The 57,671-nt window shown below is 71.0% G+C and carries 49 protein-coding genes, 5 tRNA genes and 1 other RNA gene (2 of these 55 running past the window's edge); 38 read left to right on the top strand and 17 right to left on the bottom strand.

Annotated features, from left to right (window positions below):
* Both FFG40_RS14790 and FFG40_RS14785 read left to right on the top strand, forming a co-directional pair.
* Window positions 1-1,218: the 3' portion of an FAD-dependent oxidoreductase gene (locus FFG40_RS14790; RefSeq protein ID WP_071247400.1), read on the top strand. 156 nt of this gene lie to the left of the window's left edge; 1,218 of the gene's 1,374 nt are visible here — the last part of the coding sequence; the start codon falls outside the window, past its left edge; its stop codon occupies window positions 1,216-1,218.
* A gap of 5 nt (window positions 1,219-1,223) precedes the next feature.
* On the top strand, window positions 1,224-2,399 hold the full coding sequence (locus FFG40_RS14785; RefSeq protein WP_138803858.1) for a heparan-alpha-glucosaminide N-acetyltransferase domain-containing protein: 1,176 nt from the start codon (window positions 1,224-1,226) through the stop codon (window positions 2,397-2,399).
* Between the two features lie 36 nt (window positions 2,400-2,435).
* Here FFG40_RS14785 and cls read toward each other — a convergent pair whose 3' ends face one another.
* On the bottom strand, window positions 2,436-3,896 hold the full coding sequence (cls, locus tag FFG40_RS14780; RefSeq protein WP_138803857.1) for a cardiolipin synthase: 1,461 nt from the start codon (window positions 3,894-3,896) through the stop codon (window positions 2,436-2,438).
* A 33-nt stretch (window positions 3,897-3,929) separates the two neighbouring features.
* The gene (locus tag FFG40_RS14775; protein ID WP_017888627.1) at window positions 3,930-4,418 is read right to left on the bottom strand and encodes a YajQ family cyclic di-GMP-binding protein; all 489 of its coding nucleotides are present in this window, start codon (window positions 4,416-4,418) and stop codon (window positions 3,930-3,932) included.
* A 137-nt stretch (window positions 4,419-4,555) separates the two neighbouring features.
* Between FFG40_RS14775 and FFG40_RS14770 the strand changes: the two genes are divergently transcribed.
* The 5 genes from FFG40_RS14770 to FFG40_RS14750 all read left to right on the top strand — a co-directional run bounded on the left by FFG40_RS14770 (window position 4,556) and on the right by FFG40_RS14750 (window position 7,139).
* Window positions 4,556-4,640 (top strand) — tRNA-Tyr (locus tag FFG40_RS14770).
* 58 nt (window positions 4,641-4,698) lie between these two features.
* A complete protein-coding gene (locus tag FFG40_RS14765) occupies window positions 4,699-5,529 on the top strand; it encodes an inositol monophosphatase family protein (RefSeq protein ID WP_138803856.1) in 831 nt (276 codons plus the stop codon).
* A gap of 148 nt (window positions 5,530-5,677) precedes the next feature.
* The gene (locus FFG40_RS14760; protein ID WP_138803855.1) at window positions 5,678-6,868 is read left to right on the top strand and encodes a M23 family metallopeptidase; all 1,191 of its coding nucleotides are present in this window, start codon (window positions 5,678-5,680) and stop codon (window positions 6,866-6,868) included.
* A gap of 93 nt (window positions 6,869-6,961) precedes the next feature.
* Window positions 6,962-7,033: transfer RNA gene (locus tag FFG40_RS14755), tRNA-Thr, on the top strand.
* Window positions 7,034-7,065: 32 nt separating this feature from the next.
* Window positions 7,066-7,139, top strand: a tRNA-Met gene (locus FFG40_RS14750).
* A gap of 94 nt (window positions 7,140-7,233) precedes the next feature.
* On the opposite strand, the gene FFG40_RS14745 is transcribed toward FFG40_RS14750, so the two are convergent.
* Together FFG40_RS14745 and FFG40_RS14740 are read right to left on the bottom strand one after the other, a co-directional pair.
* Window positions 7,234-9,129, bottom strand: a complete 1,896-nt coding sequence (locus FFG40_RS14745) for an ABC transporter ATP-binding protein (protein WP_138803854.1) — start codon at window positions 9,127-9,129, stop codon at window positions 7,234-7,236.
* Window positions 9,130-9,241: 112 nt separating this feature from the next.
* The gene (locus FFG40_RS14740) at window positions 9,242-9,640 is read right to left on the bottom strand and encodes a hypothetical protein (RefSeq protein WP_071406316.1); all 399 of its coding nucleotides are present in this window, start codon (window positions 9,638-9,640) and stop codon (window positions 9,242-9,244) included.
* A 131-nt stretch (window positions 9,641-9,771) separates the two neighbouring features.
* On the opposite strand from FFG40_RS14740, the gene FFG40_RS14735 reads away from it, so the two are divergent.
* Genes FFG40_RS14735 through FFG40_RS14725 form a run of 3 tightly spaced genes read left to right on the top strand, consistent with a single transcriptional unit; the run spans window position 9,772 to window position 11,674 of the window.
* Complete coding sequence (locus FFG40_RS14735) at window positions 9,772-10,221, top strand: MaoC family dehydratase N-terminal domain-containing protein (RefSeq protein ID WP_138803853.1); 450 nt, start codon at window positions 9,772-9,774, stop codon at window positions 10,219-10,221.
* Complete coding sequence (locus FFG40_RS14730; protein WP_138803852.1) at window positions 10,218-10,643, top strand: MaoC/PaaZ C-terminal domain-containing protein; 426 nt, start codon at window positions 10,218-10,220, stop codon at window positions 10,641-10,643. Before FFG40_RS14735 ends, FFG40_RS14730 begins: the two co-directional genes overlap by 4 nt.
* A gap of 2 nt (window positions 10,644-10,645) precedes the next feature.
* Window positions 10,646-11,674: a UDP-N-acetylmuramate dehydrogenase gene (locus FFG40_RS14725; RefSeq protein WP_138803851.1), complete on the top strand. Its 1,029-nt coding sequence runs from the start codon at window positions 10,646-10,648 to the stop codon at window positions 11,672-11,674.
* A gap of 100 nt (window positions 11,675-11,774) precedes the next feature.
* On the opposite strand, the gene FFG40_RS14720 is transcribed toward FFG40_RS14725, so the two are convergent.
* The gene (locus FFG40_RS14720; protein WP_138804032.1) at window positions 11,775-13,001 is read right to left on the bottom strand and encodes a pyridoxal phosphate-dependent aminotransferase; all 1,227 of its coding nucleotides are present in this window, start codon (window positions 12,999-13,001) and stop codon (window positions 11,775-11,777) included.
* Window positions 13,002-13,153: 152 nt separating this feature from the next.
* Here FFG40_RS14720 and FFG40_RS14715 point away from each other — a divergent pair.
* From FFG40_RS14715 to FFG40_RS14690, 6 genes are all read left to right on the top strand, one after another.
* Window positions 13,154-13,226 (top strand) — tRNA-Trp (locus tag FFG40_RS14715).
* Window positions 13,227-13,261: 35 nt separating this feature from the next.
* Complete coding sequence (gene secE / locus FFG40_RS14710) at window positions 13,262-13,525, top strand: preprotein translocase subunit SecE (protein WP_371830607.1); 264 nt, start codon at window positions 13,262-13,264, stop codon at window positions 13,523-13,525.
* Between the two features lie 135 nt (window positions 13,526-13,660).
* Complete coding sequence (nusG, locus tag FFG40_RS14705) at window positions 13,661-14,710, top strand: transcription termination/antitermination protein NusG (protein WP_071406319.1); 1,050 nt, start codon at window positions 13,661-13,663, stop codon at window positions 14,708-14,710.
* 158 nt (window positions 14,711-14,868) lie between these two features.
* Complete coding sequence (rplK, locus tag FFG40_RS14700; RefSeq protein WP_017888638.1) at window positions 14,869-15,300, top strand: 50S ribosomal protein L11; 432 nt, start codon at window positions 14,869-14,871, stop codon at window positions 15,298-15,300.
* 90 nt (window positions 15,301-15,390) lie between these two features.
* Window positions 15,391-16,080 carry a 50S ribosomal protein L1 gene (gene rplA, locus FFG40_RS14695; protein WP_017888639.1) on the top strand — a complete coding sequence of 230 codons (690 nt, stop codon included), beginning with the start codon at window positions 15,391-15,393 and terminating at the stop codon, window positions 16,078-16,080.
* Window positions 16,081-16,181: 101 nt separating this feature from the next.
* Window positions 16,182-16,790: a Pr6Pr family membrane protein gene (locus FFG40_RS14690; protein WP_138803850.1), complete on the top strand. Its 609-nt coding sequence runs from the start codon at window positions 16,182-16,184 to the stop codon at window positions 16,788-16,790.
* A 6-nt stretch (window positions 16,791-16,796) separates the two neighbouring features.
* On the opposite strand, the gene FFG40_RS14685 is transcribed toward FFG40_RS14690, so the two are convergent.
* The gene (locus FFG40_RS14685; protein WP_138803849.1) at window positions 16,797-17,540 is read right to left on the bottom strand and encodes a YqaJ viral recombinase family protein; all 744 of its coding nucleotides are present in this window, start codon (window positions 17,538-17,540) and stop codon (window positions 16,797-16,799) included.
* Between the two features lie 67 nt (window positions 17,541-17,607).
* Window positions 17,608-18,819 (bottom strand): ROK family transcriptional regulator, encoded by a 1,212-nt coding sequence (locus FFG40_RS14680; protein WP_027466368.1) that lies wholly within the window; start codon window positions 18,817-18,819, stop codon window positions 17,608-17,610.
* A gap of 144 nt (window positions 18,820-18,963) precedes the next feature.
* Between FFG40_RS14680 and FFG40_RS14675 the strand changes: the two genes are divergently transcribed.
* From FFG40_RS14675 to FFG40_RS14650, 6 genes are all read left to right on the top strand, one after another.
* Window positions 18,964-19,710, top strand: a complete 747-nt coding sequence (locus FFG40_RS14675) for a sugar phosphate isomerase/epimerase (RefSeq protein ID WP_138803848.1) — start codon at window positions 18,964-18,966, stop codon at window positions 19,708-19,710.
* Complete coding sequence (locus tag FFG40_RS14670) at window positions 19,707-20,858, top strand: Gfo/Idh/MocA family protein (protein ID WP_138803847.1); 1,152 nt, start codon at window positions 19,707-19,709, stop codon at window positions 20,856-20,858. The genes FFG40_RS14675 and FFG40_RS14670 overlap by 4 nt, the downstream gene beginning before the upstream one ends.
* A 114-nt stretch (window positions 20,859-20,972) precedes the next feature.
* Entirely contained in the window at window positions 20,973-22,274 is a 1,302-nt protein-coding gene (locus FFG40_RS14665; RefSeq protein WP_138803846.1) for a sugar ABC transporter substrate-binding protein, read from the top strand.
* 180 nt (window positions 22,275-22,454) lie between these two features.
* A complete protein-coding gene (locus FFG40_RS14660; RefSeq protein ID WP_138803845.1) occupies window positions 22,455-23,450 on the top strand; it encodes a carbohydrate ABC transporter permease in 996 nt (331 codons plus the stop codon).
* A complete protein-coding gene (locus tag FFG40_RS14655) occupies window positions 23,443-24,282 on the top strand; it encodes a carbohydrate ABC transporter permease (protein ID WP_027466373.1) in 840 nt (279 codons plus the stop codon). The genes FFG40_RS14660 and FFG40_RS14655 overlap by 8 nt, the downstream gene beginning before the upstream one ends.
* A gap of 139 nt (window positions 24,283-24,421) precedes the next feature.
* Complete coding sequence (locus FFG40_RS14650) at window positions 24,422-25,369, top strand: biopolymer transporter Tol (protein ID WP_138803844.1); 948 nt, start codon at window positions 24,422-24,424, stop codon at window positions 25,367-25,369.
* Window positions 25,370-25,505: 136 nt separating this feature from the next.
* Here the strand turns inward: FFG40_RS14650 and FFG40_RS14645 are convergent, their stop codons facing one another.
* The 5 genes from FFG40_RS14645 to FFG40_RS14625 form a co-directional block, all read right to left on the bottom strand.
* Window positions 25,506-26,183: an ABC transporter ATP-binding protein gene (locus FFG40_RS14645; RefSeq protein ID WP_138804031.1), complete on the bottom strand. Its 678-nt coding sequence runs from the start codon at window positions 26,181-26,183 to the stop codon at window positions 25,506-25,508.
* Between the two features lie 101 nt (window positions 26,184-26,284).
* Window positions 26,285-27,832, bottom strand: coding sequence for an ABC transporter permease (locus FFG40_RS14640; protein WP_138803843.1), 1,548 nt, complete (start codon window positions 27,830-27,832; stop codon window positions 26,285-26,287).
* A gap of 129 nt (window positions 27,833-27,961) precedes the next feature.
* Entirely contained in the window at window positions 27,962-28,672 is a 711-nt protein-coding gene (locus FFG40_RS14635) for a glycosyltransferase family 2 protein (protein ID WP_138803842.1), read from the bottom strand.
* Complete coding sequence (locus tag FFG40_RS14630) at window positions 28,669-30,024, bottom strand: bifunctional PIG-L family deacetylase/class I SAM-dependent methyltransferase (protein ID WP_260678886.1); 1,356 nt, start codon at window positions 30,022-30,024, stop codon at window positions 28,669-28,671. Before FFG40_RS14630 ends, FFG40_RS14635 begins: the two co-directional genes overlap by 4 nt.
* Window positions 30,021-31,055, bottom strand: coding sequence for an acyl-CoA dehydrogenase family protein (locus FFG40_RS14625; RefSeq protein ID WP_138803840.1), 1,035 nt, complete (start codon window positions 31,053-31,055; stop codon window positions 30,021-30,023). The genes FFG40_RS14630 and FFG40_RS14625 overlap by 4 nt, the downstream gene beginning before the upstream one ends.
* 103 nt (window positions 31,056-31,158) lie before the next feature.
* Between FFG40_RS14625 and FFG40_RS14620 the strand changes: the two genes are divergently transcribed.
* From FFG40_RS14620 to FFG40_RS14600, 5 genes are all read left to right on the top strand, one after another.
* Window positions 31,159-31,899, top strand: coding sequence for a response regulator transcription factor (locus FFG40_RS14620; RefSeq protein WP_138803839.1), 741 nt, complete (start codon window positions 31,159-31,161; stop codon window positions 31,897-31,899).
* Window positions 31,896-33,410, top strand: coding sequence for a cell wall metabolism sensor histidine kinase WalK (locus FFG40_RS14615; RefSeq protein WP_185974200.1), 1,515 nt, complete (start codon window positions 31,896-31,898; stop codon window positions 33,408-33,410). Before FFG40_RS14620 ends, FFG40_RS14615 begins: the two co-directional genes overlap by 4 nt.
* Before the next feature lie 280 nt (window positions 33,411-33,690).
* Window positions 33,691-34,206 carry a 50S ribosomal protein L10 gene (rplJ, locus tag FFG40_RS14610; RefSeq protein WP_017888663.1) on the top strand — a complete coding sequence of 172 codons (516 nt, stop codon included), beginning with the start codon at window positions 33,691-33,693 and terminating at the stop codon, window positions 34,204-34,206.
* Between the two features lie 51 nt (window positions 34,207-34,257).
* Window positions 34,258-34,641 (top strand): 50S ribosomal protein L7/L12, encoded by a 384-nt coding sequence (gene rplL / locus FFG40_RS14605; RefSeq protein ID WP_027466380.1) that lies wholly within the window; start codon window positions 34,258-34,260, stop codon window positions 34,639-34,641.
* A 285-nt stretch (window positions 34,642-34,926) separates the two neighbouring features.
* Window positions 34,927-35,844 (top strand): hypothetical protein, encoded by a 918-nt coding sequence (locus FFG40_RS14600; protein WP_138803838.1) that lies wholly within the window; start codon window positions 34,927-34,929, stop codon window positions 35,842-35,844.
* 154 nt (window positions 35,845-35,998) lie between these two features.
* On the opposite strand, the gene FFG40_RS14595 is transcribed toward FFG40_RS14600, so the two are convergent.
* Window positions 35,999-37,423 carry an amino acid permease gene (locus FFG40_RS14595; RefSeq protein WP_138803837.1) on the bottom strand — a complete coding sequence of 475 codons (1,425 nt, stop codon included), beginning with the start codon at window positions 37,421-37,423 and terminating at the stop codon, window positions 35,999-36,001.
* Window positions 37,424-37,549: 126 nt separating this feature from the next.
* Between FFG40_RS14595 and FFG40_RS14590 the strand changes: the two genes are divergently transcribed.
* From FFG40_RS14590 to FFG40_RS14570, 5 genes are all read left to right on the top strand, one after another.
* The gene (locus FFG40_RS14590; RefSeq protein WP_138804029.1) at window positions 37,550-39,424 is read left to right on the top strand and encodes an ABC transporter ATP-binding protein; all 1,875 of its coding nucleotides are present in this window, start codon (window positions 37,550-37,552) and stop codon (window positions 39,422-39,424) included.
* A gap of 167 nt (window positions 39,425-39,591) precedes the next feature.
* The gene (locus FFG40_RS14585) at window positions 39,592-40,956 is read left to right on the top strand and encodes a cystathionine beta-synthase (RefSeq protein WP_027466384.1); all 1,365 of its coding nucleotides are present in this window, start codon (window positions 39,592-39,594) and stop codon (window positions 40,954-40,956) included.
* 13 nt (window positions 40,957-40,969) lie between these two features.
* Complete coding sequence (locus FFG40_RS14580; protein WP_138803836.1) at window positions 40,970-42,115, top strand: cystathionine gamma-synthase; 1,146 nt, start codon at window positions 40,970-40,972, stop codon at window positions 42,113-42,115.
* A 63-nt stretch (window positions 42,116-42,178) separates the two neighbouring features.
* Window positions 42,179-43,621 (top strand): MFS transporter, encoded by a 1,443-nt coding sequence (locus FFG40_RS14575; RefSeq protein WP_138803835.1) that lies wholly within the window; start codon window positions 42,179-42,181, stop codon window positions 43,619-43,621.
* 30 nt (window positions 43,622-43,651) lie between these two features.
* Window positions 43,652-44,224: a substrate-binding domain-containing protein gene (locus tag FFG40_RS14570; protein WP_138803834.1), complete on the top strand. Its 573-nt coding sequence runs from the start codon at window positions 43,652-43,654 to the stop codon at window positions 44,222-44,224.
* A 116-nt stretch (window positions 44,225-44,340) separates the two neighbouring features.
* Here FFG40_RS14570 and FFG40_RS14565 read toward each other — a convergent pair whose 3' ends face one another.
* Window positions 44,341-44,922 (bottom strand): TetR/AcrR family transcriptional regulator, encoded by a 582-nt coding sequence (locus FFG40_RS14565; protein ID WP_138803833.1) that lies wholly within the window; start codon window positions 44,920-44,922, stop codon window positions 44,341-44,343.
* A 229-nt stretch (window positions 44,923-45,151) separates the two neighbouring features.
* Here FFG40_RS14565 and FFG40_RS14560 point away from each other — a divergent pair, with 229 nt between their 5' ends.
* Window positions 45,152-46,408, top strand: a complete 1,257-nt coding sequence (locus FFG40_RS14560; protein ID WP_051596893.1) for a multidrug effflux MFS transporter — start codon at window positions 45,152-45,154, stop codon at window positions 46,406-46,408.
* A 41-nt stretch (window positions 46,409-46,449) separates the two neighbouring features.
* A complete protein-coding gene (locus FFG40_RS14555) occupies window positions 46,450-48,444 on the top strand; it encodes a helicase HerA-like domain-containing protein (RefSeq protein ID WP_138803832.1) in 1,995 nt (664 codons plus the stop codon).
* 85 nt (window positions 48,445-48,529) lie between these two features.
* Here FFG40_RS14555 and FFG40_RS14550 read toward each other — a convergent pair whose 3' ends face one another.
* A complete protein-coding gene (locus tag FFG40_RS14550; protein ID WP_138803831.1) occupies window positions 48,530-49,171 on the bottom strand; it encodes a hypothetical protein in 642 nt (213 codons plus the stop codon).
* Window positions 49,172-49,472: 301 nt separating this feature from the next.
* A tRNA-Ser gene (locus tag FFG40_RS14545) sits at window positions 49,473-49,557 on the bottom strand.
* A gap of 121 nt (window positions 49,558-49,678) precedes the next feature.
* Between FFG40_RS14545 and pta the strand changes: the two genes are divergently transcribed.
* Both pta and FFG40_RS14535 read left to right on the top strand, forming a co-directional pair.
* Complete coding sequence (gene pta, locus FFG40_RS14540) at window positions 49,679-51,787, top strand: phosphate acetyltransferase (protein WP_071405020.1); 2,109 nt, start codon at window positions 49,679-49,681, stop codon at window positions 51,785-51,787.
* 49 nt (window positions 51,788-51,836) lie between these two features.
* The gene (locus FFG40_RS14535; protein ID WP_027466390.1) at window positions 51,837-53,033 is read left to right on the top strand and encodes an acetate/propionate family kinase; all 1,197 of its coding nucleotides are present in this window, start codon (window positions 51,837-51,839) and stop codon (window positions 53,031-53,033) included.
* 542 nt (window positions 53,034-53,575) lie between these two features.
* On the opposite strand, the gene FFG40_RS14530 is transcribed toward FFG40_RS14535, so the two are convergent.
* Window positions 53,576-54,250, bottom strand: a complete 675-nt coding sequence (locus FFG40_RS14530; RefSeq protein ID WP_027466391.1) for an SDR family oxidoreductase — start codon at window positions 54,248-54,250, stop codon at window positions 53,576-53,578.
* 37 nt (window positions 54,251-54,287) lie between these two features.
* Here FFG40_RS14530 and ffs point away from each other — a divergent pair.
* Both ffs and FFG40_RS14520 read left to right on the top strand, forming a co-directional pair.
* Window positions 54,288-54,384: signal recognition particle sRNA small type (gene ffs, locus FFG40_RS14525), an RNA gene on the top strand.
* A gap of 232 nt (window positions 54,385-54,616) precedes the next feature.
* Window positions 54,617-57,671: the start of a choice-of-anchor G family protein gene (locus FFG40_RS14520; RefSeq protein ID WP_138803830.1), read on the top strand. Its footprint extends 4,535 nt past the window's final position; 3,055 of the gene's 7,590 nt are visible here — the first part of the coding sequence; its start codon is at window positions 54,617-54,619; its stop codon lies off the right edge, out of view.

Raw genomic sequence — 57,671 nt, 5'->3', positions numbered from 1 at the left:
GACCACCCGCGCATCAAGGGCATCATCAACGCCCTGCGTGATGTCCTCGACCGCGGTGTCGTCCGGCTGTTCGGCAACGTCCGCTACGGCGAGGACATCACCCTCGAGGACCTCAAGAAGCACTACAACGCGGTCGTGTTCTCGACCGGTGCGATCAAGGACGCCGACCTCGACATCCCCGGTGTCGACCTCGACGGCTCGTACGGCGCAGCCGAGTTCGTGAGCTGGTTCGACGGCCACCCGGACGTCCCGCGCACCTGGCCGCTGCACGCCGAGAGCGTCGCGGTCATCGGCGTCGGCAACGTCGCCCTCGACGTCTCGCGCATCCTGGCGAAGCACGCCGACGACCTGCTTCCGACCGAGATCCCCGCGAACGTGTACGAGGGCCTCAAGGCATCGCCGGTCACGGACGTGCACGTCTTCGGCCGCCGTGGCCCGGCGCAGGTGAAGTTCACGCCGCTCGAGCTCCGCGAGCTCGGCGAGGTCCGTGACGTCGACATGGTGGTCTACGACGAGGACTTCGACCACGACGAGGCGTCGAAGACCGCGATCGCGACGAACAAGCAGGTCATGGTGATCAACCGTGTCCTCGAGCAGTGGCGCACGCGCGAGGTCGGCCAGGCCAGCCGCCGGCTCCACCTGCACTTCTACGCGAAGCCGATCGAGTTCGTCGGCGACGAGCAGGGCAAGCTGACCGCCATCCGCTACGAGCGCACCCGGCCGAACGGCGAGGGCGGTGTCGAGGGCACCGGCGAGATCCGCGAGATCCCGATCCAGGCCGCCTACCGCGCGGTCGGGTACTTCGGTTCCCCGCTGCCCGGTGTGCCGTTCGACGAGCGGCACGGTGTCATCCCGAACCACGAGGGCCAGGTCCTCGACGACGACAACCAGCAGATCCCCGGGGTGTACGCCACCGGCTGGATCAAGCGTGGTCCGGTCGGGCTCATCGGACACACGAAGTCCGACGCGATGGAGACCGTGCAGCACATCGTCAACGACCAGGCGAGCTGGTGGACCCCGGAGGACCCGTCCGACGAGGCGATCCCGGCCCTGCTCCGCGAGCGCGGTGTGGAGTACACCGACCTCGAGGGCTGGCACCACCTCGACACCCACGAGCAGGCGCTCGGTGCAGTCGACGGGCGCGAGCGCATCAAGGTGGTGCCGCGCGACGAGATGATCGACGTCTCGCTCGGCCGCGTCGACACCCCGACCAGCTGACGACCATGACCGACACGCGCCCCGTCCCGCCCACCGCGGTGCGGGGCGCGTCCGCGTCGGGGACGCGGCTGCAGGGCGTCGACGTGGCCCGTGCCCTTGCGCTGCTCGGCATGATGGCCGCACACATCGGCGGCATCGCGGAGCAGCTCGACTGGACCGACCCCGCCACCTGGACCGCCGTCGCCCACGGCCGCCCGTCCACGCTGTTCGCGGTCCTCGCCGGGGTCTCGATCGGCCTGACGAGCGGCCGTGCCGACCCGCCCGGCCCGCCCACCATCGGCCGCATCCGTGCCCGGCTCGCCATCCGCGCCGTGGTGGTCGTCGTCATCGGGTTCGCCCTGATGGCGCTCGACACCCCCGTGTACGTGATCCTGCCGACCTACGGGGTGCTGTTCCTGCTGGTGGTCCCGGTGCTCCGCGTCCGACCGGCGGCGCTGTTCGGCATCGCCGCGCTCTGCGCGGTGCTGTCGCCGCTCGCCGCGCTGACGATCGCGCCGGCCTACGCGGACGCCGGCATGATCGGCGTCCAGCTCGGCCTGGTCTACCCAGTGGTCACCTTCCTGGCGTACGTCCTGGTCGGTCTCGCGGTCGCCCGCAGCGGTCTGGGCCCACGCCGCCGGTTCCCGGACGACGCGCCAGCGGCGTACGGGCCGTGCCGGTGGGGAGAGGAACGGGGCCGGCAGGTCGCGCTCCTGGCGGCGGGCGCACTGGTCGCCGCCACCGCGTACGTCGCCGGGTCGGTCCTCGCCCCGGCGCCGGACGACGCGGCCCTGGCGTTCCCCGGGGTCCCGTACGCGGGCGAGGGCTCGACCCCCGGCCAGGCCCTCGCGCAGCTGTTCCTGTCTCCGCGTGACCACTCGTCGTCGGTCGTCGACGTGGTGGGGACGGCCGGGGTGGCGGTCGCCGTGATCGCCCTCTGCCTGCTCGTGTTCGACGGCCGCGGGCGTGTCGCCGAGCAGATCGCGTTCCCGCTGGCCGCGGTCGGTTCGATGCCGCTGACGGTGTACTCGGGGCACCTCGTGGTCATCGCGATGCTGCCGACCTACCCCGAGTCGGTCGAGGCCTGGGGCTGGTTCGCCCTCGGCTCGGTGGTCTTCGCGATGCTGTGGCGGCGGTTCCTGGGTCGCGGCCCGCTCGAGCGGGTGGTCGGGGCCCTGGCGTCCCTCGTCCCGATGCGTTGAGCGCACCTGGCGGGGGCGAGTCGTGCCTCCAGGCGGCTACTGCAGCGCCGCGGTGAGCCGCGCGACGTTGTCGAGCACCTTGGACCGGCGCGGACGGTCGACCCACTCGTCGAGCGTGAGCTCGAAGCTGTGCTCCTTGTACGCTTCCTGCACCTCGCGCAGGGCGTCGACGAAGCGGTGCCCGCGCACCATCACGGAGACCTCGAGGTTCAGGCTGAACGAGCGCATGTCCATGTTGCTCGACCCGATCACCGACACCTCGTCGTCGATCGTGAAGTGCTTCGCGTGCAGGATCGTCGGCGCGCGGTACAGCCAGATCCGCACGCCGGCGCGGAGCAGTCCTTCGTAGTAGGAGCGCTGGGCGTGCCAGGTCATGGCGTGGTCGCCCATCTCGCCGACGAACAGCTCGACGTCGACCCCGCGCTGCGCCGTCGTGGTGATGGCGTAGAGCATCGAGTCGTCCGGCACGAAGTACGGCGACGTGATCGAGACCTTCTGCTGCGCCGAGTAGAGCAGCGCGTTGAACAGGCGCAGGTTGTTCTCGCCGTCGAAGCCCGGGCCGGACGGCACCACCTGGCAGTCGAGCGCATCGCCGCGGTCGGCCCGCTGGACGGGGTCGCTCTCGCGCAGCAGCAGCTCGTCGGTCTCGCTGTACCAGTCGGTGACGAACAGGGCGTTGAGCCCCGCGACGACCGGCCCCTCGAACCGGGCGAACAGGTCCTTGTAGACCATGCCCTTCTCGACGTGCGACTTGATGTCGTACGACGCGTCGATCAGGTTCTGCGAGCCGGTGAACGCGACCGAGCCGTCGATCACCATGATCTTCCGGTGGTTGCGGAGGTCGGGGCGCTGGAACTTCCCCTGCAGCGGCAGGAGCGGCAGCATCAGGTGCCACTCGATGCCCGCCCGGTCCATGAACGCCAGGGTGTCCTTGTAGCCCGGGTACCCGCGGCTCGCCCAGTGGTCGAGCAGGAACCGCACGGTGACCCCACGGGCCTGCGCCCGCGCGAGCGCCTCGAAGAACGGTCGCGTGGTGTCGTCGAGCGTCGCGATGTAGAACTCGACGTGCACGAACCGTCGGGACTGGTCGATCGCGCGGGTCATCTCCGCGATGGACTCCTCGGAGTCGGGGTAGAGCTCCGCGGAGTTGCCGCCGACCAACGGCATCGCGCCGAGTTCGCGGTTCAGCCGCGTGACGCTCTCGAGCCACGCGGGCCACGGGTGGTCACGGCGGACCCGCTCGATGCCCTCGGTCTGCTCGAGGATGTACGCGTTGATCTCGGTCTGCTTCTCGCGACGGGCGCGGGGCAGCTTCGTCGACCCGATGACCAGGAAGACGATGAAGCCGATGTAGGGGATGAGGAAGATCGCGAGCAGCCACGCCGTCGCGGTCTGCGGCTTCCGGTTGATCGGGACGTAGATGATCGAGAAGACGCGGATCGCCAGGTCCAGCAGCACGAGCAGGACGGTGATGACGACGCTGAGCCAGTGCTCCACGGGGTGTCGGGTGTCGTTCGCAGGGGCCGCGGGTCAGCGGAAGTTGATGAACTGCAACGGGACGTCGAACTCTTCACCCTTGAGGAGCTGGATCGTGTTCTGCAGGTCGTCACGGCTCTTCGACGAGACGCGGAGCTCGTCACCCTGGATCTGGCTCTTCACCGTCTTCGGGGCGTTGGCCCGCAGGAACGCGCCGATCTTCTTCGCCACGTCCTGCTCGATGCCGTTCTTGAACTTCACCTCGATGCGGTACTCCTTGCCCGAGGGGTACGGGTCGCCGGCGTCGAGGCTCTTCAGGCTGATGTTCCGCTTGATCGCCTTGCTCTGCAGCACGTCGAGGACCGCCTTGGCGCGCTCTTCCGAGTTCGCCTTGATCAGGACGTCCTCGCCGCTGAACGCGACCGAGGCGTCGGCGCCCTTGAAGTCGTACCGCTGCTCGATCTCCTTGGCCGCCTGGTTGAGGGCGTTCTCCGCCTCCATCTTGTCGACCTTGCTGACCACGTCGAAGGAACTGTCTGCCATGCGGAACAGCCTAACGGCGGACGGGAGGCCCGGTTCCGGTCGCGCGGATCGGCTCGCGGTGGTCACGACCACCGTCAGCCATCCGCTATGCTTTTATGCGCGCCTTCGGTTGGTGATCACACCGGCTGGGTGCGCATGGCAAGTTACCCAAGCGGCCAAAGGGATCTGACTGTAAATCAGCCGGCGTAGCCTTCGGGGGTTCGAATCCCTCACTTGCCACCATCTGATCGGCCCCGTCCACTGCAGACGGGGCCGATGGTGTTTCCGGGAGGATGGGTGCATGGCATCCGACCCCACACCGTCCCAGTTCGCCGACCTCGCCGAGTCGATCGCCCGTGACGCAGCGGCGCTGGCTGCACGCCGCCGCGCCGAGGGGGTCGAGGTCGCGGACCGGAAGTCGAGCATCGTCGACGTGGTCACGGCCGCCGACCGCGAGGTCGAGGCACTCATCCGCGCCCGCATCGCCGAGGCCCGCCCCGACGACGCCTTCCACGGCGAGGAGTCCGGGTCGGCCTCCGGCGCCTCGGGCATCACCTGGGTCGTGGACCCGATCGACGGCACGGTCAACTACCTGTACGGCAGCGCCGAGTACGGCGTGAGCATCGGCGTCGTGCGCGGCGCACCCGACCCGATGACCTGGGAGCCGATCGCGGGCGTCGTCGTGGCGCCGGCGACGGGCACCGTCTTCCGCGCGGCCGTCGGCCAGGGAGCGACCCGTGACGGGGAACCGTTGTCCGTCGCCGCGCCCGGATCGCTCGCCGAGACGCTCGTCGCCACCGGGTTCGGGTACACGGCCGACCGTCGCCGGGAGCAGGTCGCGGTGCTCGCCGGACTCATCGGCGAGGTGCGGGACATCCGCCGCGGGGGAGCGGCGTCGCTCGACTGCTGCGCCGTCGGAGCGGGAGTGGTGGACGCGTACTACGAGCGCGGGATCAACCCGTGGGACATGGCCGGTGGGGCCCTCGTCGCGCAGGAGGCCGGCGCGGCGATCCGCATCTGGGAGGCCGGAGGGACCCGCTCCTTCCTGTTCGCGAGCCCGGCCGTCGCCGACGAACTCGAGGCCCTGGTGCGTGGGCTCGAGGCCGGTGCGCTCGGAGCCGTGCAGGCCTGACGACGTGCCGATCCCCGGGTCCGGCGGCGCCGGGCGGACCTGACCACGACTGGCGACCTGCGACGTCCCCTGCTAGCGTGCTCAGGTCCCGTTATCTGCTCGTTACCAACGAGTGAGCCCTTCTCTGATCAGGATCGCCACCGCACGCATGCCCCGTACTCCTCTGTCGTCCGCTCCCACCGACGGTTCCGTCGACGCCGCCACCCCGGTCGTCCACCAGACCCGACGCGCTCGGATCGAGGCGGAACGAGCAGCGGCGAAGGGCTCGGTCGTGGTGCACGAGGAACAGGGCTCGACGCATCCGAGCTTCGACGACGTGATCGGCGCGGCCACCCCGGGGACCCCCGCGGCCCCGGTGTCACCGATCGACCTCGCACCGGCATCGCCCGTGCGCCCGGCCTCCCGCATCGCGACGCCGCCGGCCCCCACCTCGCCTGTCGTGCACGCCCGGCGGGTCGCTCCCGTTGCCTCCGTCACCCCGGCGTCGCAGCCGCGTCGTGTCGCGGGGCAGGTCCCCGCATCGCGCCGCCGCCGCAGCAGCCGTCCGGCCACGAAGACCCCGGTCGACCGCGCGACCCGTCACATCCGGTCCACCGCCACCACGGCCACCACGACCCCCGCAGCAGCGCGGCCCCCGAAGCAGGGCGCGTCGTTCCGCCGTGCTGCCTCGCGCGTGACCGCGGTCGGCGCACTGCTCTTCGCCGCAGGCCTCGTCGTCTCGACCTCGCTGCCGGCGCAGGCGCTCTGGGTCCCGGCGTCCGGTTCGACCGCGGCCCGTGCCACCGTCGACGGAGCGACCCAGTCGATGCAGGTCGGCGCCTCGGCCGACGGATCGACCGCCCGCGACCAGTACACGGTGTCCGACGCCACGCAGTACGCGAACGTCGACTCCTCCAGCTTCACGAACGACCCGACCGGCACGATCCAGTGGCCGTTCCTGACCGGTGTCCCGATCACCTCGGGCTTCGGTGGACGCCAGGTCGCCGGGTGCTCGTTCTGCTCGACGAACCACATGGGCGTCGACTTCGCCCCGGGCGAGGGCACCCCGATCGGCGTCATCGCCGCCGGCACCGTCATCAAGGTGCAGGCGAACGACGGCGGCTTCGGCAACGACGTCTGGGTCGAGCACGACGTGGACGGCAAGCAGTTCGTCAGCGTCTACGGCCACATGGAGGACAACTCCTTCAAGGTGGTCACCGGCCAGCACGTCGAGGTCGGCGACATCCTCGGTCTCGTCGGCAGCACGGGAAACTCCACGGGCCCGCACCTGCACCTCGAGGTGCACGTCGACGGGGTCCCGGTGGACCCGCTGGCGTGGCTCAAGACCAACGCGAACTAGCGGCCCACGACGCGGCACGCCCGGGCGTCTCGCCCGGTTCCGGAGCAGCGTCGGAGGTCTGCTATCCTCGTGTGGTGCCGTTCGCGGCACATCGCCCCGATAGCTCAGTGGTAGAGCACCTCCATGGTAAGGAGGGGGTCGTCAGTTCAATCCTGACTCGGGGCTCCGACCCGGTGCGCGTGCCGCTCCGGATCTCTGGCGGGGTAGCTCAGTTGGTTAGAGCACACGACTCATAATCGTGGGGTCGCGGGTTCAAGTCCCGCCCTCGCTACACGCAAGGCCCTCTCGTCCAGGATCCCCTGGGTCAGGGGGCCTTCTCTGTTGCCGGCCCCTCTTCGATTGCTGGGGTTCACCCCGCAGCGCGTTCAGTCCGCCGCCGGCACATCGGCCGCGACGTTCTCCTGCGCGGCGAACTGGGTGCGGTGCAGCTCCTCGTACCGGCCACCCGCGGCCAGCAGTTCGTCGTGCGTGCCGCGCTCCACGATCGAGCCGTCCTCGACCACCAGGATCATGTCCGCGCTGCGGATCGTGGAGAGCCGGTGCGCGATCACCATCGCCGTCCGCCCCTCGAGCGCCTCGCCGAGCGCAGCCTGCACCGCGGCCTCGGACGTCGAGTCGAGTGCCGCCGTCGCCTCGTCGAGGATGACGACGCGCGGCTGGGCGAGCAGGAGCCGGGCGATCGTCATCCGCTGGCGCTCGCCCCCGGACAGCCGGTAGCCGCGTTCGCCCACCATCGTGTCCAGCTGGTCGGGGAGCGACCGGATGAGCGGCTCGAGCCGTGCGCGGCGGACGGCGTCCCACACCTCGTCGTCGGACGCCTCGGGCCGGGCGAACCGCAGGTTGGAGCGGATGGTCTCGTGGAACAGGTGGCCGTCCTGCGTCACCATGCCCAGGGTGTGCCGCATCGAGGCGAAGGTGACGTCGCGCACGTCCGTCCCGGCCAGGCGAACGGCACCGCTGTCGACGTCGTACAGGCGTGCGAGCAGCTGCGCGACCGTGGACTTGCCCGCTCCGGACGAGCCGACCAGGGCGACGGTCTGCCCCGGCTCGATCCGGAAGGACAGCCCGTGCAGCACCTCCTCGCCGCCGCGGGTGTCGAGCGTGGCGACCTCCTCGAGCGAGGCGAGGGACACCTTGTCGGCCGACGGGTACGCGAACCGGACGTCGTCGAACTCGACGGAGACGGGGCCGTCGGCGATGGTGACCGCGTCGGGCTGCTCCCGGATGAGCGGTTCGAGGTCGAGCACCTCGAAGACGCGCTCGAAGCTGACCACGGCGCTCATGATCTCCACCCGCGCGTTCGCCAGGCTCGTCAGCGGTGCGTACAGCCGGGTGAGGAGGAGCGCCAGGGTGACGACCTCGCCGGTGTCCAGCCGGCCGGCGAGCGCGAGGAAGCCGCCGAGCCCGTAGACCAGCGCGAGGGCGAGCGCGGAGACGAGCATCAGCGCGGTGAAGAAGACGAACTGCAGCATCGCGGTCCGGACACCGATGTCGCGGACCCGGGCGGCGCGGACTCGGAACTCCTCGGCCTCTTCGTCGGGCCGGCCGAACAGCTTCACGAGGGTGGCACCGGGTGCCGAGAAGCGCTCGGTCATCTGGGTGCTCATCGCGGAGTTGTGGTCGGCGGCCTCGCGGCGCAGGGCGGCCAGGCGGCTGCCCATCCGGCGCGCGGGGACCAGGAAGACCGGGAGCATGACGACGGCGAGGACCGTCACGAGCCACGAGGTGCTGAGCATGACGATCAGGGTGAGGACCAGCGCCACGAGGTTCGTGACCACGCCGGACAGCGTGCCGCTGAAGGCCTGCTGGGCGCCGATCACGTCGTTGTTGAGGCGGCTCACGAGCGCACCGGTCCGGGTGCGGGTGAAGAACGCGATGGGCATCTTCTGCACGTGGTCGAACACGGCGGTGCGGAGGTCCAGGATCACGCCCTCGCCGATGCGCGCCGAGTACCACCGCGTCGTCAGCGACACGGCGGCGTCGGCCACGGCCACCAGGGCGATGACCACGGCGAGCCGGACGATCGTCGAGACCTCTCCGCGGGCGACGATGACGTCGACCACCTGACCGGCGAGGACCGGCGTCGCGACCGCGAGGAAGGCGCCGACGACGGACAGACCGATGAACACCAGCAGCTTCGCCCGGTACGGCACCGCGAACGTCAGGATCCGCCGGACGGACGCGCGGGAGAACCCGTGCTTGCCGCCCTGCGCGGACGAGATCTTGTACAGCGAGCTCCAGGCTGCGCTCTCCATGCTCATGGCGGTTCCTTTCCGGGGCCCCTGGCCCAACCTAGATGGCTGGCCGGGTCCCCGGTGACCGCTCCTGTGGCGATGCGCCGCGCGGCCACCCGCCGGAGACCGTCGGGCCGGCCTACTGCGTGCGGTGGGAGCCGGTGTCCGTGCGCGTCGCGAGCACCCCGGCCGCACGGAACGCGTCCTCGACCGCGGCGGTGACCTGCTGCCAGGCGGCCCGTCGCCGGTTCGCCCCGATGCTGCCGCCCGACACGGCCGTGCCGTGCCCGGCCCGGCGCAGGGTGATCGTGGTGGTGGCGCCGTCCACGACCGTCGACAGCTCGTACCGGCGGTACTCCCGGGCCGGCTGCACGAGCGCACCGAGCAGGATGGTGAGCGTGCGGCTGCCCGCCGTCGCGGTCATCGTGCCACCCGTCGACTCGACGTGGTGGCCCGTGCGGCGCAGCGCGGCGGCCGCGACCTCCATGGCGGTGCACCGGTCTCCCGTGTGCACGGCGAACTCCGTCGTGGTGTCCATCGGCCCTCCCCGTCCCGAACGAACCCGTGCCGCACGGCACGTCCCCATTCCCCCGAATCGGTCTCAGACAGTCTAGCTGATGCGTTCTCATGGATCACCGGCGCCCGGACGGGCCTCGGTAGACTGCCGTGGTGTCAGTGAACCCCGAGCTCGTCGGCAGGACGTTCCCGCCGGCCCAGCCCTACCTGGTCGGCCGCGAGAAGGTGCGCGAGTTCTCGCGTGCGGTCTTCGCGACCAACCCCGTCCACCACGATCCGGGCGCCGCACGTGCCGCCGGGTACGCCGACGTGGTCGCGCCCCCGACGTTCGCCGTCGTCGTGCAGGAGGCCACGCTCGCGCAGCTCCTGAACGAGCCCGACGCCGGCATCGACTTCTCCCGCGTCGTCCATGGCGAGCAGTCCTTCACGTACGACCGGCCGATCGTCGCCGGTGACGAACTCACCGCCACCCTGACGGTCACCGGCGTGAAGACCCTCGGCGGCAACGCGATGGTCACCGCCCAGAGCACCATGAACGACGCCGAGGGTGAGCACGTCGTCACGGCGACCTCCACCCTCGTGGTCCGAGGAGACGACGCATGACCGCCGCAGCCGCCACCGCGATCGAGGTCGGCACCGTCGTCGCCGAGCGTGACGTGCACATCACGCGCGACTCGCTCGTCCGGTACGCCGGCGCCTCCGGCGACTTCAACCCGATCCACTACCGCGACGACGTCGCCGCCTCGGTCGGCCTGCCCGGTGTCCTCGCCCACGGCATGCTCACGATGGGCATCGCCGTGCAGCCCGTCGCCGAGTGGCTCGGCGACAGCGGCTGGGTCGCGGGCTACGGCGTGCGCTTCACGCGCCCTGTCGTCGTCGACCCGGAGCAGGGTGCCACCGTCGGCATCGTCGCGAAGGTCGGCACCGTCGACGAGGACGGTCGACCGAAGCGCATCGACCTCACCGTGACCGCCGCCGGGCAGACCGTGCTCGGCAAGGCGCAGGTCACGGTGGTGTTCCGCTGACCGTGTCCGAGCCGGTGCTGGCCGACCTGACGACGCTCCGTGTCGGCGGGGCCGCCACCCGGCTGCTCACGGCCACGACGACCGACGAGCTCGTCGCCCACGCGCTCGACGCGTTCGACGACCACGAGTGGCTCGTCCTCGGCGGCGGCAGCAACCTGCTGGTCGCCGACCAGGGCTTCGACGGCACCGTCGTGCTGGTCCGGACGACGGGCGTCGACGCCGACCGCGACGCCGACGGCGTGACCGTGCGCGTCGCCGCGGGGGAACCGTGGGACCCGTTCGTCGCCACGACCGTCGCGAACGGCTGGACCGGCCTGGAGGCCCTCAGCGGCATCCCCGGCACGGTCGGTGCGTCCCCGGTGCAGAACATCGGCGCCTACGGGGTCGAACTCGCCGACGTGCTCACCCGCGTCGAGTTCCTCGATGCGGCCACGGGGGAGCGCGCGTGGGTCCCCGCAGCCGAGCTGGCGCTCGGCTACCGCACGTCGACCCTCAAGCACGGTCGGCGCGGTGTCGTGCTGACGGTCGAGTTCCGGCTCGGGCTCGCGGGGGAGCACGGTGTGCCCGTGCGGTACGCGCAGCTCGCCGGTTCGCTCGGGGTCGAGCTCGGTGCGCTCGTGCCGCCCACGACCGTCCGCGACGAGGTCCTGCGGCTGCGCGGCTCGAAGGGCATGGTGCTCGACGGGGACGACCACGACACCTGGAGCGCCGGGTCGTTCTTCACGAACCCGATCGTGTCGCCGGCGTTCGCCGAGACCCTGCCGGCCGACGCGCCCCGCTGGCCTGCGGGCGACGACGTCAAGCTCAGTGCCGCGTGGCTCATCGAGCACGCCGGCGTGCACCGCGGGTACGCGGTGCCGGGCTCCCGCGCGGCGATCTCGTCCAAGCACACCCTCGCGCTCACGAACCGCGGCGGGGCGACGGCGGCGCAGGTGGCCGAGCTTGCACGGTTCGTGCAGGTGACCGTCCTGAACCGCTTCGGCGTCTCGCTCGTCCCGGAACCCGTCGTGGTCGGGGACCTGCTCGGCTGATCGTCCGCACGACGGGACGGACGAGCACGACGCACCACGGGCCTCCCGGCACACAGAACGGGCCACCTCGACGAGGCGGCCCGTTCTGTGTTCCCGAGGTCTACGCGAAGAACGCCGCCAGCCGGGCGACGCCCTCGGCGATGTCGTCGTCGCCCAGCGCGTACGACAGGCGCAGGTAGCCGGAGGGGCCGAAGGCCTCACCCGGCACGACCGCGACCTCGGCGTGCTCGAGGATCAGGTCGGCCAGCTCGAGCGTGGTCGTCGGGGTGGTGCCGGCCCACTCGCGGCCGAGCAGCGCGGTGACGTCCGGGTAGACGTAGAAGGCTCCCTGCGGGGTCGGCGTGCGGAAGCCCGGGATCGCGTTGAGGCCGTCGACGATGGCCTTCCGTCGGCGGTCGAAGGCCTCGCGCATGGCGGCGACGGGCTCCTGCGGACCGGTCAGGGCGGCGATGGCGGCGCGCTGCGACACGTTCGAGACGTTCGACGACAGGTGCGACTGCAGGTTCGACGCGGCCTTGACGGCGTCGGTCGGGCCGATGAACCACCCGACGCGCCAGCCGGTCATCGCGTAGGTCTTCGCGACGCCGTTCACCAGGATCGTGGTGTCGGCGAGGGCGGGGACCTCGGCCAGGATGCCGGCGAAACGGACGCCGTCGTACACCAGGTCCTGGTAGATCTCGTCGCTGATCACCCAGATGCCGTGCTCGAGCGCCCACTCGCCGATGGCCCGGGTCTGCTCGGCGGAGTACACGGCGCCCGTGGGGTTCGACGGCGAGCAGAACAGCAGCGCCTTGGTCGCCGGGGTGCGGGCGGCCTCGAGCTGCTCGACCGTCACCAGGTAGTCCTGGTCGCTGCCGGCGAAGACCTCGACCGGCTCGCCGCCGGCCAGCCGGATGGCCTCGGGGTAGGTGGTCCAGTACGGCGCGGGCAGCAGGACCTCATCACCGGCGTCGACGATGGTCTGGAACGCCTGGTAGACCGCCTGCTTGCCACCGTTCGTGACGATGACCTGCGACGGATCGACGGTGATGCCGGACACCTGGGCGGTCTTGTCGGCGATGGCCTGCTTGAGGTCGGGCAGGCCGGTCGCGGGCGTGTACCGGTGGTTCTTCGGGTCCTGCGCGGCAGCGACGGCCGCGTCGACCACGTGCTGCGGGGTTGCGAAGTCGGGCTCGCCGGCGGCGAACGAGATCACCGGCCGCCCGGCGGCCTTGAGCGCCTTGGCCTTCGCGTCGACCTTGAGCGTCGCGGACTCGGCGATGGCCGCGATGCGGGACGCGATGCGCGGACGATCGGCCGGCGCGGTGGCGAGGGTGTCGACGGACACGTGGGCGGTGGACTCGGGGCCTGGGGCTGCGGTGCTCACGGGGTCCAGCCTACCGGCGCGGCACGCCGTGGAAGGGGCCAAGTGGACACCGTGTGACGGACTCCCGTAGACTCGTCCACCGGAACGCGGATCGGTGTCGAACCGCGTTGCGAAGGGCGGTGGCTCAATTGGTAGAGCAGCGGTCTCCAAAACCGCAGGTTGCAGGTTCGAGTCCTGTCCGCCCTGCAACTCTGGAAGGGTAGAAGTTGGCGAGCAAAGACATGGAGACGACGGCGGACGACGTCGTCGCCAAGGCGAAGCAGGACCGGGCCGAGCGCCGCGGGCCCATCGCTGCCATCGTGCTCTTCATCCGTCAGGTGATCGGCGAACTGCGCAAGGTCGTGACGCCGACCCGCAAGGAACTCTTCAGCTACACGGGCGTCGTGCTCGTGTTCGTCGTCGTCATGATGATCCTGGTGTCGATCCTCGACTTCGTGTTCGGTCTCGGCGTCGGGTACGTCTTCGGCAACGGGCCCACGGCCTGACCCTGACGTCGACTGCCGTGTGCGGTCGTCCTCGAGGAGTACGGTCGCCCGAGACGGCGTCGATCGTGACGGCGTCGCTCGTGACCGTGACCGAACGCCAACCCGACCCGAACCACCGAACGGAAAGAATCGACTGTGTCTGACAACTCCCGCGATGACATCGACCTCGCGACGGCTGCCGAGCAGTCCTCCGAGGTCGAGGAGAACCAGGAAGGCGACGTCGAGACCGGCGAAGGACGCTCCGTCGAGTCCGCTGAAGAGCGTGCGATCTCGATCGAGGGCGACGACGACGAGTCCCTCGGCCTCAGCTCCGAGCCCGACGACGGCACCGTCGACGCCGGCCTCGACGAGGCACTGACGGCCCTGCAGGAAGCCCGCGACCCCGAGGCCGACGCCGTCGTGGACGACGCACTCGAGATCGACTCCACCGACGAGGCCGAGGCCGCCGTCGAGGCCGTCGAGGACGAGGAAGAAGTCGAACTCGAGTCCGAGACCGCCGCCGAGGCGAACGAGACGCTCGCCGCCGACGAGGCACTCGACGCCGAGGACGAGGACGACGAGCCCGCCGAGGTCGACCCGTACGAGGCCTTCAAGGCCGAGCTGCGGATGAAGCCGGGCAAGTGGTACGTCATCCACTCCTACGCGGGCTTCGAGCGCCGCGTGAAGTCGAACATCGAGAACCGTATGGTCTCGATGTCGATGGAGGACTACATCTACCAGGTCGAGGTCCCGATGGAGGACGTCGTCGAGATCAAGAACGGGCAGCGCAAGCTGGTCACCCGCGTCCGGATCCCCTCGTACGTGCTCGTCCGCATGGACCTCAACGAGGACTCGTGGTCCGTCGTCCGGCACACCCCGGGCGTCACCGGCTTCGTCGGCAACGCGCACAACCCGACGCCGCTCCGTTTCGACGAGGCGTTCGGCATGCTCAAGTCCCTCGTGCAGGTCGCCGAGGCCGCCCCGACCAAGGGTGGCGCGAAGGGCAGCGGCCTGCAGGCACAGCCCGCAGCCGAGGTCGACTTCGAGATCGGCGAGACGATCACCATCAAGGAAGGCTCGTTCGCGGGCCTGCCGGGTTCGATCTCCGAGATCAAGCCGGAGAGCGGCAAGCTCACCGTCCTCGTCTCGCTGTTCGAGCGCGAGACCCCGGTCGAGCTCAGCTTCGACCAGGTCACCAAGCTCTAGCGACCACCCAGATGTAGCGATCACCGAGATCGACTACACTGAACGGGTTTGGGCCCGCGCGCCTCGTGCGAGCGGGCCTTCACCGCTGTCCGGAACGGCCGGACCAGCGGGAGAGTGCACGGATCCCCGTGTGTTCGATTCCAGGAGGAAGACAAGTCATGGCACCGAAGAAGAAGGTCACGGGCCTGATCAAGCTGCAGATCAACGCGGGAGCCGCCAACCCGGCCCCCCCGATCGGTCCGGCGCTCGGTCAGCACGGCGTCAACATCATGGAGTTCTGCAAGGCGTACAACGCGGCGACCGAGTCGCAGCGTGGCAACGTCGTGCCGGTCGAGATCACCGTCTACGAGGACCGTTCGTTCACGTTCGTCCTGAAGACCCCGCCGGCCGCCGAGCTCATCAAGAAGGCTGCTGGTGTGCAGAAGGGGTCCTCGACCCCGCACACGGTCAAGGTCGCGAAGATCTCGATGGACCAGGTCCGTCAGATCGCCGAGACCAAGCAGGCCGACCTGAACGCCAACGACATCGAGCAGGCCGCGAAGATCATCGCCGGCACCGCACGCTCGATGGGCATCACGGTCGAGGCCTAAGCACCGATCGGGCTCCGGCCCACCACCAGACACCTTTCCGTGGGAGAGCCTCGCCGGCTCGCCAACCACGTATCTCGCAAGGAGACCACCATGGCGAAGAAGTCCAAGGCCTACCAGGCCGCGGCCGCGAAGATCGAGGCCGACAAGTTCTACACCCCGACCGAGGCCGTCGCCCTGGCCAAGGAGACCGGTTCCTCCAAGACCGACTCCACGGTCGAGGTCGCGCTGAAGCTCGGCGTGGACCCCCGCAAGGCCGACCAGATGGTCCGCGGCACGGTCATCCTGCCGCACGGCACGGGCAAGACCGCCCGCGTCATCGTCTTCGCGACGGGTGCGGCTGCTGAGGCCGCCATCGCCGCCGGCGCCGACGAGGTCGGTGGCGACGAGCTCATCGCGAAGGTCGCCGAGGGCTACACCTCGTTCGACTCCGCTGTCTCGACCCCGGAGCTCATGGGCAAGGTCGGTCGTCTCGGTAAGGTGCTCGGCCCGCGTGGCCTCATGCCGAACCCGAAGACCGGCACCGTGACCCCGAACGTGGCGCAGGCCGTCAACGACATCAAGGGCGGCAAGATCGAGTTCCGCGTCGACAAGCACGCCAACGTGCACTTCGTCGTCGGCAAGGCCTCGTTCACGCCGGAGCAGCTCGACGAGAACATCTCGACCGCGCTCGAGGAGATCAACCGCCTCAAGCCGTCGTCCTCGAAGGGCCGTTACGTCATGAAGGGCGCCGTCTCGACGACCTTCGGCCCCGGCATCCCGCTGGACGTCAACAGCATCTGAGTCCACTGACTCACGGGTCCTCGGACTCATGGAAGGACCCGCACCGGCAACGGTGCGGGTCCTTTCCGCATGTAGGGCGCGTGTCCCGATAGCGTGGTGCCGTGCGCACCCTCGTGAACTCGCTCCGACTGATCGCCGTCATCGCCATCGTCGTCGCGGTCGTGGCGCAGTGGCTCGAGAGCTCGCAGACCCCGACCTACTCGTTCTGGAACTTCTTCGGCTACTTCACGATCCAGTCGAACCTGATCGTGGCCGTGGCCCTCGCGGTGACGCTCGTGGCCGCAGCCCGACGCAAGCGGGCGGGCCTCGCCGTCTCGGTGCTCCGTGGCGCCGCGACGGTGTACATCGCGACGACCGGCATCGTCTACAACACGCTGCTCACGGGCGCGAACGTGTCGGCCTCGGTGCCGTGGTCGAACGACATCGTGCACAAGATCATCCCGGTGTACGCGGTGCTCGATTGGTTGCTGTTCTCGGACCGCGCACGGCTGCTGCTCCGCCACGTGTGGTGGTTCCTGCTCTACCCGGCCGTCTGGACCACCGTGGTGCTCGTCCGTGGCGCGACCGACGGGTGGGTGCCGTACCCGTTCCTCGATCCGGCGCAGGGCTACGGCGTCGTCGCGATCTACGTGGTCGGGATCGCGGTCTCGATCACCCTGCTCGGCATCCTCGTCGTGGGGATGAGCCGACTGCGACTGGTGAAGGTCTAGGAGACGCTAGGAGCGGAAGCCGCGGAGCTTGTCGAGCACCAGGTCGGCGAGCTGGACGAGCCCGCGGATCTGGTCGTCGTCGCGGTCGACCCAGCGGCACTCGGGCTCGTCGGCGACCGGCACGAACCCGTCGTGGCGTTCCCAGACGAACAGGGTGCGGTCGGCACCGAGCACGTACTGCTGCCACCAGATCTGCCGGAGGTAGTGCCGCGGGATGCTCCGCCAGGCCTTGCCGGTGGTCTTGATCTCGGCGAGCACCACGCGGGACGACTCGTCGACCCCGACGCCGTCCGGGGTGGCGAGGTGGGCGCGGTTCGCAGCGGCGTGGAACAGGTGCGCCGAGGGCTGGATTCCGTGGGTGGCGGCCACCCAGGCGGCGATGACCGGTTCGCGGTCCTTGCCGTGCTCGGTGAACGCGTTGCCGGAGAACCGGGAGCCGTAACGCTTCTCGGTGACGACAGCCTCGACGGCGCGCAGCGAGGCGAGCCGGGCGACGTCGGTGGCGGTGATGCCCATGGCGCGGGCGCGGAGCCAGGCGACGCGGTCCGAGGAGTGCGCGACGATGCGCTCGGTGTGGCCACGCAGGGCGGTGAACGCATCACGCGCGGCCGGGACCGGCGCGGACGACCCGGGAAGGGCCTCTCCCCACGAGCTCGGCCCGCCCGCCGCTTCGCGACGCCCGGGTACCGGCTCGCGTGGGCCCAGACCGGGGTCCAGGTCGCCCCACAGGGTGGGCTGCACGATCGTCACCCGACGATTGTCCCCCCGACCACCGGCAAGACCGAAACCGACGCGCTCACGCGATCGCGGGTGTGCGTCAGGAGACCAGTTCGCGGCCCTCGGCGAAGGCGACCAGCTCGTCGACCCCGGCGGGGGAGAGGGCGTAGCCGATGGCGAGGGCCGCAGCTCCCTGCAGCGCGGCGAGGGACCCGGCGCGAGACTGCACGATGACGAGGTGCTCACTCGCCAGGGGCATCGAGCGGGAGTACACGACCTCGCGGACGCCGGCGAGCAGGTGCTCACCGGCCTGCGTGATCGAGCCGCCGAGTGCGATGACGGACGGGTTGATGAGCGAGATGCAGGTCGCCAGGACCTCGCCGATGTCCCGACCGGCCTGTCGGACGGCGTAGATCGCGTCGAGGTCCGACCGGTTCACCAGGTCGATCACGTCCGCACCCGTGTGCGCGTCGTGCCCCTTCGCGCGGAGTGCGCGGGCGATGGCCGGACCGGAGGCCACGGCCTCCAGGCAGCCGGTGTTGCCGCAGTGGCAGGGGACGTCGCCGGCGCGGGAGACCCGAACGTGGCCGATGTCACCCGCGGTGCCCTGGGCGCCGCGCTGCAGCCGGCCCTCGGAGACGATGCCGGACCCGATGCCAGTGGCGACCTTCACGAACAGCAGGTGGTCGACGTCCGGCCAGCCGTGCTCCCGCTCACCGAGGGCAGCGATGTTGACGTCGTTGTCGAGCAGCACGTGGGCGGCGATGTGCTGACGGAGCCACGAGGGCACGTCGAAGCCGTCCCAACCGGGCATGATCGGCGGGTTGGCCGGGCGGCCGGTGGAGAACTCGACGGGCCCGGGGACCCCGATCCCGATCGCGATGACGTCCTGTCGGCTGCGCCCGACCTCGGCGAGCAGGTCGTCGATCGTCTCGACGAGCCAGGACAGGGTCGGCACCGGACCGGCGGCGATGTCGATCCGGGCCTCGCGGGTGGCGAGCGGTGCCGCGACCAGGTCGGTGACGGCGACGCGACCGTGCGAGGCGCCGAGGTCGGCGGCGATCACGAGGCGGGCGCGGGGCTTCAGCGCCACCTGGGCGGGCGGACGGCCGCCGGTGGAGACGGCGGTGTCCACGGCGCCGACCAACCCGATGTCGATCAGGGAGTCGAGGCGCACGCCGATGGTGGAGCGTGCGAGTCCTGTCAGTGCGGCGAGCTCGGCCCTGGTGCGCGGCACGCCGTCGCGGAGGATCTGGAAGAGCTCGCTCGTCCCGACCGGAGGCGACGCTGCCGTCCGGTTCAAGTCGACCATGTGGGGAGTGAAGCACACATCGTTCGCGCCACGCAATGAAGTCCGTCGACATTCCTCGGACTTCTGCTTGACCGCCGACAAAAGTGCTCGTAGTGTGACGATCGGTCAGTGACGACCGCACCATCTCGACGAGGAGAACCCCTGGTGACCCAACCGCTCTCGGTCCAGCTCTACACGGTCCGCGATGCCCTCAGTGCTGATCTGCCCGGCACCCTGCAGCGCATCGCCGACATCGGCTACACGAACGTCGAGGCCTTCGGCTTCGTCGACAACGCCGACGAACTCGCCGCCGCCCTCCGCGACGCCGGCCTCGCCGCCCCGAGCGGCCACGCCCGTCTGCTGGACGCCGGCGAGCAGGACCTCGAGCGCATCTTCCACGCCTCCACCACCCTCGGCTTCGGGACCCTCATCGACCCGCACATCGACGAGTCCCGCTGGACCACCCGCGAGGACGTCGAGGCGATCGCCCGCGAACTCAGCGCCCTCGCCCCGCGCGCCGCCGACCACGGCCTGGTGCTCGGCTACCACAACCACGCGTTCGAGTTCTCGAACCGCATCGACGGTGTCAGCGCCTACGAGGTCTTCGCCGACGCCCTGTCCGACGAGGTCGTGCTCGAGCTCGACACCTACTGGGTGCAGGTCGGCGGGGACGACCCGGTCGCGGTCATCGGCAAGTACGGCGACAAGGTCCAGTTCCTGCACGTCAAGGACGGCGACGGCTCGCACGACGACAAGCAGCAGGTCGCCGTCGGCAACGGCATCATGCCGATCCGCGAGATCATCGCCGCGGCGCCCGACGCACTGCACGTCGTCGAGCTCGACGACCACGAGGGTGACGTCTTCCAGGCCGTCGCCGACTCCTACACGTTCCTCGAGGGGGCCCGCGCATGACCGACACCACGACCGCCGCCGCAACGGCGACCGACAGCGCCACCCGCACCGGCCCCGTCGGCGTCGGCGTCATCGGCGCCGGGGTCATCTCGGACCAGTACCTGTCGAACCTCACCGTCTTCCCCGACGTGACGGTCCGCTTCATCGCCGACATCGACCTGCCGCGCGCCGCCGCCCAGGCCGAGAAGTGGGGCGTCCCCGGATCGGGCACCGTCGAGGAGCTCCTGGCCGACGACGACATCGAGATCGTCGTGAACCTGACGATCCCGGCCGCCCACGTCGAGGTCGCGCTGCAGGCCCTGGCCGCAGGCAAGCACGTCTGGGGCGAGAAGCCCTACGCTCTCGACCGTGCCAGCGCCGCCGAGCTCCGCGACGCCGCGGCCGCCGCGGGCAAGACCGTCAGTGTCGCCCCGGACACGTTCCTCGGCGCCGGCCTGCAGACCGCGCTCCGCACCATCCGCGACGGCCGCATCGGCACCCCCCTGAACGGCCTGACGCTCTTCCAGAGCCCCGGCCCCGAGTCGTGGCACCCGAGCCCCGAGTTCCTCTTCGCCTACGGCGCCGGTCCGCTGTTCGACATCGGCCCGTACTACATCACCACCCTCGTCCAGACGTTCGGACCGGTGAAGAAGGTCACGGCGACGGCGTCGAAGTCCCGCGCCACCCGCACCATCGGCTCCGGACCGAAGGCCGGCACCGAGTTCCCGGTGGACGTCCCGACGAACCACTCCGCGCTGATCGAGTTCGAGAACGGCGGCAGCGCACAGAGCGTCTTCTCGTTCGAGTCCGACCGCGGCCGCACCGGCTTCGTCGAGATCGCGGGGGAGACCGGCACCGTCGTGTTCCCCGACCCGAACAACTTCGACGGCGACACCGAGCTGTACGCCCTCGGTTCCGAGGAGCCCGAGACGATCCCCGCGGTCGGCTCCACCTACTCGCGCGGCACCGGCGTGGTCGACCTGGCCCGCTCGCTGCGGGCCGGCGACGAGAACCGCGTCCCCGGTGCACTCGCCTTCCACGTCCTCGACGTGATGGTCTCCATCGCCGAGGCGGCAGAACGTGGCGAGGCGGTGCTCGTCGAGAGCACCGTGTCGCCCTCCCCGACCCTCCCCGAGGGCTGGGACCCCGCGGAACGCACCCTGGCCTGACCGCCGGGGCGCTGCCCGCAACCCACAGCAGCACCCGACCAGCACCATCCGCAGCACCAGCTCCACCTCTGCACCATCCCCTGCACCATCTCAACGACGAGAAAGTAGAGAGTCATGCGCACTGCCATCCGCGCACTGGCCATCACCGCGGCCGCCGCACTCACCGTGTCCGGCCTCGCAGCCTGCTCCTCCGGATCCTCCGGATCCGCCGGCGACTCCAAGACGCTCACCTACTGGGCGTCCAACCAGGGCACGTCCCTGCAGAACGACAAGGAGGTGCTGACCCCCGTCCTCAAGAAGTTCACCAAGGAGACCGGCATCAAGGTCGACCTCCAGGTCATCGGCTGGAACGACCTGCAGAACAAGATCCAGACCGCCGTCACCTCGGGCCAGGGCCCGGACGTCGTCAACATCGGCAACACCTGGGCGACCTCGCTCCAGGCCACCGGCGCCTTCCAGGAGTTCGGTGACGCCGAGATGAAGGCGATCGGCGGCGAGGACAAGTTCGGCAAGGTCGCCCTGTCCACCGGTGGCGCGCCCGACAAGACGGTCACGAGCGTCCCGCTCTACGGCCTCGCCTACGGCCTGTACTACAACAAGAAGATGCTGTCGGACGCCGGCATCACCCCGCCCACCACGTGGGAGGAGATGGTCTCCGACGCCGAGAAGCTGACCAAGGGTGACACCTACGGCTTCAGCCTCGCGGGTGGTTCGTACACCGAGAACTCGCACTTCGCGTTCATCAACTCGGCGCAGAACGGCGGCGAGTGGTTCGACAAGGACGGCAAGCCGACCTTCACCTCGAAGGCCAACGTCGACGGCATCAAGCGCTACCTCGACCTGATGCAGGACTCGAAGGTCGCGAACCTGTCGAACGCGCAGTACGACAACGCGACGCAGTCCACCACGGACTTCGCGAAGAAGAAGGCCGCGTTCATCCTCAACCAGAACAACGCGAACGCGACCATCGAGTCCCTCGGCATGAAGTCGGACGAGTACGGCGTCGTGGCGCTGCCCGCCCCGAGCGGTGGCGAGCAGATCGCCTCGTTCCCGGCTGGCATCAACCTGTCGGTCTTCAAGAACACGAAGAACAAGGAAGGCGCGCTCAAGTTCGTCAAGTACATGACGAGCATGGACACGCAGACGACGCTGGACAAGCCGTACTCGGCCCTGCCGGTGCTCGCCGAGGCTGCTGACTCCGTCACGGACGAGCAGACGAAGACGTTCCTCGACATCTACAACAACAAGGCGAAGCCGCTTCCGCTGGTGCCCGCCGAGGACCAGTTCGAGTCCACGGTCGGCAAGGCGATGAACGACATGTTCGCCAAGATCGCGACCGGTTCCAAGGTCTCCGAGGCCGACATCAAGTCGGCACTGCAGACCGCCCAGGACCAGGTGTCCCAGGCCGCCGGTTGATCCACCCTGGAGGCCCGGGTCGCGTCCGACGGACGCGCCCGGGCCTCCGCCCCTGACGTTCCAGGGCCGACCACCCGTCGGCCGTGAGGCACACGCCCCACGCACCCCGCGCCTCCCGGCCGCTGCCACGGCCCGCGCGGACCGCACCTGCACGCCCCTCCTGCCGAAAGGCCCCACCAGATGTCCACGACGGTCCTGCCCGACTCGGAGCGCATCGACCTGACGCACACGAAGGCCCCGACGATGTCGGGCCGTCCGCCAGGTCGCAAGCGCAAGACCCACTGGCTGCCCTACGCGCTCGTCGCGCCGGCCATCCTGTTCGAGCTGCTCATCCACATCGTCCCGATGCTCACCGGCATCTGGATCTCGTTCATCCAGCTCACCAAGTACTTCATCGCGAACTGGGGTGCCGCGCCCTTCGCCGGGTTCCGGAACTACCAGGTCGTCGTCGACTTCGACCAGGCGATCGGCCGCGGGGTCCTCAACTCGTTCCTCATCACGTGCGCCTTCACGGTCCTCGTGGTCGGGCTCTCCTGGACCTTCGGCATGGCCGCAGCGGTCGCGCTGCAGAAGCCGTTCGCCGGACGCGGGCTCTTCCGCACCCTGTTCCTGGTGCCCTACGCGCTGCCGATGTACGCCGGTGTGATCACCTGGAAGTTCATGTTCCAGCGTGACTCCGGGGCCCTGAACCACCTGCTCGTCGACCAGCTGCACCTGTTCGGCGGGAACGCCCCGTTCTGGCTCATCGGCAACAACGCCTTCGTCGCCGTCGTCGTCGTGGCGATCTGGAAGACCTGGCCGTTCGCGTTCCTGATGCTCATGGCCGGGCTGCAGTCCGTCCCGAACGACGTCTACGAGGCCGCCTCGGTCGACGGTGCCAAGCCGTTCCGCCAGTGGCGCTCGATCACGCTGCCGATGGTCCGCCCGGTCAACGTGACGCTCGTGCTCGTGATGTTCCTGTGGACGTTCAACGACTTCAACACGCCGTTCGTGCTGTTCGGCTCGACCGCCCAGCCGCCCGCCGCGGACCTGCTGAGCTTCCACATCTACAACGCGTCGTTCATCACCTGGAACTTCGGTTCCGGTGCCGCGATGAGCGTCCTGCTCCTGCTCTTCCTGCTCGTCGTCACCGGCATCTACCTCGCCGTGACCAACCGGAGGTCCGTCCGTGCGTGAGACAACTGGCGCCAAGTCCTTCAAGATCATCACCCTGGTCGTCCTGACGCTGTTCACGGTCGTACCGCTCTACGTGATGATCACCACGGCCATCAAGCCCCTCGGCGACGTGCAGGACAACTTCACGTGGATCCCGTCGAGGATCACCTTCCAGCCGTTCATCGACATGTGGTCGACGGTGCCGCTCGGCCGGTACTTCGTCAACTCGCTCGTGGTCTGCACGGTGGCGACGGTGTTCTCGCTGATCATCGCGACCTTCGCCGCCTACGGTGTCTCGCGTTGGAACTTCAAGGGCAAGAGCACCTTCACCACCGCGGTGCTCTCCACGCAGATGTTCCCCGGCGTGCTGTTCCTGCTGCCGCTGTTCCTGATCTTCACGAACCTCGGCAACACCCTGGGCATCCAGCTCGTCGGGTCGTGGCTCGGCCTGATCATCACGTACCTGACCTTCACGCTGCCGTTCTCGATCTGGATGCTGGCCGGGTACTTCGAGACCATCCCGCGCGAGCTCGACGAGGCCGCGATGGTCGACGGTTCGGGCCCGATGGGTGCGCTGTTCCGGGTCATCCTGCCGTCGGCCCGCCCGGGTCTGGTGGCGGTCGGGATCTACTCGTTCATGACGGCCTGGGGTGAGGTCCTCTTCGCCTCGGTCATGACGAACGGCCTCGGTTCGACCCTGGCGGTCGGTCTCCAGCAGTACTCGACGCAGACGAACGTGTACTGGAACCAGGTCATGGCGGCATCGCTCGTCGTGTCGATCCCGGTCGTGGCCGCGTTCCTCGTGGTCCAGCGCCAGTTCGTCGCCGGCCTGACCGCGGGTGCCGTGAAGTAGGCGGAGGCCCCTTCCGCAAAACACCGGTGTTCGCGCTCGACGCCCCCGCATGACGCGGTGCGCAGCGTGAACACCGGTGTTTTGCCGTTCCCCACCGACCCCACGACCCCGACCACCCGACGACCGACAGGATGGAACCATGAGCGACGAGACCCGAGGGCGGCAGCTGCTGCCCGGACAGACCAGCCGCGTGCACGTGTACGACGTCGAGTCCCGCACCTCGCGGCTTGTGTTCGAGTCGGCCACGGTGCTCGTCGAGGCGCCGAACGTCCTGGACGCCCAGACCCTGGTGCTGAACGGCGACGGCGACCTGTGGCTGCTGCGGCTGCCGTCGGCCGACAGCGGCACCGTCCTCGACGAGACCGCGCTCGTGCCGGTGCCGATGGACGGCGTCGACGAGATCAACAACGACCACGTGCTCGAGCCGTCCGGCAGCTCCATCGTGGTGAGCGCCCGCGACGGCGAGCTCTACCGCGTCCCGCTGCCCGAGGGCGGTCCCGCGACCCGGATCACCGACGTCGCAGCGGCCCTCCCAACCAAGCGGAAGTTCTACCTGCACGGCATCGCCCCGGACGGCAGCGCCCTCGCCGCGATCGTGGGGGAGCTGTCCGAGGACGGCGTCTGGACGACCGACGTCGCGATGGTCGACCCGGAGACCGGCGAGCCGACGTTCGTCACGCGGGACGAGCACCCCGACGACGGCTGCACCATCAGTCCGGCCGGCGGGATCCTGCTCTGGAACACGGAGCGGTTCACCCCCGGCACCGCGCAGCTGGCCGTGCGCTGGCCCGGGCACGACAGCCCGGTCCGCCTGACGAACGACGACCGGGTGAACTGGTTCCCGCACCTGTCGCCGGACGGCTCGCACCTGCTGTACCTGTCGTACGAGCCCGGCGTGCAGGGCCACCCGGCGGACCACCGCGTCGAACTCCGGCTGCTGCCGGGGTCGCTCGTCCGCGGCGCTCGGATCGCGGTCCAGCCGGAGACCCTGGTGGCACTCGACGGTGGGCAGGGGACGGTCAACGTGCCGCCGTGGGCCCCCGACTCGGCGTGGTTCTCGTACTGCGACTACCCGGTGGCGGGGTAGCGGCGGCGTCCTGCGGCGCCGGGGGCGGCGGCGTCCTCACGCGCTGCGCGACAGTCCACGCGCCACCGGACGCGTGGACTGTCGCTCAGCGCGAAACGCGGACGGACACCCCGCCGCCCGCCGCCCCGCCGCCCCGCTAGACCTCGCGGACCTGCCCCTGCTTGATGTGCAGGCGACGCTCGGCACGCTTCGCGACCCACGAGTCGTGCGTGACGATGACGACGGTCAGCCCGCGCTCCCGCCACTGCTTCTCGATGAGCGCCATGATCTCGTCGCGGGTCGACTCGTCGAGCGCACCCGTCGGCTCGTCGGCGAGCAGCACGCTCGGGTTCTTCACCAGCGCCCGGGCGATCGCCACGCGCTGCTGCTGCCCGCCGGACAGCTCGGCCGGCAGGTGCTCCATCCGCTCACCCAGTCCGACCTCGCGGAGGGCGGCGACCGCACGCTCGCGGACCTCGGTCCGTGACCGGTTCGCGAGCGACCCCGCGAACGCCGTCTCGACGTTCTCGAGGGCCGTCAGCGTCGGGATCAGGTTGAAGCTCTGGAACACGAAGCCGATCTCGGTCGCCCGCAGGTCGGTCAGCGCGCCGTCGCCGAGCTTCGCCACGTCGCGGTCGCCACCGAGGTGGATCGACCCGGCACTCGGCCGGTCGAGCGCTCCGAGCATCTGCAGCAGCGTCGACTTCCCGCCGCCGGTCGGCCCCTGGACGGCCACGAGTTGCCCCTGCGGGATCGTCAGGTGGACGTTCGTCAGGGCGGTGACGGTCCGGTTCTTCTGCTGGTAGGTCTTGCTGACGTTCGTCAGCCGGTACATCGGACTGGAGGCACGGCTCGCCTCCGCCTCGCCGGTCGCGGTGTCGGTGCTGGTCACGGTTGCTCCTGTCGTCGGTTCGGTCGTGTCGGTGCGCCCGGGCATCAGGCCACGCTCCGGAGCGCCTCGGCCGGACGGAGCCGGCTCGCCCGCCAGCCGCCGAGCGCGCCGGCGATGAGGCCGCCGAGGATCGCCAGGCCGATCGCCAGCAGGATGATCTCGACGGTCACCGGGGCGTGCAGGACCACGTCGGTCGTCGACGCCGTGCTCGCGCCGCCGCCGAAGCCCCCGGCCGGTGCACCGCCCGTCGTGCCGCTGCCCGCGGCCGCGGTCGCTGCGCCGCCGGGCATGCCACCACCGCCACCGGCACCCCCGCCGGTCGTGCTCGAGGCGCTCGCCGAGATCGTCGGACTGATGACGTTCACGACGAGGATGCCGATCAGGCCGGCCGCGGCGCCGAGCACGCCGCCGATCAGGCCCTGCACCAGGGACTCGCCTGCCACCTGTCGGGTGATGCGGCCGTTCGACCAGCCGATCGCCTTGAGGGTCCCGAACTCGCGGGTGCGGCGGGTCACGCCGGAGATCGTGAAGAGGATCGCGATGAGGAACGCCGCGGCGAGCACGACGATCGACAGCCACCTGCCGAGGTTCGAGACGAGGCTCGACGCGGTGCTGAGCGACCCGGACACGCTCGAGGCCAGGTCGGCCTCGGTGGAGACGGTGGCGCTCGTCAGCTTCGCCTGCAGTGCGGACTTGATGGTGCTGACGTCGGAGGACGACTCGGCGGAGACGGAGATCGAGGTGACCTTGCCGTCGAGGTCGGCCAGCGCCTGTGCGGTGTCGAGCGGGATGTAGGTGTTCGAGCCCGTGGTCGAGGCCGAGCCGGTGGAGCTGACGATGCCGATGACGGTGAAGTCCGTGCCGCCGATGTCGACGGTGTCGCCGACCGCCTTCGACTCGCTCTTCGCGTACGACGCATCGAGCACGACGACGTCCTTGCCCGCGTCCTTCGCGGCGAAGGTGCGCCCCTTCGTGAGCTCGGTGCTCGTGAGCGGACCGACCGTCGCGCCGGAAACCGGGATGCCGGTCACCGTGAACGAGTCGACGCTGAACGACCCACCGCCGAACCCGCCGCCACCGCCGGTGTCCCCGCTCGGCGGGCCCTGCTGGGTCGTGCTGTCGCTGCTGGAGTCGCCGCTGCTGTCCGTGCTGCTGTCGTCGGTCGACTGCTGCTGGACCTGGCCGGAGAACGTGCTGTTCTCGAGGGTCAGCACACCCGTCGCGGCCTTGACGCCGTCGGTGCTCGTGATGGTGGACAGGTTCGCGGCGTCCAGGGTGCTCGTGCCGCGCGCGACCGCGAGCCGCGACTGCGACAGGTCGGTCGAACCGCTGTCGTCGTCGCTGTCGCCCTGGCTGCCGAAGTCGAAGCTCGGACGCCCGCCGTTCGTCGACGCCGTCGCGGTCTTGGTGACGGTGATGTCGGTGCCGACGCCGTAGACGGACTGCAGGACGCTCGACTGCGCTGCCTGCACGCCACCCGAGATCGACGACACGATCACCACGAGGGCGATGGCCAGGGCCATCCCGATCGCGATGATGACCGTCTGCTTCTTGCGGTTCGTGAGTTCGCGCCTGAGGTAGGTCAGGAACATGGTTCTCCTCGGTGGTGGCCGGCTGGGGTCACCGGCCGCGCAGAGCACGCGGCGGGGCCGACGGAGGAGAACCTAGGCACGCTGTCGATGACCGGCCCATCGCGCACCTATGTGCCGGCTAAGGGCGCATCAGCCGACGTCGCCGTACCGCTGGCGCAGGTGCTCCGCGTACCCGCCGGGGGTCCGGCCGGCGAAACGCCCGCTCGTCACCACCGGCAGGTCGACGGTGGCGTCCACCCGGAAGCCGAGCGCCCGCGCCCGGGCCACCAGCCGCGCGTCCTCGTGCTCGGGCACGGGGTCGAACCCGCCGAGGCTGACGTACGCCGCGGCGAGCACGCCGAGGTTCGCGCCGTGCACGTGGCCGAGGGCAGCACCGGGCGGGTGCGCCAGCCTCCAGCGGTCGAGCACCGCGGGCGCCAGGTCATCCGGGTCCGGGACGACGGCGCCGACGAGCACCTGCGCACCGGACGCCAGGGCGTCGGACTGCTGGACGAGCCACCGTTCGTGCACCCGCGAATCGGCGTCGGTGTGGGCGAGCCACCGGGCCGCCGGGTCACCGTCGTGCGCACGGAGGGCGTGCGTCGCCCCGATGGTCCGTGCCCGACCGACCCCGACACGGTCCGTGGTCAGGACGTCGACCGGGTACCGCTCGACCACCGAAGCGGTGCCGTCCGTGCAGCCGTCGAGCACCACCGTGACGGCGGCGTCGACTCCGGGTCGCTCCGCGGCGAGCCGGCCGACGGCCACCAGGAGCGCGTCGAGGCACGCGGCGATCCGGTCCGCCTCGTCGTGCGCGGGGACGACGACGTCGATGCGCGCACGCGGTCCCGGTCGGGTCACCGGACGATCCCCTCGGCCCGGGCCACCGAGGTGACCGCCGGGCCGGGCAGGACGCTCAGCACGAAGTCCTCCTCCACGTGCCGGAGCAGAGCGGGACGCGGCCACCGTTCGGTCAGCCGCGCGTCCACCGCGTCACCGCTCGACACGGCCTCGTCGTCGGGGTGCCGCCAGTGGCAGGCCACGAGCACGCCGTCGTCGTCGAGCGACCCGAGCACACGGTCGATCGTCGCGTCGAGGTCGGCGGGCGACAGGTAGTACCCGACCTCGGACATCACCACCAGGTCCCAGCGCCCGTCCGGCCACTCCGCCGGCAGGGCCGCCTGCACGAACCGCGCGGTCGGGGCACGGCGGGCAGCACGCTCCAGCGGTGCCGCCGAGATGTCGGTGCCGAGCACGTCGTCCGCACGTTCGGCGAGGGCGGCCGTCAGGACCCCGGTGGCACAGCCGAGCTCGAGCGCCGACCGGTAGCGCGGGCGGGGGAGCGCCGCCAGCGTCACGGCCCGCTTGCGCTGCTCGTACCAGGACCCGTCGAAGTCCCACCCCTCGGGCTTCCGGTCGTAGTGGGCGTCGAACGACTCGCGAGACCGCGACGGGGCCGACCCCGGCGCGAAGAACCACTCCGTCGTCCGCAGGTGGTGGGCGGCGTGCCGGTCGTCGACGATCGCCTCGTCCCCCGGCGCGGGCGACAGGGGCCGGGTCTGCGACGGGTAGGCGTCGAGGGCGGCACGCTTCCGGGCGACGAGGTCGTCGGGCAACGACAGGGCCCGGACGTCGTCCCACGGCGCGACGGAGCGGTCCGGGTCGTCCCAGTGCCAGGCCCAGACCGGGTACGCGAGCAGGTCGACGTCGGCGGCGCTCGCCGCGGCGGCCTCGGCGACCTCGCCGGCGATGCGGTGGTCGCGGTGCCCGTCCCCGTGCCACGGCGCGACGAGCAGCACGGGGCGGGCGGCGCCGGCGAGCACCGTGTCGAGGGTGTCGACGACACGGTCCCGGTGTTCGCGGGTCGCGCCGTCCGGGATCCCCACCGAGGTCGACGTCACGTCGGGGTGCAGGGTGCGCAGGGCCGCCACGAACTCGTCGTCACGGGCGGCGGCGAGCGCCTCCGGGGTCGTCGTGGGGGAGTCCGGGTGGGAGCGCTCGCCGCGGGTGAGCAGCAGCACGTGCACGGGGACGCCGGCGTCTGCGGCGGCCGCGATCAGGCCACCGGCGCCGAGGGTCTCGTCGTCGGGGTGCGGTGCGACGACCACCACCGATCCGGTGCCGGCCAGGTCGATCGCCGGTGCGTCCAGGCCGTCGAGGAACCCCGTCCACGCCGCCGGGTCGGTGCCCGGCTCACGGTGGTCGAAGCTCACCACGCGACACCGCCCCGCTCGAGCACCATGCGGCCGATCCGGGCCAGGTCGCGGGCTCCGTGGTCCTGCAGGACGTAGAGCTCGAGGTCGGCGACCCGCGCGGCGACGGCGGCGTCGGCGGTCAGCGGAGCCGGGCCGATCGTGGCGACCACCCGCTCACGCACGGCGTCGACCGATCGGCGCACCCGCGACCGGACGGTCTGGGCGAGCAACCGCCAGTCGGTGTCGTCAGGACCCGTGTCGGACCCGTCGATCCGGGCTGCGGCGTCGGCGAGGGCGTCCTCGGCGTCGGCGAGGTCGGCCACGGTGGCGCCGAGGGCGGCCTGCAGCAGCTCGGACTCCGGGTGCGCGGCCGCGGTGTCGCGGAGCACCCGGGCGAGCCCGACCGCACCGCCCCACCAGCAGGCCGCGACGCCGATGCCGCCCCAGGCGAAGCCGGGACGGCGGAGGTACCAACCGGGAGCGCCGACGGGTCGTGCCCGGACGCCGTCGAAGTCGACCGGTCCGCTCGGCACGTCCGGCATGCCGCGTGCGACCCAGGCGTCGTCGTGCACGGTGACGCCGGGCTGTCGCAGGTCCACGGCGACGAGGACCCGCTCGTCGCCCAGGTGCGCGGTGACCAGGGCGTGCGAGAGCGTCGAGGCGAGCGAGCACCACGGCTTCGTGCCGTGCAGCAGGACCGTGCCGTCGTGCTGGGGCGCGGCATCGAGCCGGAGGCCCGGCCCCTCGGCGGCGAAGACGCCCCAGGTCGAGTTCTCCGGCGCGTCGACCCCGGCCTGTGCCAGGATCCCGAGCGCGTCCAGGTGCGGTTCGACGGTGCGGGCGGTGGCGACGTCCGCCGCGGCGACCGCGGCGAGCGTGCCGAAGAACCCGCCGGCCGTCCCGGCGGACAGGGGTGGGGTGGTGGCGGCGACCGCTCGCGCGACCGCGAGGCGGTCCGTCGGTGTCGAGCCGGGCCTCCCGGTCGTCCGTTCGATCCGCGCGGTGTCCAGGTGCCGGGCCGACGGGGGCCAGGCTGCAGATCGCAACATGCTCCCAACGTACGGAGCGGCACACGTGGACGTGTCCTCGATCCACAGAACGCACTGGGCCGTGCCACAGGCGACTCATAGGAACTTCTCGATACTCGAAGACGTGACCATCTCCCAGCCCGCAGCAGCCCCGCGCCTCACGCGTGCCGACGGAACCCCGTTGCGCATCCTGGTCGTCGACGACGAAGCCAGCCTCACCGACCTGTTGTCCATGGCGCTCCGCTACGAGGGCTGGGACGTCAAGAGCGCGAACGGCGGCCAGGACGCCCTGACGACCGCGCGGGAGTTCAAGCCCGACGCCATGGTGCTCGACGTGATGATGCCGGACCTCGACGGGCTGCAGGTGCTCAGCCGGCTGCGGCAGAACAACGACGACACCCCCGTGCTGTTCCTCACCGCGAAGGACTCCGTCGAGGACCGCGTGACCGGACTCACCGCGGGCGGCGACGACTACGTCACCAAGCCGTTCTCCCTCGAGGAGGTCGTGGCGCGTCTGCGCGGGCTCATCCGCCGCTCGCAGATCTCGATCTCCGAGGCCGGCGACTCCCGCATCGTGGTCGGCGACCTGGTGCTCGACGAGGAGTCGTACGAGGTCTCCCGTGCCGGCCGCCCCGTCGAGCTGACCGCCACCGAGTTCGAGCTGCTCCGGTTCCTGATGCGCAACCCCCGTCGGGTGCTCTCGAAGGCGCAGATCCTGGACCGCGTGTGGTCGTACGACTTCGGCGGCAAGTCGTCGGTCGTCGAGATCTACATCTCCTACCTGCGCAAGAAGATCGACGCCGGTGAGACCCCGATGATCCACACGGTGCGCGGCGTCGGGTACGTCATCAAGCCGACCTCGTGACCCTGCGGCGCCGGCTCGTCCTGAGCATCGTCGCCCTCGTCGTCGCCGTCAGCGCGGTGATCGGGGCGGCCAGCATCATCGCGCTCGCCTCGATCCAGACCAGCGCGATCGACAAGCAGATCACGAGCGCCACGCACCGGGCGCAGCGGTACCTGCAGCAGAACCAGTCGGGGCAGCCGAGCATCGACCTGTCCCGACCGTCCGGGCAGGCCGCCGGAACCCTGACCGCGTACTTCGTCGACGGGCAGGTCGTCATCGCGAACGTGCTCGACGACTACGGCCGCCCGAGCGGGGTCCCGCAGACGAGCGCCGAGGCACTGGGGTCCGTCCGTGTGGACGCCGACCCGGAGACGATCGACCTCGGCTCGGACGTCGGGCGCTACCGCCTCGCCGCCGTCAACGTCGGCCCGGCCGTCCTGGTCGTGGGGCTCCCGATGGCCCCCGTCTACGACAGCGTCTGGAAGCTCTTCGGGGTCGTCCTCGCCGTCGTGGCGACCGCACTGGTCGCCGGTTCGGTCGTCGCCGCGTTCGTGGTCCGGCAGTCGCTCCGACCGCTCGAGCGCGTCGCGGAGACCGCGTCCACCGTCGCGCGGATGCCGCTCGACCGCAGCGACGCCCTCGACGGTGTCCGCGTGCCCGACACCGACCCCCGAACCGAGGTCGGCCGGGTCGGCAGCGCGTTCAACCGCATGTTGGGGCACATCGGCAGTGCGATGCAGGCGCGGGAACGCTCGGAGCAGAAGGTGCGGCAGTTCGTCGCCGATGCCTCGCACGAGCTCCGGACCCCGCTCGCCTCGGTCCGCGGGTACGCCGAGCTCACCCGGCGCATGGGCGGCGACCTGCCGAAGGACGTCGTCTACGCGATGAGCCGCATCGAGTCCGAGTCCATCCGGATGACCTCGATGGTGGAGGACCTGCTGCTCCTCGCCCGGCTCGACGAAGGCCGCGAGATCCAGTTCGCCGAGGTCGACCTGACCGGTCTGGTGCTCGACGCGGTGAACGACGCACACGCCGCCTCGCCCGAACACCCCATCGAGGTCGACGTCCCGCCGGAGCCGGTGACCATCACGGGCGATGCCGCACGCCTGCACCAGGTCATCGTGAACCTCGTCACCAACGCCCGGACCCACACACCCGAGGGCACCCGCATCACGGTGGGCCTCGCGCCGGTCGACGGCGGAGTCGACCTGACCGTGCGCGACACCGGCCAGGGGATCGACCCGGAGTTCCTGCCGAAGCTGTTCGAGCGCTTCGCCCGGGCAGACAGCTCGCGGTCCCGCACGGTCGGGTCGACCGGCCTCGGGCTCGCCATCGTGGACGCGGTGGTGCAGGCGCACGGTGGCCGGGTCGAGGTCACGAGCGAGCCGGGAGACACCGTGTTCACGGTGCACCTTCCGCGCGACCCTGCTGCGGCTGCCGCCGCGGCGGGGGCTGTCGCGTCGTCGTCGGTTGACCCTGCCGGGTCCGCGGACTGGTCGGCGACACCCGCTGCGGTGGACCGTCCCCACTGACGGTCGGGAGGCGCGGGGCAGGGCCGCCCCGCGCCTCCAGTGGGGGTGTTTGGTGACGCCCACGGCGTCTGGTACAGTTCTCGAAGCCAAAGACCGCCGGATGTCGTGCTGCTCGCAACGTGTTTGTGAACATCGTGACCGAAGGTCCTCACTCGTGAGGCATCCCGCGCAGGTGTTCCGAACCACTCCCACCATCTGGTGAGAGCAGCTCCGAGCCTCTGCGCCGGAGCTTTTTTCGTTCGTGGACCTGGGGCTGCCGGCAAGACCCCCAAGGAGAACCATGGCGAACAAGGAAGCTGCGGTCGCCGAGCTCACGGAGTCCTTCCGTAGCTCGAACGCCGTTCTGCTCACCGAGTACCGCGGTCTCACGGTCGCGCAGCTCAAGGAGCTCCGCAACTCGATCCGTGAGCACGCCACGTACGCCGTGGTGAAGAACACGCTGACCAAGATCGCGGCGAACAACGCCGGCATCTCGTCGTTCGACGACGAGCTCGCCGGTCCGTCCGCTCTCGCTTTCGTCCACGGTGACACCGTCGCCGTCGCGAAGTCGCTGCGTGCATTCGCCAAGGCGAACCCCGAGCTCGTGGTGAAGGGCGGTTACTTCGACGGTAACCCGCTCACCGCGACCGAGGTGGACAAGCTCGCCGACCTCGAGTCCCGTGAAGTGCTGCTCGGCAAGCTCGCCGGCGCACTCAAGGCCTCGCTGTTCGGTGCTGCGTACCTGTTCCAGGCACCCCTCTCGCAGGCCGTCCGCACCGTGGACGCCCTTCGCGAGAAGCAGGAGTCCGCGGCCTGATCAGGCTCGCGTTCATCAACCACACGTACTAGCTAGTAGTAGGAGAAAATCATGGCGAAGCTTTCGCAGGACGAGCTCATCGAGGCCTTCAAGGAGCTCACGCTCATCGAGCTCTCGGACTTCGTGAAGAAGTTCGAAGAGGTCTTCGAGGTCACCGCGGCCGCCCCGGTCGCCGCTGCCGCCCCCGCCGGCGCAGCTGCTCCGGCCGAGGCCGCTGAGGAGAAGACCGAGTTCGACGTCATCCTCAAGTCCGCTGGTGACAAGAAGATCCAGGTCATCAAGGAGGTCCGTGGCCTGACGTCGCTCGGCCTCGGTGAGGCCAAGGCGCTCGTCGAGACCGCCGACGCCAAGATCCTCGAGGGTGCGAACAAGGAGACCGCCGACAAGGCGAAGGCGACCCTCGAGGCCGCTGGCGCCACGATCGAGCTCGCGTAGTCTCGACCGTTCCGGTCACGAAGGCCGCTGCCCCTCGGGGCGGCGGCCTTCGTCGTGTGCGGGGGGCGGGGGGCGGCGAAGTTTCGCGCTTTTTGTCACTTTCGCCAAAGCGACAGATGGGCCCGGGAAGATCACGGATTCTTGTCGCTTCGGCGCCTCTGACGGTGCCCGCTTCCGCAGAGTCGTCGCTTTGGCATCGCCGCATGGCGGTCTGGAGGCGCGTGGGTTCTCCACAGTCCGGCGAACGTCGCCGACATCGGTTGCGCTGGCCGACAAAGTGTTGCCATGCACCCTGCCAACGCCATCGCACTGTTCCGGACGAACAGACTCGATCGCGCGGACGCACGACAGCTGCAGCGCCGCAAGCTGGCCGGCGAACTCGTCCGCGTGCGGCAGGGCGTCTACGTCGACCGCTCGGCGTGGGACGCGCTCGACGGCCGGAGCCGACACCTCGTCCGCATGCGGTCCGCTCTCCCGCTGCTCCGCGGAGGCGCTGTGTGGTCGCTCGACTCAGCGGCTGCGATCCTCGGCGCACCTCGTCTCGACCCGTGGCCGGAGCGTGTCCATGCGAACGTGCCCGCGCTGGAGTATGACCTCCGACGTACCGGGCTCACGATGCACGCCGGGTCCTCGCTCGTGTCGGGGCACCGTTTCCACGGCGTCGAGTACACCGCTCTTGCGCAGACGACGATCGAGCTTGCTCGTCGGACATCCTTGGCCGCGGCGGTAGTCGGGCTGGATCACGCGCTCCGCAACGGAGTCCGGCACGAAGACCTCGAGCGTCTGGCGCTGATTGCCGGTCCGTGGGGCGCGGTCCGCCTTGAGCACGCGTTGGAGATCTGCGATGTCCGCCACGAGTCGGTGGGCGAGTCCTACTTCGCAGCGCGTGGGGCCGAGCTCGGCTGCCCCGACATGGAACCGCAGCACGAGTTCGTCGGCGTGGACGGTGCCGTCGACCGGGTCGACTTCTGGTTGCCGAGGCAGGGGATCGTGATCGAGTTCGACGGCCGGCAGAAGTACGAGGACCGCGAGATGCTGTGGGGGAGGAGCGGCGCCGACGCCGTCTGGAGGGAGAAGCAGCGCGAGGACCGGGTCCGTGCTCGCGGCGAGGTCAACGCGTTCGTCCGCGTGTACTGGGAGCACCTCGTGGTGCCGGAGCGCCTCCGAACCCTGTTCCGTCAGCACGGTGTGCCGTGCCGATGACGACCTGGCATCTTGGTGCTGCCAGAGCGACACCTCTCGCGGGAAGGACGTCACGCCTCCCGGCAGAGCGACAGAGCGCCGCGAACGTTCCGCGTGCATCTGTCGCTTTGGCGGGAGTGAGCGCGTGAGGTCGGCGCGCTTGCGCGGCGGCGCGTCAGCGCAGGGTGCTGTGGCGGCGGCCGTAGGCCAGGTAGAGCAGGGCGCCGGCGACCATCCAGATGCCGAAGGCGATCCAGGTGGTGGCGCCGAGGAACACCGCGAGCAGCACGCAGCTCAGGGTGCCGAGGATCGGCACGACGGGGAACAGCGGCACCCGGTACGAGCGCTGCAGGTCGGGCTGCGAGCGGCGGAGCACGATGACGGACACGTTCACCAGGGCGAACGCGACGAGGGTGCCGATGCTCGTCGCGTCGGCGAGCTCACCGAGGGGCACGAGCGCGGCGACGATGGTCACGGCGATGCCGATGATGAGCGTGTTCGCGATCGGGGTGCCGGTGCGACGGGAGACCCGCCCGAAGACCTTCGGTACCAGGCCGTCGCGAGACATCGTGAGCAGGATGCGGGTCTGGCCGTACAGGACGGTGAGGACGACGCTGGCGATGGCGACGACGGCGCCGATCGAGAACACGAGGGCGACGAGCGGCTGCCCCGTGACGTCGACCACGATGCGGACGAGTGACGCTTCGGACGACGAGAACGCCGTCCACGAGCGGGCCCCGACGGCGGCGATCGCGACGAGGATGTACAGCGCGGTGATGAGCGCGATCGAGCCGATGATCGCCCGGGGCAGGTCACGGCGGGGGTTCTTCGCCTCTTCACCGGCGGTCGAGGCGGCGTCGAAGCCGATGTAGGAGAAGAACAGCCGTGACGCGGCGGCGGTGACCCCGGCGGCGCCCATCGGGGCGAGCGGCTCGAAGTTCTGCGCCCGGAAGGCCGTGAACGCCACGATGACGAAGAAGACCAGCAGGGCGATCTTCACGATCACCATGACCGTGTTCACCCAGGCGCTCTCGCGGGCACCGGGCAGCAGCACGACGGTGGCGAGCAGGACCAGGACGGCCGCGGGCAGGTTGACCACGCCGCCGTCGACCGGGGGAGCGGCGAGCGCGGTGGGCAGGTGCAGGCCGAACACGCGGAGGGTCTCGTCGACGTACTCGCTGGCACCCACCGCGACCGCGGCCACCGAGACGGCGTACTCGAGCACGAGGCACCAGCCGCAGATCCAGGCGATGCCCTCGCCCATCGTGGCGTACGTGTACGAGTAGCTGGACCCCGAGGTCGGGACGGCGCCCGCCATCTCGGCGTAGGACAGCGCGGACAGCAGCGCGGCGATCCCCGCGACGACGAACGAGATCCAGACGGCGGGACCGGCGAGCGGGACCGCGGTGCCGAGGACGACCAGGATGCCGGTGCCGAGCGTGGCCCCGACGCTGATCATCGTCAGCTGCCAGACCCCGAGCGACCGACGGAGCGGTTCACCGTTCACACCACGGGACGCTTCGGCCTGCAGCTGCTCGATCGGCTTGCGGCGGGCGAGCTGCGCCCCCAGGGACGTGGGACGTGACGGCGCGGACGACATGGGACCTCGGTGGTGCGGGGACGGGGACGGCACATGCTCGCACGCCCCCTGAACGGGGTCAAATACTGCGGTGCTGTGGAGCGGGCGGTCGATGTCCGAGCGCGGGGCTACGGTGGCTCCATGAGCATGGGACACGGCGGGCGAGGCGGCGGCCCGCGCGGGGGTGGGCGCATCTCGAGCGGCGACTTCCGCGCACAGAAGGCCGCCAATGCCGAGGCGCCGAGGATCCCGCACCTGGTCCGGCGCATCGCCGCGCTGTTCGAGCCGCACCGTCGAGCGATCATGCTCACGGTCGTCCTCGTGCTGGTCGGTGCGGCCATCTCGGTCGTGCCGCCACTGCTCACCCAGCAGGCGTTCGACCGCGGGCTGTTCCCGCCGTCGGGTCGCCCGGACGTCCCGGTGCTGATCGAGCTCGTGTCCGCGATGGTCCTGCTCTGGATCGCGAGCGCCGGGGTCGCCGTCTGGCAGACGTACCTGACCGCGACGGTCGGCAACAAGGTCATGGGCGCGATGCGGATGCGCCTGTTCGCGCACCTGCAGCGGATGGAACTCGCGTTCTTCACCCGCACCAAGACCGGCGTCATCCAGTCACGCCTGCAGAATGACGTCGGCGGTGTGGCGAGCGTGCTGAACAACACGATCTCGTCGGTGCTCGGCAACACCGTGACCGTGATCGCCGCCGTGGTCGCGATGCTCCTGCTGAGCTGGCAGATGACGCTGGTCGCCGTCGTCCTGCTGCCGCTGCTCGTGATCGCGCAGCGCCGAGTCGGCCAGGTCCGGGCCCGCATCGCCGCGCAGACGCAGGAGTCGCTGTCCGACATGACGGCCATCACGCAAGAGGCGCTGAGCGTCTCCGGCATCCTGCTCGCGAAGAGCTTCAACCAGCAGGCCAGCGAGACCCGCCGCTACGGGGACGAGAACCGCAACCAGATCACCCTGCAGGTGCGCCAGCAGATGTCCGGGCAGTGGTTCTTCGCGATCGTGCAGATCTTCCTGTCGATCATCCCGGCGATCATCTACGTCGTCGCCGCGTACCTGATCATCGGCGACGTCCCGATCACGGCCGGGACGATCGTCGCGTTCACGACGGTGCAGTCCCGGCTCCTGTTCCCGACGGTCGGGCTGCTGCGCGTGGTCCTCGACCTGCAGACCTCCGGTGCGCTCTTCGCCCGCATCTTCGAGTACTTCGACCTCAAGCCGGCCATCACCGACTCGCCGACCGCCCGGCCCGTGGACGAGTCGAAGGTCGGCCACGTCGCCTTCGACGACGTCGTCTTCACCTACCCCGACGGCGAAGCCGACAAGCCGACCCTGCGCGGGGTGTCGTTCGAGCTGCGCCCCGGGCAGTTCGCGGCCTTCGTCGGTCCCTCCGGCGCGGGCAAGACGACGGTGTCCTACCTGGTGCCCCGGCTGTACGAGGCGACCGAAGGATCGGTACGGTTCGCCGGGCAGGACGTCCGCGACCTGGTGCACGAGGACCTGATGCGGCACGTCGGCATCGTCAGCCAGGAGACGTACCTGTTTCACGCCACGATCGGCGAGAACCTGCGGTACGCCAAGCCCGACGCCACCGACGACGAGCTCGAGCGTGCGGCCCGTGCGGCGAACATCCACGACACGATCGCGTCGTTCCCGGACGGCTACGACACCGTCGTGGGGGAGCGCGGCTACCGCCTGTCCGGTGGCGAGAAGCAGCGCATCGCCATCGCCCGGGTCATGCTGAAGGACCCGCCGGTGCTCGTGCTCGACGAGGCCACCAGCGCGCTCGACTCCATCTCGGAGCACGTCGTGCAGACGGCGCTCGACACGGCGGCGGCCGGCCGGACCACCATCTCCATCGCGCACCGGCTGTCGACGATCCGCGACGCCGACGTCATCTTCGTCCTCGACCACGGCCAGATCGTCGAGCAGGGCACGCACGACGAACTCCTCGCCCTCGACGGCACGTACGCGCAGCTGCACCGACAGCAGAACTCGTCGGCGGACGTCGTCCGCCCCTGACGGTCGCGACCGGGCGCCGGACAGGAGGCCCGTGGCCGCGTCCGCACGGGCCTCCCGTCCGGCGCGCAGCGCGACCAGGGCTCGCCGTCCGCCGCGGGATGCCGGGACGCTGTCCGCACACGACACATCCCAGCGGGACGCGGGGACCGCGTCCTAGACTCGACAGCGTGCGTTACGCGAACTCCGTCGTCGACCTCGTCGGCGACACCCCGCTCGTCAAGCTCAACCGGGTGACCGAGGGGGTGCGGGCGACCATCCTCGTGAAGGTCGAGTACCTGAACCCCGGTGGGTCGTCGAAGGACCGCATCGCCACCCGGATCATCGACGCGGCCGAGGCCTCTGGCGATCTGCGCCCCGGCGGGACCATCGTCGAACCGACCTCCGGCAACACCGGCGTCGGTCTGGCCCTGGTCGCACAGCAGCGCGGCTACCGGTGCGTCTTCGTGCTGCCCGACAAGGTCGGCGAGGACAAGCGCAACGTGCTGACGGCGTACGGCGCCGAGATCGTCGTCACCCCGACCGCGGTCGCGCCGGAGCACCCCGAGTCCTACTACTCGGTGTCGGACCGGCTCGTGCAGGAGATCCCCGGCGCCTACAAGCCGAACCAGTACGCGAACCCGAACGGTCCCCGCAGCCACTACGAGACCACCGGTCCGGAGATCTGGCGCGACACCGAGGGGCAGATCACCCACTTCGTCGCGGGCGTCGGCACCGGCGGCACGATCTCGGGCACCGGACGGTACCTGAAGGAGGCGTCCGACGGCGGCGTCCGCATCGTCGGGGCCGACCCCGAGGGCTCCGTCTACTCCGGCGGCACCGGTCGCCCGTACCTGGTCGAGGGCGTCGGCGAGGACTTCTGGCCGAGCGCGTACGACGCCGGCGTGCCGGACGAGATCATCGCTGTGTCGGACGCCGACTCCTTCGCGATGACCCGGCGCCTGGCGCGTGAAGAAGGACTGCTCGTCGGCGGCTCGAGCGGCATGGCCGTCGTCGCGGCACTCCGCGCCGCCCGTGACCTGACCGAGGACGACGTCGTCGTCGTGCTGCTGCCGGACGGCGGCCGCGGCTACCTCGGCAAGATCTTCAACGACCGGTGGATGCGCTCCTACGGATTCGCCGAGACCGACGACGAGCGCACGGTCGGCTCGCTCATCGCCGGCAAGGACGGCCGCCTGCCCGACCTGGTGCACGCGCACCCGGCGGACACCGTGCGCGACGTCGTCGACATCATGACCAAGTACGGCGTCTCGCAGATGCCCGTGCTCAGCGCAGAGCCGCCCGTCGTCATCGGCGAGGTCGTCGGCGCCGTCGAGGAGAAGGCGCTGCTCGAGCAGGTCTTCACCGGCACCGCGAAGATGTCGGACGCGCTCACCGGCTTCGTCGGCGACCCGCTGCCGCTCATCGGCGTCGGCGAGTCGGTCTCCGCGGCGCGTCGTGCGCTCGAGTCGGCCGACGCGCTCCTCGTCGTCGAGGACGGCAAGCCCGTCACCGTGCTGACCCGGCACGACCTCCTCACCTACCTCTCCGAGTAAGGAACCACCGAGCATGACCGAGTTCAGCACCCGAGCCGTCCACGCCGGCCAGGAGCCCGACGAGACCACCGGCGCCGTCATCCCGCCGATCCACCTGACGTCGACGTACGTGCAGGACGGCGTCGGCGGCATGCGCAACGGCTACGAGTACTCGCGCGCCGGCAACCCGACGCGCGACTCGCTGCAGGTGCTCCTCGCCGACCTCGACGGTGGCGTCGCGGCGTCGTCGTTCGCGTCCGGGCTCGCCGCCGAGGACGCTCTGCTCCGCGCGGCGCTGGTCCCCGGTGGCCGTGTCGTGATGGGCAACGACGTGTACGGCGGCACCCACCGGCTGGTGAGTCGGCTGCACGTTCCGTGGGGTGTCGAGCTCGTGGTCGTCGACATGAGCGACCTCGACCAGGTCCGCGCGGCACTGCAGGGGGCACCGGCCACCACGGTGCTGTGGGTCGAGACGCCGACGAACCCGCTCATGAAGATCGCCGACATCGCCGCGCTCGCGACCCTCGGGCACGAGTCGGGCGCCCTGGTGGTCGTCGACAACACGTTCGCGTCGCCGTACCTGCAGCAGCCGCTGTCGCTCGGCGCCGACGTCGTCGTGTACTCGACGACGAAGTACCTCGGCGGACACTCCGACGTCGTCGGCGGAGCCGTCGTGCTCGCGGACGAGGAGCTCGCGGCGAAGGTGCAGTTCCTGCAGTTCGGCGCGGGCGCGATCTCGTCGCCGTTCGACGCCTACCTGACCACCCGTGGTATCAAGACGCTCGCGGTGCGGATGGAGCGGCACTCGCGGAATGCGCAGGCCGTCGCCGAGGCGCTCGTCGGCGCGCCCGGCGTCGAGCGCGTCTACTACCCGGGCCTGCCCGACCACCCGGGGCACGACGTCGCCGCCCGCCAGATGCGCGGGTTCGGCGGGATGCTCTCGGTCGCGCTCTCCGGTGGTGCCGAGGCCGCGAAGCGGTTCGCGGAGTCGACGGAGCTGTTCGCCCTGGCCGAGTCGCTCGGTGGCGTGGAGTCGCTCATCGGGTACCCGAGCGAGATGACCCACGCGTCGGTGAAGGGCACCGAGCTGGCCGTGCCCGAGAACGTCGTGCGGCTGTCGGTCGGCATCGAGGACGCCGGCGACCTGGTGGCGGACCTGGAGCAGGCGCTGACGCGCTGACGCGTGGCCCGGTGACGCGGGACCGCTGCCACACCGTCACCCCTCGCCCCTACGATGTCGTAGGTGAGCACAACGGCGTCGCGGACCAGCCTGCTGAGCGGGCCCTACGCCCTCGCGACGATCGGTATGGTCGCCATCGTCGGCGTCGCGGCGTTCCAGAACCTGGCGATGACGACGATCATGCCGGTGATCAGCCGCGACCTCGACGGCGAGACCCTGTACGCGCTCGCCTTCGCCGCCCCGCTCGCCGCCGGGGTGCCGGGGATGGTGCTCGCTGGCAACTGGACCGATCGCGCCGGTGGCCGGATCGTGGCGTGGGTGTCGGCGGCGTTCTTCGCGGTGGGGACCGCCGTGGTCATGCTCGCGCCGACCATGGAGGTGTTCCTGGCCGGTCGACTCATCGAGGGGTTCGGCGCCGGGGCCATCGACGTGGTGCTCTACGTGCTCGTCGCCCGGATCTTCCCCGCCGAGCTGCACGGACCGGTGTTCGCCGGGTTCGCCGCCGCCTGGGTCGTGCCGGCGTTGGTCGGCCCCGCCCTGGCCGGCATCGTCACCGACACCTGGAACTGGCACTGGGTGTTCGCCGGGGCACTGGCGATCGCGCTGGTCGCCTTCGCCCTGCTCGTGCCGACCCTCGGCCGGGTGCACGCCCCGGCCGCGTCGCTCCGCCCGCCGTGGCAGCGGCTCAGGATCGGCTGGTCGGTGGCCGCTGCCGTGTCGATCCTGCTGCTCAACGTCGCGCCCGACCTGCCCCCGTGGGGCATGGTCGCGGCGGTGCTCGTCGGGCTGGTCGGCACCTGGTTCGCCCTGCGGCCGCTGCTGCCGACCGGCACGTTCCGGGCCGCGGCCGGGCTGCCGTCGGTCGTGCTGCTGCGCGGGCTCGTCGCCGCGTCGTTCTTCGGGAGCGAGGCGTACGTACCGTTCCTGCTGCAGGCCGAACACGGGTTGTCGCCGTCGGCTGCGGGGCTGGCCCTGACGGTGGCGGCGCTCAGCTGGGCAGCTTCGAGCTGGGCGCACGGTCGTCTGGGGGAGCAGCGGCTCACCGCCCGTCGCACCTTCGGGGTCGGGCTCACGCTGGTGCTCGTCAGCCTGGTGACCGCGCTCGCGGTCGCGACGTTCGACCTGTCGTGGTGGGTGCTGGTCGCCGGCTGGTTCGTCGGCGGTGCGGGCATGGGTGCGATCTACCCGCGCGCCTCGATGCTGACCCTGCGGTTCTCCGGCGAGGGCGACGACGGCTTCGCGAGTTCGGCCCTGACGATCGCGGACGCCGCGGGCAGCGTGATCGGTCTCGCGGTGACCGGTCTGCTCTTCACCGCGACCGGTGGTGCCGACGGCACGGTGTCGTTCCCCCTGGTCTTCGCGGCGATGATCGGTTTCGCTGCTCTGGCGATCGCGGCCGTCCGACGGCTCGGCCCCGTGCCGGCGCCGGCGACGACGGCCCCGGCAGGCCCGGGCGGATCCGTCCCGTCGCGGACTCCGTCGTCGCACGGCCCGGCCGCCGGGTAGCGTGGCAGACCGGACCGAAGAGGAGACCCCGTGCTGCGCATCGTCGCCGTGACCGTCGCCCTGGTGGCGGCCCTGACCCTGGCCGGGTGCCAGGGCACGACGTCGGCTGCCCCCACACCGGTGCAGAGCACCGACCTGACGAGCTCCGACGGCGGTTTCGACCAGCAGGCCGTGATCGGCGTCGTCCTGCTCCACGACGACGCGGCCCTCGCCGACCGGCTCCGCACCGACCTGGCCGACTCCGGGTTCCGACCCGACGTCCGAGTCGCTCCGGCATCGGGCGCGGCGGCGTCCCAGCGGACCGCGGTCGCCCAGCTCGTGCGCAAGGGCGCCAAGGCCCTGCTCGTCCACGCCGCCCGACCGTCCACGCTGACCGGTGTGATCCAGACCGCCCACGACGCCGGGGTCGTCGTGGTGTCCCTCGGCGATCCGCTGCCCGCCGCCGGCACCGGGGGCGACGGGGTCTCCGCCGACTACCGCGTGCCGTCGGAGGGCGACGACGCCGACACCGCGGCGACGGCGGTCGAGGTCGTGCAGTCCCTGCAGCGCGGCGAGAAGCCGGAGACCGACCCGTCGGACGGCGACACGACCGACGCCGAGTAGGCACGAGCAGCACGAGCAGCCCGAGCACGGCACCACGAGCACGGCAGCAGGCCAGCACCCACGCGATCACGCGATCACGCGATCACGCGATCACGCGATCGGAACGAACGACCCGCTCAGCTCCACCACGCCGGGAACGACAGCGTGATCGTCTCCACCAGCGCCTTCCGCGACCGACGGGGCCCGGCCAGCCAGGCCTCGATCGCCCCGACGAACCCCTGCGCCACGAACCCCGCGGCGACGTCGTCGAGCAGGTCGGGCCGGTGTGCGGGGTCGAGCTCGCGGATGTGCAGGGCACTCGACACCGTGAAGTGCTCGACGAGCAGCCGGTGCAGCGACGCGTCGTTCGGGTCCGGCAGCGCCTTGCCGTAGATGTCGCGGTGCGTGGTCACGTGCTCGACGACGGCGTTGATGCCGCGCCGGGTGATGGCTGCGAGCTCGTCGGCTCCGGCGCCCCGGTCGGCGGCGGCTCGGCGCTCGTCGGCGTCGTCCTGCCGGATGCGGTCGAGTTCCGGCGTCAGGACGTCGGCGAGCAGCGACCCGGGGGAGACGGCGTGCGAGTAGAACGTGGCCCGGTTGATGCCGGCGGCACGCGTGACGTCGGCGACGGTGATCTCCGAGACCGGTCGGTCCGCGGCGAGTCGCAGGATCGCCTCGCGCAGCGCTGCAGTGGTGTGCAGGATCCGGGCATCCACCATGACGCCCACCCCCTTCTGATCCGCTTCACCCGGAAGGCCCCCGAGCAGTCCGACGCTACCGCATGGTCCGCGCGCGGCCGAGGGGCAGCACGAGCCGCTTCACGCGGGCGGCCGGCACCGGCGGCGCCGAGCACGCACCGGCGACCGTAGGATGGTTCCGCGGACGAATCGATTCGATAGACCCGCGATCACCCCCCCCGCCCCCTCATCGTCGAAGGACTCCTGTCTCGTGACCGCGCCCGCCACCACCGGTTCGCTCCGGGTCGTCCTGCACCCGGGAGACTCGCTCTCCCGCGGGCAGCGACTCGTCTACGTCTTCGTCCTGGGCGCCCTGACGGCGCTCGGTCCGTTCACGATCGATCTGTACCTGCCGGCGTTCCCGGCGATCAAGGACCAGTTTAGCGTCACCGACGGTGCGGTCCAGCTGACGCTCACCGCGACCACGCTCGGCTTCGCCATCGGGCAGCTCCTGGTCGGCCCGTGGAGCGACAAGGTGGGTCGCCGACTGCCGCTGATCATCGCGACGACGGTGCACATCGCCGCGTCGATCGGCGCCGCGACCGCGCCGGACATCGAGCTGCTCGCCGTGTTCCGCGTGCTGCAGGGCATGGGTGCCGCAGCCGGTGGTGTCGTCGCGATGGCGACGGTGCGTGACCTGTTCGGCGGCAAGCCGCTGGTGCGGATGCTGTCCCGTCTGGCGATGGTGAACGGCCTCGCGCCGATCCTCGCGCCGCTCATCGGTTCGCAGATGCTGCAGTTCACCAGCTGGCGCGGCATCTTCGTCTTCCTCGCCTGCTACGGCCTGGCGGTGGTGATCGCGTCGATCCTGCTCATCGTCGAGACCCTGCCGCCGGCCCGCCGGCACGAGGCCGGGCACTCCACCATCGGCCAGCGCTACAAGGCGCTGTTCTCCGACCGGATCTTCGTCGGCGTCGCGCTCATCGGCGCCATGGTGTTCAGCGGGCTGTTCTCGTACCTCAGCGCGTCGCCGTTCCTGTTCCAGCAGGTCTACGGGCTCGACGCGCAGCAGTACGGGCTGCTCTTCGCCGTCAACTCGGTCGGCGTGGTCCTCGGCGTGCAGATCTCGTCGCGGCTCGCCCAGCGGGTCGGTCCGCAGTGGATCCTGGCGTGCTCGACCGCGACCCTGCTGCTGGCGTCGCTCGCGATCATCGTCCTCGACCAGCTCGGCGCCGGTCTGGTCGGCGTGCTGGTGCCGCTGTGGTTCTTCATCGCCGCGTGCGGGTTCTCGTTCCCGCTCGTCCAGGTCATCGGTCTCGCCGCCCACGGGAAAGAGGCGGGGACCGCAGCCTCGGTGCTCGGTGCCCTGAACTTCGGCGTCGCCGGGCTCATCTCGCCGGTGGTCGGCTGGCTCGGCATCACGACGGCCACCCCGATGGCGATGGTGATGGCGTCGACCGCCGCCGTCGCGATCCTGATGCTCTGGTTCGTGGTCCGCCCCCGGACGGTCCCCGCACTCACGCACTGACGACCCGGACCGCCGCGCGCTCCGGTCCCTAGGCTGTGCCCATGAGCGACGCGACGGAGCGGGCACGGGCGGCTGCCGAGGCAGCGAGACAGGCCGCCGACGAGGCACGTCGGCTCGCCGACGAAGCGGCGCGGCGAGCCGAGGAGCTCGCCGCCGCACTGGCGGTGGAGGAGCAGACGGAGCCCACCGCCGACGCGGAACCCGCGGTCGTCGGGTCCCCACCACCCACCGGCCTGGAGGCGCGGCTCACGCCCGACGCGGAGCCCGCCCCTGCGGCCGCACCGGCTCCGACCACCCCTGCCGCGGCGGTCGAGGCGACCGCCGCGGATCCGGTGGCGACGGCGGCGACCGGCGCCGTGCCTCCCGTCCGGGGTGGGATCGGCCCGCTCGGACCGGACGCGGTCGCGGCGATCCGTGACGGCTACGCCGTCGCCGGTGGTGCGATCGAACTCGGTGCCCTGGTCAACGGCGCAGCGGTGCCCGAGGTGCAGGTCCGCATCCCGCTCGCGATGCTGAACCGGCACGGGCTGGTGGCCGGGGCGACCGGCACCGGCAAGACCCGCACGCTGCAGGTGCTCGCCGAACAGATCGCGGCGAACGGGGTGCCGGTGTTCGCCGCCGACATCAAGGGCGACCTGTCCGGCCTGGCCGTCGCGGGGCAGGCGACCGACAAGCTGCTCGACCGCACCGCGGGCATCGGCCAGCAGTGGCAGGGCGTCGCGAGCCAGGCCGAGCTGTTCTCGCTGGGCGGGCAGGGCACCGGCGTGCCGATCCGTGCCACCGTCTCCGGGTTCGGGCCGCTGCTTCTGTCGAAGGTGCTCGGCCTGAACGACACGCAGGAGTCCTCGCTCGGCCTGGTGTTCCACTACGCCACGCAGCAGGGGCTGGCGCTGGTGGACCTCGACGACCTGCGGAGCGTGCTGACGTTCCTGGTGAGCGAGCAGGGCAAGGGGGAGCTCGCCGAGCTCGGGGGCCTGTCGAAGCAGACCGCCGGGGTGATCCTGCGCGAGCTCGTCACCTTCGCCGACCAGGGCGCCGACCGATTCTTCGGGGCGCCCGAGATCGACACGCAGGTGTTCCTGCGGACGGCGGCGGACGGGCGGGGGATCGTCAGCCTGCTCGAGGTGCCCGGTGTGCAGGACCGGCCGGAGGTCTTCTCGACGTTCCTGATGTGGTTGCTGGCGGACCTGTTCAACGAGCTGCCCGAGGTCGGCGACCAGGACGAGCCGAAGCTCGTGTTCTTCCTGGACGAGGCGCACCTGCTGTTCAACGGGGCGTCGAAGGACTTCACCGAGCAGATCGTGCGGACCGTGCGGCTCATCCGGTCGAAGGGCGTGGGGGTCTTCTTCGTGACGCAGACCCCGAAGGACGTGCCGAACGACGTGCTGGCGCAGCTCGGGTCGCGCATCCAGCACCAGCTCCGCGCCCACACCCCGGACGACGCGAAGGCGCTCCGGGCGACGGTTTCGACCTACCCGACGAGCGACTACGACCTGGGCGAGGTCCTCACGTCGCTCGCGACCGGCGAGGCGATCGTCACGGTGATGAACGAGCGGGGCGCACCGACCCCCGTCGCGTGGACCCGGCTGCGTGCACCCCAGGGGTCGATGGCCCCGATGCCGGCCGACGAGATGGCCGCGCGGGTGCAGGCCTCACCGCTCCTGTCGACCTACGGCACCCGCGTCGATCCGGACTCGGCGCGCGAGGTGCTCGCGCGCCGGATGGAGGCGGCGGCCGCCGCAGCCGACGCCGCTGCCGCAGCCGACGAGGCCGCTGCCGTCGCGGCGGACGCATCGGCGGATGCCCAGCAGGAGTACGAGCGGCAGCAGCGGGAGTTCGAGCGGGCCGAGCGAGCGTCGGACGCCCGGCGGTCCGGTCGATCCGGCGGCTCCGGTCGGTCGGGCGGGACACAGCGGTCCGGCACGCGGCGATCCGCGGGGGACCCGCTGTCGGACCTGCTCGGCTCCGGGCTGGGCGTGACCATCGCGAAGGAAGTGGTGCGCGGGATCTTCTCGACGCTGCGGCGTCGGCGCTGACCGGTGCCGCGCTGACCGTTTCTGTGCTGACCGGTGCCGTGCTGACGGGTGCCGTGCGGTGGCCGCTGGCCGGTCCGCCGGTGGGTCAGGGGGCGTTGAGGCCGGCGAACTCGACGGCGAGCAACCCGCCGACGACCAGCACGACGAGGCCGCCGACGAGCAGGAACGCCGACCGCTGCTCGTACCAGGCGCGGCTCGTCGGGTAGCGCTTCGCGAAGGTGCGGGCGGAGACCGGCCGCGACTCTTCGACGACCTGCACGCCGAGCGCGTCGACCACTCGGTCGAGCCCGTCGTCGCCCCACACGTCGGCGCGGAGCCGGAAGAGGTGGGTGCCGGTCCGGTCGAACGCGACGAGTTCCCGCACGGTCCGGTCCACGGACGAGCCGAAGGTCGTGGCGAGCACCAGGCTGTGCACGCGGTCGCGGGGGATCCGACGGTGCGCCGTGAGGACGCCACGGATCGTCAGACCGTCGTCGTCGATCCCGATGAACGCGGTGTGCAGTCGGACGAACACGATGCCGACGGCCGCGGCCATCGCGACGACGATGCCGGCGAACACGGCCCACGTGCGGAACGGGAACGAGACCCAGACCAGGGCGACGGCGAGCGGCACGGCCGAGAAGGCGATGCTCAGCGCGGTGGAACGGACGAGGGACCGGCGCGGACGGAGGACCGTGTCGAAGACGGCGGGCCGCACGGGCACTGCGGGCACGGTGGTGTCCCCCATGGCGCGTCTCCTCGTCCCCTCGGGTGTTCCGGGCACGCTGACCAGCACGCCCTCCGAGCGACGCCCCTGCCGCTCGATGCACCGCGGTCGGCTCGTCCCGGAGCCGTTCGCTCGGCCAGCATAGGCGACCGACGGGTACCGGGGACAGCCCGTTCCACCCCTGGTCGGCGTTTCCCGGCCAACCGAGGGGGAACAGGGCACACGCTCGTCCGCAGGGTGGGGGACCGATCGACCGTGGAACGACGAAGGACCCGCACCGATCGGTGCGGGTCCTTCGTGGGTGTTGCGGTCTTGCTCGCTGCGGAGAATGGGGGATTCGAACCCCCGAGGGCTTGCACCCAACACGCTTTCCAAGCGTGCGCCATAGGCCACTAGGCGAATTCTCCTGACGCCGTCTCTCGACGGCGACACCCAATGGTACAGGTTCTCCGAGGTGCTCACGACCGCGTGTCGTCGGCGACGGTGCTCCCAGATGTCGTGACATGTGCGGCGACTACCCTGGGCCTCGTGTCGACCCGCATCTACATCACGTCAGCAGAAGGGCACACGGGCAAGAGCACCGTCGCCCTCGGTGTCCTCGAGACCCTCGCCCGGTCCGTCGGCCGCGTCGGCGTGTTCCGGCCCGTCGCCCGCTCGGTCGTCGAACCCGACTACGTGCTCGAGCTGCTGCTGCAGCACACGGCCGTCGGCATCTCGTACGACGACGCCGTCGGGGTCACCTACGACGACGTGCACGCCGACCCCGAGGCGGCGCTCGGCACCATCGTCACCCGGTTCGCCCAGGTCGAGCGGCAGTGCGACGCCGTCGTGGTGCTCGGGTCCGACTACACCGACGTGGGCAGCCCCACCGAGCTCTCCTTCAACGCGAAGGTCGCCGCGAACCTCGGCGCTCCAGTGCTCCTCGTGCTCGGTGGGCGCGACGCCGCCGAACGTGCGGCCCGCACCCCCGAGGGCATGGCGCAGGTCGCCGACGTCACGACGAGCGAGCTGCGGGCAGCACACGCGCAGCTGTTCGGCGTCGTGGTGAACCGTGCCGACCCGGACGCCCTGGCCGCCATCGTGACGAGCGTCGAGCAGGCCGTGCACGACGACCACCCCGACGTCCCGGTGTGGGCGATCCCCGAGGACCGCGTGCTCGTCGCCCCGACCGTCCGTGCCCTGCTGCAGGCCACCGGCGCCACCCTGGTCCGCGGTGACGACGCCCTGCTCGACCGCGAGGCCCTCGGCACCGTCGTCGCGGGCATGAGCATGGAGAACGTGCTGCCCCGGCTGATCGAGGGCGGCATCGTCGTCGTCCCCGGAGACCGGAGCGACGTCCTCATCGCCACGCTGCTCGCCAACCAGTCCGAGACGTTCCCGAGCCTGGCCGGCGTCATCCTGAACGGCGGGTTCGAGATCGCCCCGCAGGTGTCCCGGCTGCTCGAGGGCCTGTCGAGCTCGTTGCCGATCGCGCAGAACGACCTCGGCACGTACGACACCGCCCTCCGGATCACCCAGACCCGGGGGCGCCTGGCAGCCGACTCGCCCCGGAAGGCCGACCTCGCGCTGGCCCTGTTCGAGCAGCACGTCGACGCCGAGGCCCTGCGCGACCGCCTGCAGCTCGCCCCGTCCGGGGTCGTCACCCCGCTCATGTTCGAGCACGGCCTGCTCGACCGGGCGCGCAGCTACGGCAAGCGCATCGTCCTGCCCGAGGGCGAGGACGACCGCATCCTCCGCGCCGCCTCCACCCTGCTGCAGCGCCAGGTCTGCGAGCTGACGATCCTCGGCGACCCCGCCGCCATCCGCACGCGGGCGACCGAGCTCGGCCTCGACCTCGAGGCCGCGCAGCTCGTCTCGCCGTTCGACCCCGAGCTGCGTGAGCGCTTCGCCGAGGAGTACACCCGGCTCCGTGCCCACAAGGGGATGTCGATCGAGCTCGCCCGCGACACCGTCACCGACGTCTCGTACTTCGGCACGATGATGGTGCAGCTCGGGCTCGCCGACGGCATGGTCTCCGGCGCGAAGCACACCACCGCGCACACCATCCGGCCGTCGTTCGAGATCATCAAGACGCGTCCGGACACCTCGATCGTGTCGAGTGTGTTCCTGATGGCCCTCGCCGACCGCGTGCTCGTGTACGGCGACTGCGCGGTGATCCCGGACCCGACCAGCGAGCAGCTCGCCGACATCGCGATCTCGTCCGCCGAGACCGCGACCCAGTTCGGCATCGACCCCCGCGTCGCGATGCTCAGCTACTCCACCGGCGACAGCGGCTCCGGTGCCGACGTCGACAAGGTGCGCGCCGGCACCGCGTTCGTGCGGGAACGGCGGCCCGACCTGCTCGTCGAGGGCCCGATCCAGTACGACGCCGCAGCCGACCCCACCGTCGCGTCGACGAAGATGCCGGACTCCCCGGTCGCCGGCCGCGCGACGGTGTTCATCTTCCCGGACCTCAACACCGGCAACAACACGTACAAGGCCGTGCAGCGCTCGGCCGGCGCCGTGGCGATCGGCCCGGTCCTGCAGGGCCTGCGCAAGCCGATCAACGACCTGTCGCGCGGCGCCCTGGTGGGCGACATCGTGAACACCGTCGCGATCACCGCGATCCAGGCCGGCACCGCGACCGACGCGGCCTGACCGCCCGACCCGCACCGCGCCTCCAGGCCCGACAGAAAGTGACCACCCCGTGACCGCAGCCCTCGTCGTCAACTCCGGCTCGAGTTCGTTCAAGTACCAGCTCATCGAACTCGAGGACGAGCGCACGCTCGCCTCGGGGCTCGTCGAGCGCATCGGCGAGTCCGCCGGGGCCTGGAAGCACACCAACGCGCTGACGGGGGAGTCGTCGTCGAACGACGCCGCGTCGGTGCCCGACCACGCGGCCGGGTTCCAGGCGATGATCGACGCGTTCGCGAAGGTGGGCCCGTCGTTCGACGAGCACCCGCCCGCCGTCGTCGGCCACCGTGTCGTGCACGGCGGCACCACCTTCGACCGCGCGACGGTCGTCACGGACCAGGTCGAGCAGCAGATCGAGGACCTCAACAGCCTCGCGCCGCTGCACAACCCCGCGAACCTCGAGGGGATCCGCGCCGCGAAGCAGGTCTTCTCGGACGTCCCGCACGTCGCCGTGTTCGACACCGCGTTCCACCAGACGATGCCGCCGCACGCGTACACGTACGCGATCCCCGCTGACCTGGCCGCCGAGTACGGGATCCGCCGCTACGGTATGCACGGCACCAGCCACAAGTACGTCTCCGAGCAGGCCGCGGAGTTCCTCGACCGGCCACTCGCCGAGCTCAAGACGATCGTGCTGCACCTGGGCAACGGCGCCTCGGTCGCGGCGATCGACGGCGGGAAGTCCATCGAGACCTCGATGGGACTGACCCCGCTCGAGGGGCTCGTCATGGGCACCCGCTCCGGCGACCTCGACCCCGCGGTGCTCATCCACCTGCACCGCGAGGCCGGGATGACCTTCGACGAGCTCGACACCATGCTCAACAAGCGGTCCGGTCTGCTCGGCCTGACCGGCAACGGCGACATGCGGGACGTGCAGGACGCCGCCACCAAGGGCGACGAGCAGGCGGAGGCGGCGCTCGCCGTGTACCGCCACCGCATCCGGCGCTACGTGGGCGCCTACACGGCACAGCTCGGCGGGCTCGACGCGGTCGTGTTCACCGCGGGGGTCGGCGAGAACAACGCCCTGCTGCGGCGGCGCGTGCTCGCGGGGCTCGAGCACCTGGGCATCGAGATCGACCCGGACCGCAACGAGCTGGCGTCGCGCGACGCCCGCCGCATCTCCACCGACGGCTCACGGGTCGCGGTGCTCGTGATCCCGACGAACGAGGAGCTCGAGATCGCTCGGCAGTCGGCTGCGGTCGCGCTCTGACGGGTGCCGCCGCGTCGCGGCGGCACGGTGCGGTGTTCGTCGGTGGGTGTGGGGCTGCCTGCTGGGTGCGCGCTTGCAGCGTGGCACGGGGCGCGGAAGCCCGCACGGGGTGAGCAGGTGCGCACGGTGCGGACGGGAGGCGCGGGGCGGGCTGGCTCCGTGCCTCCCGTCCGTCCGCGGGGTACGTCCACCGCACGGTGCGGTGTTCGTCGGTGGGTGCGGGGCTGCCTGCTGGGTGCGCGCTTGCAGCGTGGCACGGGGCGCGGAAGTCCGCACGGGGTGAGCAGGTGCGCACGGTGCGGACGGGAGGCGCGGGGCGGGCTGGCTCCGTGCCTCCCGTCCGTCTGTGGGGTACGTCCACCGCACGGTGCGGTGTTCGTCGGTGGGTGCGGGGCTGCTTGTCGGGTGCGCGCTTGCAGCGTGGCACGGGGCGCGGAAGTCCGCACGGGGTGAGCAGGTGCGCACGGTGCGCGGCCCGGCACCTTCGGCGAGGAGACCGCACGGGGCGACGAAGCGCGCACGGTGCGGCGTTCGCGGACCGTTCAGGTGAGGGCGCCCAGCGCCGCCGGGATCGGGGTGTCGCCGCTGGTGACCTCGAACTGCACGCCCACCGCGGCGTCGTCGAGCAGGGCGTGCAGGACGACGGTCGCGACGTCCGCGCGGGGGATCGAGCCGCGCGGCACCGTCCGGCCGACGTGGACCGTGCCCTGCGGCGGCGTGTCGAGCAGACCGCCGGGACGCACGATCGTCCAGCGGAGGCGTCGGGCCCGCAGGTTCGCGTCCGCCTCGGCCTTCGCCCGCAGGTAGACCTGGAACACCGCGGCGTCGTCCTGCGCGGGCACGACGGCGAGCTCGGGGTCGTAGGTGTCGGCCGCCATCGCGGAGATCATCACGTAGCGCTCGATGCCGGCACGCTCGGCGGCGTCGGCGAGCAGGATCGCACCGTCACGGTCGACGGTGAGCTTCCGCTCGGCGCCGCTGTTCGGCCCGGCACCGGCGGCGAACACCACGGCATCGACACCGCGCAGGCGGAGCGCGAGGTCGTCGTCGCCGAGCTGCTCCAGATCGGCGACGATCGCACGCGCCCCCTGTTGCTCGACGTCGGCCACGTGCGCGGGATTGCGGACGATCGCGACGGCGTCGTGGCCGGCGTCGGTGATCTGGCGGGCGAGGAGCAGGGCGATCTGGCCGTGTCCTCCGGCGATGGCGATCTTCATGTGTTCGAGTCTGCCCGTCGCGTCCGGTAGACTTCTCGGCGGCTCCTCACGTGACGCCATCCAGGCCAACTCCCCCAGGGCGGAAACGCAGCAAGGGTAACCAGGCTCTGGCGGGTGCGTGAGGAGTCTTCTTCGTTCCGGGTCGAGTCAGCTCCCCGGTGTCGCCCCCCGTTCGGGAGGTCTCGCGTCCTTTTTCGTCGATGCTTGCGGACAGCTTCCTGATCATGTGTAAAGATCTGCCTCAGGAATCCCCAACCAGGGTTCCGACCCTCCACCGCCTCACCAGCGGAGGAGCCTCCACCGCCTCACCAGCGGTGGATTCCGAGGATCAGGTGGCGGGCGCGCCCGCCAGGAAAAGAGACACGCATGCGCAGGCACGCGTCGCTGCCCGGTACCCCCGTACCCTCCGCAGCGGACGAACGGACACGACGGATCACCCGCGCCGACGGCCGAGCTCGAGGACGAGCGACGGACGGTCGGCGGCTCCTCCTGCGCGGCGGCGTCATCGCCACGGTGACGGCGCTCATCGCCGCCACCGTGGCGATCCAACCCGCTGCGGCCGCCCAGACCGACGTCACCGAGGCCGAGGGGCTGCTGCTCAGCGGCTCCGGCATCGTGAACGCCGACGCGGTCGCCCAGCTCGGCGGCGCGTACTCCGCACGTGGCGCGAGCTCCGGCGGCGGCACCACGAACCAGCCGCTCAACCTGACGGCGCTCAACGCGGTCGGGGTGGACCTCGGCAACGACGTCGACCTGCTCGGCGCGAACGGCATCCTGACCCTCGGCGTCGACGGTCAGTACGCCACGACCTCGGCCACGGGCGCGACCGCGTCGTCGGGACTCCTGACGAACGACGGCGGCATCGGGGTCGGCACCGGGTCCGGCACCGGCGCTGCGACGGTCAACCTCAACCCGCTGTTCTCGCGCGTCGGCGCCGACACCACGGTGCTGTCGAACGCGCAGCTGCGGATCGGGGCCCTGGCGTCCCGGATCCAGGCGACGCGCGGCACCACGGTGGGGACGACGACGGACTACCGGATCGCCGGCGCGGATCTCAACCTGACGAGCCCGGCGGTCGCCGGACTCAGCACGGCGCTCCGGAACGACCTGCGCACCTTCTCGGGCACGGTGAACTCCGCGGTCGGTGCCGACGGGGCGCTGTCCGGCACGACCACGGCGCTGACGAGCGAGCTGCAGCGGCTCCTCCGCACGACGAGCCTCGGACTGGTGAACGTCAACGGCACGACGGTCACCGCGACCGTCGACCTGAACCTCGACGACGCCCTGACCCGTGTGCTGCAGCAGCCGCTCACGGACGGTGCGGTGACGATCACCCCGTCGACCGGCGCGATCACGGTCGACCTCGACCGGCTCACCACCCTGAACGGTCAGCCGGCGAACACGTCGGTGCTGACCGAGGCGGCCGTGAGTTCGATCAACCGGAGCATCACGACGATCCTCGGCACGCAGCTGCCGACGGCATTGCAGACCGCGGTCGTCAACACGATCAACTCGACCGCCGTGCGGGTGAACGTCACCGCGAACGTCAACCTCGCGGGCATCCCGCTCACCGCACTGGCCCTCCGCGCGGACACCACGCTCGGCGCCCTCGCCGGCACCTCGCCCGCCACCGCGACGGTGACGGCGACGGGCGGGCCCCTCGGCCTGAACGTGCTCGGTACCCTGCTCGCCCCGGCGGTCAACGCCGTCGTCATCCCGGCACTGCAGACCATCGTGCGTCCCCTGGTGACGGGCACGGCCCTGACGAACCTCGGCACGACGCTCACGGCGACGACCTCGGCCGTCTCCACCCTGCTGAGCCCCGTCGTGCTGCTGCTCCGTCAGGTCGTCGACCTCACCGTGAACGCGCAGGACACGACCGGCTTCCGCGACCCCCGCGGGTACGACACCGGATCGCGGAGCGTGCACGCCCTGCAGCTCTCCGTGCTCCCCGGGGCGAACGTCGCCACCGTGGACCTCGCCACCTCGACCGTGCGTGCCACGGCCTTCGCGGCACCGACCATCACGGCACCCACGGCCGGACAGCAGTTCACCGTGCCGTCGGCGACCTCGACCCGCAGCGTCGTCGTGAGCGGGGCCGGGGAGCCCGGTGCCGCCGTGGCCGTCAGCCTCGGCGGGGACCGGACCGGCACCGCGACCGTCGCTGCCGACGGGACCTGGACGACGACCATCGCCGACGTCCCCACCGGTTCGTACACCGCGACCGCGACCCAGACGGTCGGCGGCACCGCGGCCGGCACCGCGACGCAGGACTTCTCCGTCGTGGCCCAGCGCGCCCTGACGATCACCACCCCCACGGCCGGTCAGACCTTCACGACGACGGGGGAGACCGCCCCGGTCACCCTGACGGGCACCGCGACGGCGAACGCGCGCATCAGCGTCGACCTGGGCGGCGGCGTGACCGCAACGGGCACGGCGGACGACGCCGGCGCCTGGAGCGTCACCGTCCCCGAGGTCCCGGTCGGCGAGCAGACGGCGAGCGTCACGCAGACCGTCGGCGACACGACCTCGGCACCCGTGACCCGGTCCTTCCGGGTCGTGGCCGCGGCCGGCCTGACCGTCGACACCCCCACGGCGGACCAGGACTTCCCGCTCGCCGGCGACACCCGGTCCGTCCCGTTCTCCGGCAGTGCCCAGGCCGGTGCCCGCGTGGACGTCGACCTCGGTGACGGCCTGACCGCCACCACCCGCGCGAACGCCGACGGCACCTGGTCGACGAGCGTCACGGACGTCCCGGCCGGGGAGTACTCGGCCGAGGTCACCCAGACCGTCGGCGGTACGACGAGTGCCCCGGTCACCCGGGACTTCACCGTGACGGCGGCCCCCGCGCTCACCATCGACGAGCCGGCCGACGGCAGCACCATCACCGTCGCCGACGAGAGCTCGACCACCCCGGTGACGGTGTCCGGCTCGGCCGCCCCGAACGCCCGGGTCACCGTCGGCATCGGTGGATCCTTCACCGCCGCGGTCACCGCGGACGAGGACGGCGCCTGGACGACCACGTTCGTGGGGGTCCCGGTCGGCAACCGCACCGCCACGGCGCGTCAGACCGTCGACGGCACCACGTCCGGCCCGGTCGAGACGACCTTCACCATCGAGGCGGGTGACCCGCTCGCGATCACCTCGCCCGACGACGGCGACGTCGTCACCGTCCTCGACGCCGACACCACCACCGACCTCGACCTGGCCGGCACGGCCGAGGCCGGTGCCGAGGTGCGGGTCTCGCTCGGCGACGGGCTGACCGCGACCACGACGGCCGACGACGACGGCACCTGGACGCTGACCGTCACCGACGTCCCGGTCGGTCGGTACACGATCTCGGCGACGCAGACCGTCGGCGGGACCACCTCGCCGGCCGTCCGCCAGGTCGTCACGGTGCAGGCGGGCGCCCCGCTCGCCG

The sequence above is a fragment of the Curtobacterium sp. KBS0715 genome (genome assembly GCF_005938005.2).
Taxonomy (GTDB): Bacteria; Actinomycetota; Actinomycetes; order Actinomycetales; family Microbacteriaceae; genus Curtobacterium; species Curtobacterium flaccumfaciens.
This window is presented reverse-complemented; position numbering and strand designations above follow the sequence as displayed.

Excerpts from the sequence above, each read along its gene's own strand:
- rplK (WP_017888638.1), top strand. The coding sequence starts at position 14,869 with ATGGCACCGAAGAAGAAGGTCACGGGCCTGATCAAGCTGCAGATCAAC.
- FFG40_RS14625 (WP_138803840.1), bottom strand. The coding sequence starts at position 31,055 with ATGTTGCGATCTGCAGCCTGGCCCCCGTCGGCCCGGCACCTGGACACC.
- FFG40_RS14760 (WP_138803855.1), top strand. The coding sequence starts at position 5,678 with ATGCCCCGTACTCCTCTGTCGTCCGCTCCCACCGACGGTTCCGTCGAC.
- FFG40_RS14645 (WP_138804031.1), bottom strand. The coding sequence starts at position 26,183 with ATGTACCGGCTGACGAACGTCAGCAAGACCTACCAGCAGAAGAACCGG.
- FFG40_RS14740 (WP_071406316.1), bottom strand. The coding sequence starts at position 9,640 with ATGGACACCACGACGGAGTTCGCCGTGCACACGGGAGACCGGTGCACC.
- FFG40_RS14745 (WP_138803854.1), bottom strand. The coding sequence starts at position 9,129 with ATGAGCATGGAGAGCGCAGCCTGGAGCTCGCTGTACAAGATCTCGTCC.
- FFG40_RS14670 (WP_138803847.1), top strand. The coding sequence starts at position 19,707 with ATGACCGACACCACGACCGCCGCCGCAACGGCGACCGACAGCGCCACC.
- FFG40_RS14765 (WP_138803856.1), top strand. The coding sequence starts at position 4,699 with ATGGCATCCGACCCCACACCGTCCCAGTTCGCCGACCTCGCCGAGTCG.
- FFG40_RS14530 (WP_027466391.1), bottom strand. The coding sequence starts at position 54,250 with ATGAAGATCGCCATCGCCGGAGGACACGGCCAGATCGCCCTGCTCCTC.
- FFG40_RS14550 (WP_138803831.1), bottom strand. The coding sequence starts at position 49,171 with ATGGGGGACACCACCGTGCCCGCAGTGCCCGTGCGGCCCGCCGTCTTC.
- FFG40_RS14665 (WP_138803846.1), top strand. The coding sequence starts at position 20,973 with ATGCGCACTGCCATCCGCGCACTGGCCATCACCGCGGCCGCCGCACTC.
- FFG40_RS14595 (WP_138803837.1), bottom strand. The coding sequence starts at position 37,423 with ATGTCGTCCGCGCCGTCACGTCCCACGTCCCTGGGGGCGCAGCTCGCC.
- FFG40_RS14565 (WP_138803833.1), bottom strand. The coding sequence starts at position 44,922 with ATGGTGGATGCCCGGATCCTGCACACCACTGCAGCGCTGCGCGAGGCG.
- FFG40_RS14680 (WP_027466368.1), bottom strand. The coding sequence starts at position 18,819 with ATGGTCGACTTGAACCGGACGGCAGCGTCGCCTCCGGTCGGGACGAGC.
- FFG40_RS14555 (WP_138803832.1), top strand. The coding sequence starts at position 46,450 with ATGAGCGACGCGACGGAGCGGGCACGGGCGGCTGCCGAGGCAGCGAGA.
- FFG40_RS14775 (WP_017888627.1), bottom strand. The coding sequence starts at position 4,418 with ATGGCAGACAGTTCCTTCGACGTGGTCAGCAAGGTCGACAAGATGGAG.
- FFG40_RS14600 (WP_138803838.1), top strand. The coding sequence starts at position 34,927 with ATGCACCCTGCCAACGCCATCGCACTGTTCCGGACGAACAGACTCGAT.
- FFG40_RS14660 (WP_138803845.1), top strand. The coding sequence starts at position 22,455 with ATGTCCACGACGGTCCTGCCCGACTCGGAGCGCATCGACCTGACGCAC.
- rplL (WP_027466380.1), top strand. The coding sequence starts at position 34,258 with ATGGCGAAGCTTTCGCAGGACGAGCTCATCGAGGCCTTCAAGGAGCTC.
- secE (WP_371830607.1), top strand. The coding sequence starts at position 13,262 with ATGGAGACGACGGCGGACGACGTCGTCGCCAAGGCGAAGCAGGACCGG.
- FFG40_RS14785 (WP_138803858.1), top strand. The coding sequence starts at position 1,224 with ATGACCGACACGCGCCCCGTCCCGCCCACCGCGGTGCGGGGCGCGTCC.
- rplJ (WP_017888663.1), top strand. The coding sequence starts at position 33,691 with ATGGCGAACAAGGAAGCTGCGGTCGCCGAGCTCACGGAGTCCTTCCGT.
- FFG40_RS14640 (WP_138803843.1), bottom strand. The coding sequence starts at position 27,832 with ATGTTCCTGACCTACCTCAGGCGCGAACTCACGAACCGCAAGAAGCAG.
- FFG40_RS14730 (WP_138803852.1), top strand. The coding sequence starts at position 10,218 with ATGACCGCCGCAGCCGCCACCGCGATCGAGGTCGGCACCGTCGTCGCC.
- FFG40_RS14590 (WP_138804029.1), top strand. The coding sequence starts at position 37,550 with ATGGGACACGGCGGGCGAGGCGGCGGCCCGCGCGGGGGTGGGCGCATC.
- FFG40_RS14580 (WP_138803836.1), top strand. The coding sequence starts at position 40,970 with ATGACCGAGTTCAGCACCCGAGCCGTCCACGCCGGCCAGGAGCCCGAC.
- FFG40_RS14650 (WP_138803844.1), top strand. The coding sequence starts at position 24,422 with ATGAGCGACGAGACCCGAGGGCGGCAGCTGCTGCCCGGACAGACCAGC.
- rplA (WP_017888639.1), top strand. The coding sequence starts at position 15,391 with ATGGCGAAGAAGTCCAAGGCCTACCAGGCCGCGGCCGCGAAGATCGAG.